General features: G+C 70.4%; 62 protein-coding genes and 1 riboswitch. Of the genes, 30 read left to right on the plus strand and 32 right to left on the minus strand.

What is annotated here, in order from left to right:
• Nucleotides 1-195: 195 nt before the first annotated feature.
• Nucleotides 196-537, plus strand: coding sequence for a monovalent cation/H(+) antiporter subunit G (gene mnhG, locus JKJ07_RS35685; RefSeq protein ID WP_202996387.1), 342 nt, complete (start codon nt 196-198; stop codon nt 535-537).
• A complete protein-coding gene (locus JKJ07_RS35690) occupies nt 534-1025 on the plus strand; it encodes a BON domain-containing protein (RefSeq protein WP_202996388.1) in 492 nt (163 codons plus the stop codon). Before mnhG ends, JKJ07_RS35690 begins: the two co-directional genes overlap by 4 nt.
• A 238-nt stretch (nt 1026-1263) precedes the next feature.
• Here the strand turns inward: JKJ07_RS35690 and JKJ07_RS35695 are convergent, their stop codons facing one another.
• The 3 genes from JKJ07_RS35695 to JKJ07_RS35705 are packed head-to-tail and all read right to left on the minus strand — an operon-like array spanning nt 1264 to nt 4285.
• The gene (locus JKJ07_RS35695) at nt 1264-1959 is read right to left on the minus strand and encodes an ABC transporter permease (RefSeq protein ID WP_236030492.1); all 696 of its coding nucleotides are present in this window, start codon (nt 1957-1959) and stop codon (nt 1264-1266) included.
• Nucleotides 1956-3365 (minus strand): DUF1349 domain-containing protein, encoded by a 1410-nt coding sequence (locus tag JKJ07_RS35700; protein ID WP_307834579.1) that lies wholly within the window; start codon nt 3363-3365, stop codon nt 1956-1958. The genes JKJ07_RS35695 and JKJ07_RS35700 overlap by 4 nt, the downstream gene beginning before the upstream one ends.
• Nucleotides 3362-4285, minus strand: a complete 924-nt coding sequence (locus tag JKJ07_RS35705; RefSeq protein ID WP_202996389.1) for an ABC transporter ATP-binding protein — start codon at nt 4283-4285, stop codon at nt 3362-3364. Before JKJ07_RS35705 ends, JKJ07_RS35700 begins: the two co-directional genes overlap by 4 nt.
• An 87-nt stretch (nt 4286-4372) precedes the next feature.
• Here JKJ07_RS35705 and JKJ07_RS35710 point away from each other — a divergent pair, with 87 nt between their 5' ends.
• Both JKJ07_RS35710 and JKJ07_RS35715 read left to right on the plus strand, forming a co-directional pair.
• Nucleotides 4373-5035, plus strand: coding sequence for a response regulator transcription factor (locus tag JKJ07_RS35710; protein WP_202996390.1), 663 nt, complete (start codon nt 4373-4375; stop codon nt 5033-5035).
• Complete coding sequence (locus JKJ07_RS35715; RefSeq protein ID WP_202996391.1) at nt 5032-6084, plus strand: HAMP domain-containing sensor histidine kinase; 1053 nt, start codon at nt 5032-5034, stop codon at nt 6082-6084. The genes JKJ07_RS35710 and JKJ07_RS35715 overlap by 4 nt, the downstream gene beginning before the upstream one ends.
• Here the strand turns inward: JKJ07_RS35715 and JKJ07_RS35720 are convergent.
• Together JKJ07_RS35720 and JKJ07_RS35725 are read right to left on the minus strand one after the other, a co-directional pair.
• Nucleotides 6059-6529, minus strand: a complete 471-nt coding sequence (locus tag JKJ07_RS35720) for a TFIIB-type zinc ribbon-containing protein (protein ID WP_202996747.1) — start codon at nt 6527-6529, stop codon at nt 6059-6061. The genes JKJ07_RS35715 and JKJ07_RS35720 overlap by 26 nt on opposite strands.
• Before the next feature lie 192 nt (nt 6530-6721).
• A complete protein-coding gene (locus JKJ07_RS35725) occupies nt 6722-7126 on the minus strand; it encodes a PPOX class F420-dependent oxidoreductase (protein ID WP_202996392.1) in 405 nt (134 codons plus the stop codon).
• Between the two features lie 390 nt (nt 7127-7516).
• A riboswitch (SAM riboswitch) is annotated at nt 7517-7630 on the plus strand.
• Nucleotides 7631-7678: 48 nt separating this feature from the next.
• Here JKJ07_RS35725 and JKJ07_RS35730 point away from each other — a divergent pair.
• Both JKJ07_RS35730 and JKJ07_RS35735 read left to right on the plus strand, forming a co-directional pair.
• A complete protein-coding gene (locus JKJ07_RS35730) occupies nt 7679-8362 on the plus strand; it encodes a GNAT family N-acetyltransferase (protein WP_202996393.1) in 684 nt (227 codons plus the stop codon).
• Nucleotides 8359-9012, plus strand: coding sequence for a 50S ribosomal protein L11 methyltransferase (locus tag JKJ07_RS35735; protein WP_202996394.1), 654 nt, complete (start codon nt 8359-8361; stop codon nt 9010-9012). Before JKJ07_RS35730 ends, JKJ07_RS35735 begins: the two co-directional genes overlap by 4 nt.
• Here the strand turns inward: JKJ07_RS35735 and JKJ07_RS35740 are convergent.
• Nucleotides 8945-10156: an amidohydrolase gene (locus tag JKJ07_RS35740; RefSeq protein ID WP_202996395.1), complete on the minus strand. Its 1212-nt coding sequence runs from the start codon at nt 10154-10156 to the stop codon at nt 8945-8947. The genes JKJ07_RS35735 and JKJ07_RS35740 overlap by 68 nt on opposite strands.
• A 24-nt stretch (nt 10157-10180) precedes the next feature.
• Between JKJ07_RS35740 and JKJ07_RS35745 the strand changes: the two genes are divergently transcribed.
• Nucleotides 10181-10645: a hypothetical protein gene (locus tag JKJ07_RS35745; RefSeq protein WP_202996396.1), complete on the plus strand. Its 465-nt coding sequence runs from the start codon at nt 10181-10183 to the stop codon at nt 10643-10645.
• Here JKJ07_RS35745 and JKJ07_RS35750 read toward each other — a convergent pair.
• Nucleotides 10552-10881 (minus strand): DUF6193 family natural product biosynthesis protein, encoded by a 330-nt coding sequence (locus tag JKJ07_RS35750; protein WP_202996397.1) that lies wholly within the window; start codon nt 10879-10881, stop codon nt 10552-10554. The two genes, JKJ07_RS35745 and JKJ07_RS35750, sit on opposite strands and share 94 nt — an antisense overlap.
• Nucleotides 10882-11022: 141 nt before the next feature.
• Here JKJ07_RS35750 and JKJ07_RS35755 point away from each other — a divergent pair, with 141 nt between their 5' ends.
• Together JKJ07_RS35755 and JKJ07_RS35760 are read left to right on the plus strand one after the other, a co-directional pair.
• A complete protein-coding gene (locus tag JKJ07_RS35755; RefSeq protein ID WP_202996398.1) occupies nt 11023-11172 on the plus strand; it encodes a hypothetical protein in 150 nt (49 codons plus the stop codon).
• 45 nt (nt 11173-11217) lie between these two features.
• Nucleotides 11218-11946: a hypothetical protein gene (locus JKJ07_RS35760; protein ID WP_202996399.1), complete on the plus strand. Its 729-nt coding sequence runs from the start codon at nt 11218-11220 to the stop codon at nt 11944-11946.
• Between the two features lie 37 nt (nt 11947-11983).
• Here JKJ07_RS35760 and JKJ07_RS35765 read toward each other — a convergent pair whose 3' ends face one another.
• The 9 genes from JKJ07_RS35765 to JKJ07_RS35805 all read right to left on the minus strand — a co-directional run bounded on the left by JKJ07_RS35765 (nt 11984) and on the right by JKJ07_RS35805 (nt 22185).
• The gene (locus JKJ07_RS35765; RefSeq protein WP_202996400.1) at nt 11984-13525 is read right to left on the minus strand and encodes a DUF1593 domain-containing protein; all 1542 of its coding nucleotides are present in this window, start codon (nt 13523-13525) and stop codon (nt 11984-11986) included.
• 88 nt (nt 13526-13613) lie between these two features.
• Complete coding sequence (locus JKJ07_RS35770) at nt 13614-14597, minus strand: sugar phosphate isomerase/epimerase family protein (RefSeq protein WP_202996401.1); 984 nt, start codon at nt 14595-14597, stop codon at nt 13614-13616.
• Nucleotides 14594-15976 (minus strand): FGGY family carbohydrate kinase, encoded by a 1383-nt coding sequence (locus JKJ07_RS35775; protein WP_202996402.1) that lies wholly within the window; start codon nt 15974-15976, stop codon nt 14594-14596. The genes JKJ07_RS35770 and JKJ07_RS35775 overlap by 4 nt, the downstream gene beginning before the upstream one ends.
• Nucleotides 15969-16922, minus strand: a complete 954-nt coding sequence (locus JKJ07_RS52315; RefSeq protein WP_202996403.1) for a transketolase family protein — start codon at nt 16920-16922, stop codon at nt 15969-15971. Before JKJ07_RS52315 ends, JKJ07_RS35775 begins: the two co-directional genes overlap by 8 nt.
• Nucleotides 16919-17800, minus strand: a complete 882-nt coding sequence (locus tag JKJ07_RS35785) for a transketolase (protein WP_202996404.1) — start codon at nt 17798-17800, stop codon at nt 16919-16921. The genes JKJ07_RS52315 and JKJ07_RS35785 overlap by 4 nt, the downstream gene beginning before the upstream one ends.
• 64 nt (nt 17801-17864) lie before the next feature.
• Nucleotides 17865-18860 carry a D-ribose ABC transporter substrate-binding protein gene (locus JKJ07_RS35790; RefSeq protein ID WP_202996405.1) on the minus strand — a complete coding sequence of 332 codons (996 nt, stop codon included), beginning with the start codon at nt 18858-18860 and terminating at the stop codon, nt 17865-17867.
• A 34-nt stretch (nt 18861-18894) separates the two neighbouring features.
• A complete protein-coding gene (locus tag JKJ07_RS35795; protein ID WP_202996406.1) occupies nt 18895-19977 on the minus strand; it encodes an ABC transporter permease in 1083 nt (360 codons plus the stop codon).
• Between the two features lie 37 nt (nt 19978-20014).
• On the minus strand, nt 20015-21529 hold the full coding sequence (locus JKJ07_RS35800; RefSeq protein WP_202996407.1) for a sugar ABC transporter ATP-binding protein: 1515 nt from the start codon (nt 21527-21529) through the stop codon (nt 20015-20017).
• Nucleotides 21529-22185, minus strand: a complete 657-nt coding sequence (locus JKJ07_RS35805; RefSeq protein ID WP_202996408.1) for a DUF2291 family protein — start codon at nt 22183-22185, stop codon at nt 21529-21531. The genes JKJ07_RS35800 and JKJ07_RS35805 overlap by 1 nt, the downstream gene beginning before the upstream one ends.
• A gap of 221 nt (nt 22186-22406) precedes the next feature.
• On the opposite strand from JKJ07_RS35805, the gene JKJ07_RS35810 reads away from it, so the two are divergent.
• From JKJ07_RS35810 to JKJ07_RS35820, 3 genes are read left to right on the plus strand one after another with little or no spacing between them, the layout of a single operon-like run.
• Entirely contained in the window at nt 22407-23861 is a 1455-nt protein-coding gene (locus JKJ07_RS35810; protein WP_202996409.1) for a DUF1593 domain-containing protein, read from the plus strand.
• Nucleotides 23862-23889: 28 nt separating this feature from the next.
• On the plus strand, nt 23890-24888 hold the full coding sequence (locus tag JKJ07_RS35815; RefSeq protein WP_307834580.1) for a sugar-binding transcriptional regulator: 999 nt from the start codon (nt 23890-23892) through the stop codon (nt 24886-24888).
• Nucleotides 24881-25660: a phosphotransferase gene (locus tag JKJ07_RS35820; RefSeq protein WP_202996410.1), complete on the plus strand. Its 780-nt coding sequence runs from the start codon at nt 24881-24883 to the stop codon at nt 25658-25660. Before JKJ07_RS35815 ends, JKJ07_RS35820 begins: the two co-directional genes overlap by 8 nt.
• A 6-nt stretch (nt 25661-25666) precedes the next feature.
• Here the strand turns inward: JKJ07_RS35820 and JKJ07_RS35825 are convergent, their stop codons facing one another.
• Entirely contained in the window at nt 25667-26455 is a 789-nt protein-coding gene (locus JKJ07_RS35825) for an SDR family NAD(P)-dependent oxidoreductase (RefSeq protein WP_202996411.1), read from the minus strand.
• A 108-nt stretch (nt 26456-26563) separates the two neighbouring features.
• Between JKJ07_RS35825 and JKJ07_RS35830 the strand changes: the two genes are divergently transcribed.
• Nucleotides 26564-27106, plus strand: a complete 543-nt coding sequence (locus tag JKJ07_RS35830) for a TetR/AcrR family transcriptional regulator (protein ID WP_202996412.1) — start codon at nt 26564-26566, stop codon at nt 27104-27106.
• Here JKJ07_RS35830 and JKJ07_RS35835 read toward each other — a convergent pair.
• Nucleotides 27086-27592, minus strand: a complete 507-nt coding sequence (locus JKJ07_RS35835; RefSeq protein WP_202996413.1) for a GNAT family N-acetyltransferase — start codon at nt 27590-27592, stop codon at nt 27086-27088. The genes JKJ07_RS35830 and JKJ07_RS35835 overlap by 21 nt on opposite strands.
• Here JKJ07_RS35835 and JKJ07_RS35840 point away from each other — a divergent pair.
• Both JKJ07_RS35840 and JKJ07_RS35845 read left to right on the plus strand, forming a co-directional pair.
• Nucleotides 27591-27749: a hypothetical protein gene (locus tag JKJ07_RS35840; RefSeq protein ID WP_202996414.1), complete on the plus strand. Its 159-nt coding sequence runs from the start codon at nt 27591-27593 to the stop codon at nt 27747-27749. The genes JKJ07_RS35835 and JKJ07_RS35840 overlap by 2 nt on opposite strands.
• Before the next feature lie 259 nt (nt 27750-28008).
• On the plus strand, nt 28009-29559 hold the full coding sequence (locus JKJ07_RS35845) for a pectate lyase family protein (RefSeq protein WP_202996415.1): 1551 nt from the start codon (nt 28009-28011) through the stop codon (nt 29557-29559).
• A gap of 236 nt (nt 29560-29795) precedes the next feature.
• Here JKJ07_RS35845 and JKJ07_RS35850 read toward each other — a convergent pair whose 3' ends face one another.
• The gene (locus tag JKJ07_RS35850; RefSeq protein WP_202996416.1) at nt 29796-30275 is read right to left on the minus strand and encodes an ankyrin repeat domain-containing protein; all 480 of its coding nucleotides are present in this window, start codon (nt 30273-30275) and stop codon (nt 29796-29798) included.
• Nucleotides 30276-30322: 47 nt separating this feature from the next.
• Between JKJ07_RS35850 and JKJ07_RS35855 the strand changes: the two genes are divergently transcribed.
• On the plus strand, nt 30323-30502 hold the full coding sequence (locus tag JKJ07_RS35855; protein WP_202996417.1) for a hypothetical protein: 180 nt from the start codon (nt 30323-30325) through the stop codon (nt 30500-30502).
• A gap of 16 nt (nt 30503-30518) precedes the next feature.
• On the opposite strand, the gene JKJ07_RS35860 is transcribed toward JKJ07_RS35855, so the two are convergent.
• Nucleotides 30519-31691, minus strand: coding sequence for a spore photoproduct lyase family protein (locus JKJ07_RS35860; protein ID WP_307834581.1), 1173 nt, complete (start codon nt 31689-31691; stop codon nt 30519-30521).
• A gap of 43 nt (nt 31692-31734) precedes the next feature.
• Between JKJ07_RS35860 and JKJ07_RS35865 the strand changes: the two genes are divergently transcribed.
• The 4 genes from JKJ07_RS35865 (at nt 31735) to JKJ07_RS35880 (ending at nt 35278) form a co-directional block, all read left to right on the plus strand.
• Nucleotides 31735-32214 carry a glutathione peroxidase gene (locus tag JKJ07_RS35865; protein ID WP_202996419.1) on the plus strand — a complete coding sequence of 160 codons (480 nt, stop codon included), beginning with the start codon at nt 31735-31737 and terminating at the stop codon, nt 32212-32214.
• Between the two features lie 150 nt (nt 32215-32364).
• A complete protein-coding gene (locus JKJ07_RS35870; RefSeq protein ID WP_202996420.1) occupies nt 32365-33840 on the plus strand; it encodes an arabinofuranosidase catalytic domain-containing protein in 1476 nt (491 codons plus the stop codon).
• Between the two features lie 27 nt (nt 33841-33867).
• Complete coding sequence (locus JKJ07_RS35875; protein ID WP_202996421.1) at nt 33868-34782, plus strand: AEC family transporter; 915 nt, start codon at nt 33868-33870, stop codon at nt 34780-34782.
• A 28-nt stretch (nt 34783-34810) separates the two neighbouring features.
• On the plus strand, nt 34811-35278 hold the full coding sequence (locus JKJ07_RS35880) for a flavin reductase family protein (protein ID WP_202996422.1): 468 nt from the start codon (nt 34811-34813) through the stop codon (nt 35276-35278).
• On the opposite strand, the gene JKJ07_RS35885 is transcribed toward JKJ07_RS35880, so the two are convergent.
• Nucleotides 35262-35696, minus strand: a complete 435-nt coding sequence (locus tag JKJ07_RS35885) for a MarR family winged helix-turn-helix transcriptional regulator (protein ID WP_202996423.1) — start codon at nt 35694-35696, stop codon at nt 35262-35264. The genes JKJ07_RS35880 and JKJ07_RS35885 overlap by 17 nt on opposite strands.
• A gap of 87 nt (nt 35697-35783) precedes the next feature.
• On the opposite strand from JKJ07_RS35885, the gene JKJ07_RS35890 reads away from it, so the two are divergent.
• The 4 genes from JKJ07_RS35890 (at nt 35784) to JKJ07_RS35905 (ending at nt 38656) form a co-directional block, all read left to right on the plus strand.
• Entirely contained in the window at nt 35784-36416 is a 633-nt protein-coding gene (locus tag JKJ07_RS35890; RefSeq protein ID WP_202996424.1) for an FMN-dependent NADH-azoreductase, read from the plus strand.
• A complete protein-coding gene (locus JKJ07_RS35895) occupies nt 36413-37036 on the plus strand; it encodes a hypothetical protein (RefSeq protein ID WP_202996425.1) in 624 nt (207 codons plus the stop codon). Before JKJ07_RS35890 ends, JKJ07_RS35895 begins: the two co-directional genes overlap by 4 nt.
• A gap of 655 nt (nt 37037-37691) precedes the next feature.
• Nucleotides 37692-37973, plus strand: a complete 282-nt coding sequence (locus JKJ07_RS35900; RefSeq protein WP_202996426.1) for a DUF1905 domain-containing protein — start codon at nt 37692-37694, stop codon at nt 37971-37973.
• Between the two features lie 191 nt (nt 37974-38164).
• Entirely contained in the window at nt 38165-38656 is a 492-nt protein-coding gene (locus JKJ07_RS35905; protein ID WP_236030495.1) for a DUF3253 domain-containing protein, read from the plus strand.
• Here the strand turns inward: JKJ07_RS35905 and JKJ07_RS35910 are convergent.
• A complete protein-coding gene (locus tag JKJ07_RS35910; protein WP_202996427.1) occupies nt 38628-39836 on the minus strand; it encodes a cysteine desulfurase-like protein in 1209 nt (402 codons plus the stop codon). The two genes, JKJ07_RS35905 and JKJ07_RS35910, sit on opposite strands and share 29 nt — an antisense overlap.
• A gap of 10 nt (nt 39837-39846) precedes the next feature.
• On the minus strand, nt 39847-40302 hold the full coding sequence (locus JKJ07_RS35915) for a group II truncated hemoglobin (protein WP_202996428.1): 456 nt from the start codon (nt 40300-40302) through the stop codon (nt 39847-39849).
• 54 nt (nt 40303-40356) lie between these two features.
• On the opposite strand from JKJ07_RS35915, the gene JKJ07_RS35920 reads away from it, so the two are divergent.
• Both JKJ07_RS35920 and JKJ07_RS35925 read left to right on the plus strand, forming a co-directional pair.
• Complete coding sequence (locus JKJ07_RS35920) at nt 40357-40689, plus strand: winged helix-turn-helix transcriptional regulator (RefSeq protein WP_202996429.1); 333 nt, start codon at nt 40357-40359, stop codon at nt 40687-40689.
• A 6-nt stretch (nt 40690-40695) separates the two neighbouring features.
• Nucleotides 40696-41169 (plus strand): macro domain-containing protein, encoded by a 474-nt coding sequence (locus tag JKJ07_RS35925; protein ID WP_202996430.1) that lies wholly within the window; start codon nt 40696-40698, stop codon nt 41167-41169.
• A gap of 11 nt (nt 41170-41180) precedes the next feature.
• Here JKJ07_RS35925 and JKJ07_RS35930 read toward each other — a convergent pair whose 3' ends face one another.
• The 5 genes from JKJ07_RS35930 to JKJ07_RS35950 all read right to left on the minus strand — a co-directional run bounded on the left by JKJ07_RS35930 (nt 41181) and on the right by JKJ07_RS35950 (nt 47434).
• Entirely contained in the window at nt 41181-43511 is a 2331-nt protein-coding gene (locus tag JKJ07_RS35930) for a rhamnogalacturonan lyase family protein (protein ID WP_202996431.1), read from the minus strand.
• A gap of 60 nt (nt 43512-43571) precedes the next feature.
• A complete protein-coding gene (locus JKJ07_RS35935) occupies nt 43572-44522 on the minus strand; it encodes an alpha/beta hydrolase (RefSeq protein ID WP_202996432.1) in 951 nt (316 codons plus the stop codon).
• Between the two features lie 11 nt (nt 44523-44533).
• Nucleotides 44534-46171, minus strand: coding sequence for a flavin-containing monooxygenase (locus JKJ07_RS35940; RefSeq protein ID WP_202996433.1), 1638 nt, complete (start codon nt 46169-46171; stop codon nt 44534-44536).
• Nucleotides 46172-46635: 464 nt separating this feature from the next.
• Entirely contained in the window at nt 46636-47025 is a 390-nt protein-coding gene (locus JKJ07_RS35945) for an ankyrin repeat domain-containing protein (protein WP_202996434.1), read from the minus strand.
• Between the two features lie 55 nt (nt 47026-47080).
• Nucleotides 47081-47434: a hypothetical protein gene (locus JKJ07_RS35950; protein WP_202996435.1), complete on the minus strand. Its 354-nt coding sequence runs from the start codon at nt 47432-47434 to the stop codon at nt 47081-47083.
• Nucleotides 47435-47471: 37 nt separating this feature from the next.
• Between JKJ07_RS35950 and JKJ07_RS35955 the strand changes: the two genes are divergently transcribed.
• Entirely contained in the window at nt 47472-48188 is a 717-nt protein-coding gene (locus JKJ07_RS35955; protein WP_202996436.1) for a class I SAM-dependent DNA methyltransferase, read from the plus strand.
• Here the strand turns inward: JKJ07_RS35955 and JKJ07_RS35960 are convergent.
• Both JKJ07_RS35960 and JKJ07_RS35965 read right to left on the minus strand, forming a co-directional pair.
• Nucleotides 48141-48371, minus strand: a complete 231-nt coding sequence (locus JKJ07_RS35960) for a hypothetical protein (protein WP_202996437.1) — start codon at nt 48369-48371, stop codon at nt 48141-48143. The two genes, JKJ07_RS35955 and JKJ07_RS35960, sit on opposite strands and share 48 nt — an antisense overlap.
• A gap of 80 nt (nt 48372-48451) precedes the next feature.
• Entirely contained in the window at nt 48452-48958 is a 507-nt protein-coding gene (locus JKJ07_RS35965; protein WP_202996438.1) for a MarR family winged helix-turn-helix transcriptional regulator, read from the minus strand.
• A gap of 54 nt (nt 48959-49012) precedes the next feature.
• Between JKJ07_RS35965 and JKJ07_RS35970 the strand changes: the two genes are divergently transcribed.
• The 3 genes from JKJ07_RS35970 (at nt 49013) to JKJ07_RS35980 (ending at nt 51720) form a co-directional block, all read left to right on the plus strand.
• The gene (locus JKJ07_RS35970) at nt 49013-50356 is read left to right on the plus strand and encodes a glutamine synthetase family protein (protein WP_202996439.1); all 1344 of its coding nucleotides are present in this window, start codon (nt 49013-49015) and stop codon (nt 50354-50356) included.
• Between the two features lie 37 nt (nt 50357-50393).
• Complete coding sequence (locus tag JKJ07_RS35975; protein ID WP_307834582.1) at nt 50394-51086, plus strand: type 1 glutamine amidotransferase; 693 nt, start codon at nt 50394-50396, stop codon at nt 51084-51086.
• Nucleotides 51087-51156: 70 nt separating this feature from the next.
• The gene (locus tag JKJ07_RS35980; RefSeq protein WP_202996440.1) at nt 51157-51720 is read left to right on the plus strand and encodes a hemerythrin domain-containing protein; all 564 of its coding nucleotides are present in this window, start codon (nt 51157-51159) and stop codon (nt 51718-51720) included.
• A gap of 4 nt (nt 51721-51724) precedes the next feature.
• Here the strand turns inward: JKJ07_RS35980 and JKJ07_RS35985 are convergent, their stop codons facing one another.
• The gene (locus tag JKJ07_RS35985) at nt 51725-52930 is read right to left on the minus strand and encodes a DUF1501 domain-containing protein (protein WP_202996441.1); all 1206 of its coding nucleotides are present in this window, start codon (nt 52928-52930) and stop codon (nt 51725-51727) included.
• A gap of 9 nt (nt 52931-52939) precedes the next feature.
• Nucleotides 52940-54139, minus strand: a complete 1200-nt coding sequence (locus JKJ07_RS35990; protein ID WP_202996442.1) for a DUF1800 domain-containing protein — start codon at nt 54137-54139, stop codon at nt 52940-52942.
• Nucleotides 54140-54168: the final 29 nt, after the last annotated feature.

A 54168-nucleotide genomic window follows, 5' to 3' on the forward strand; every position in this document is an offset into this window, starting at 1 on the left:
TCACACCCCCGACCTCGGCGCCCCTCACACCCCCGACCTCGGCGCCCCTCACACCCCCGACCTCGGCGCCCCTCACACCCCCGACCTCGGCGCCCCTCACACCCCCGACCTCGGCGCCCCTCACACCTCAGACCTCGGCGCCCCTCACACCTCAGACCTCGGCCCCTCTCACGCCTCTGCTGAAAGGGGTTCGCAATGAACGGTGTCCTCGATGTCATCGCCGGCGTCTGCCTGATCGTCGGCGCCCTTCTCAGCTTGTCGGCCGGGGTGGCCCTGATGCGCTTCCCCGACCTGCTTTCCCGCATGCACGCGGCGACCAAGCCCCAGGTGCTCGGCCTGCTGCTGGTGCTGACCGGCTGCGCGCTCCGGCTGCGCGAGGCCGTAGACATCACGACGCTGCTGCTGGTCGCCGTCTTCAGCATGGCCACGGCCCCGGTGGCGGCCCACATGATCGGCCGGGCCGGGTACCGCGCCGGCCTGGCCCGCGAAGACACGCTGGTCGTCGACGAGCTCTACACCGCCGACGACAAACGGTGAGGGGGTTCACCATGGACCTGTTCGGCATCCCACCACCCGACGGACCCGACGCCGACCTGGCCCGCCGCATCGCCGAGACCCTGGCGGCGGACGCCCGCTTCCGCCGCCAGCCCGTGGCAGTCCAGGTCCAGAACGGCGTAGCAATCCTCACCGGCCGGGTGGAAAGCCCCGACGTCCACGACGCGCTGCTCGCCGAGGTCCGCCAGGTCCCCGGCCTCCACGACCTGTGCGACGCCCTCCTCATCACCGACGGCGAAACCCGCCTGCGCGAGGCCCGCCAGTTCGGCGAGCTGGCCGCCCGCCTCGCCACGTCCCCGTCCCAAGGCACCCGCCGCGGCTCACCGGCCGCAGTAACCGCCCGAGTAGTCATGCTGGCAGTGACCGCGGCCATCGTCCTGATCGAAGTCGCCGGCTGGATCGCAGCACTGTTCGGCGTCGGCGTCCTCGCCTGGGCCGCCGACGTACTGCTACGCCGCCGCAAACGCTGACCCACATCCCGTCTCCCCTCCGACCCCGCCGCTCCAAGCTCCGCCGCTCCAGCCCTGCCGCCTCAGCCGCACCGCCCGAGCCAAGCCGCCCCGTCCCCACCGCTCCTGCGCCGCCGCCTCAGCCCGCCGCTCGAGCCACGCCGCCCCGGTCCGCCGCCCCAGCCCCGCCGCTCCAAACCGGCCGCCCCGGCCCGTCCCGTCGGCTCAATTGAGCCCGCCGCTCAACGTGCCGCGGCCATTACGTGTCGCGGCGTCGGACCATCAAGGTGCCTGCCGACAGCGCGGTTGCTGACCAGAGAGCGAGGATTGCCGGGTGGGCGGTCATCGGGGCGAACTGGTCCAGCAGGCGTCTGAGGACCGGGTTGGTGATCAGCTGGGTCAGCAGCGGTGGAAGGTAGAGCAGGGCGAGGACAGTTCCGATGGCGACGGCCGAATCGCGGGTCAGACTGGCTGTGCCCAGGCTCAGGAGCGCGATCAGTATCAGATGGAAGACGGCACGTGCCGAGGCTTGGGACAGGAACGCTTGGCCGGAACCGGTGATCAGCAGTGTCGCGAGGACGGCGAGGCTTCCGGTGACCGCGACCGCGGCGGTCAGGACCAGGGCCTTAGCGACGAGGACCGGCCAGCGGCTCGGGACGGCGGTCAGGGTAGTGCGGATCAGGCCGGTGCTGTATTCACTGCTGATGATGACCACGGACAGCACTGCCAGCGGGATCTGACCCACGTAGACGCCGCTCAGGGCCAGCCGGGTGTCGACGGCGGAGAGCGCGACGCCCGTGGCGACGGAGACGGCCGCGGTGGCCAGCAGCAGCCAGGCTGGGCCAGGGGTGGTGCGCAGTTTGGTCCACTCGGCTCGGATCACGTTCATACGTCTCCTTGGCGCGGTGTCGGCGCCCTTCACGTGTCCCTGCGGCGCGCTATCGGCGGCGTTCATGCGTCTCTCCGGTGCAGCAGGAAGGCGGCCAGGGTGAAGGTGGCGGCCGTGTAGGCGCACAGGACGGCCAGGCCGGCCCACGGTGAGAGCGGGTAGTAGCCGTACGCCACGGAGTAGACGCTGTCGACCTGGGGTGGGCGGGTCAGGGTCTGCTGGACGCCGAGGGCCGCGGCCGGCGTTACCCGGGTCAGCCACTGGCCCACCGCCGACGGTAGGAACGGGATCAGCGCCACCAGATACGGCAGGACCACAGCCACGACCACGGCGGTGACGGCGGCGGCGCTGCGTCGCAGGATCGTGCCGACGCTGAGGGCCAGCACCGCGGTGAGGGCCAGCAGGGCGGCCGTGCCGGCCGAGGCGCGCAGCAGGACGCCGGGCGGGGCCGGGAACACGTACAGCCCGAGTCTTCGCACCACCCACAGCCAGAGCGGCAGCGTGAGAGCGGCCGCGGCCAGGCTTGTCCCGAACGTGACGCCGCCGACCACCAGAGCCTTGCCGAGCAGCAGGCGGCCGCGGCGGTGGTCTGCGCTGAGGGTGGTGCGGATCAGGGCGTACCGGAACTCAGTGGTGATCATCAGAGTGGCCACGACGACGATCACGATGAGCGCCGGGAACGTGCCGAGCAGCAGGTCACCGGCGGCCGCGGCGACAGGGAGGTCGGCGCGGGTGGCCGGGGCGAGATCGCCGGCGCCGGTCACCGTGAAGCCGTCGCCGGTCTCGGTGAAACCGCCGGAGGCGCCCGTCGGGTATCCCGAGAACGTCGCCGTGCGAGCTCCCCGCTGATGACCCGTCCAGTCGCCGGACCAGTCGCCCGTCAGCTCCGGCCGGCCGAACTCGGCGGTGGCCACGCCCGGGGCCGAGCCGAGACCGCTCGTCTGCTGCGGGGCGGCCACGAACAGACCGATCCGCGTGGCTTCGGGCAGCTCGATCGCGTCGATCCGCCGCCAGGCGGACCCGTCGGCCGAGGCCTCGCCGGTGATCGTGTCGCCGGAGCGGGTCAGCCGCAGCCAGCGAGCCGCCGGCTCCGGGCCGGCGCGATCATGCAGGTAGTCGTGTTGCATCCGGACGCCGTGCCCGCCGGTGACCATGATCGTCGCGTATCGGGAGCCCGGACTCTCGCCGCCGGAGGCGATCAGGCCGGCCTTGGCCCAGCCCACACCGTCCAGGCCGGCTACTCGAACGGTTATTCGTCCGTCGCCGGTGAGGTCGCGGTGCACGAAGTAATACGCGTCGACGACCGGGCCGCCGCCGGGCCCGATGGGGATCGGCGCCGCCTGCTCGGGTGGGCCACCGCCCAGGCCGGTGATCGGGAACAGGGCGATCAGCAGGGCCGCGACCGCGCTGCCGCGGATCCAGCCGGGCACCGACCGGAACTTGGTCCATTCCGCGCTCAGAATGCGCCTCACGACGACGCCCCGGAACGATAGTCGACGGCGTCGCGGGTCAGGTCGAAATAGGCCTCCTCAAGGGTCGCCCGGTGCGGCGCGAGCTCGGAGAACGGGACGCCGGCGGCCGCCAGCACCGAGACGGCCCGTTCGACGGGCAGGCCACGTACGGAAAGGAGGTCTTGATCTGTCTCGGTGACCTGGGCGCCTGTGCTGGTCAGGGCGGCCGCCGCAAGACTGGTGGCGCTGGTGCGCACACGCAGGCGATCACCTGACGCGCTCGCGATCAGGTCGGCCACCGCGCAGTCGGCGATCACCCGGCCGCGGCCGACGACCACCACCTGGTCGGCCATGCCCTGCAGCTCGGTCATCAGGTGGCTGGAGACGAGCACGGCCCGCTGCCGGCCGGCCAGCGCGCGCAGGAAGTCGCGCAGCCACACGATGCCCTCGGGATCCATGCCGTTGAACGGCTCGTCGAGCATGACGACCGGCGGATCGGCCAGCAGGGCGGCCGCGATGCCGAGCCGCTGCCGCATGCCCAGCGAATAGCCACCGGCCGCGCGGCGGGCCGCCGACTCCAGACCCACCTGCGCGAGCACCTCGTCGACGCGGGACCGGCCGAGGCCCTGGGACTGGGCGAGCCAGACCAGATGATTGCGGCCCGAGCGGGCGGGATGCAGTGCGGACGCGTCGAGCAGCGCGCCGAGATGCCGCAGCGGGTGCCGCAGCGACCGATAGGGCCGGCCGCCGACCAGCGCTCGCCCCGCGTCGGCGCGATGCAGCCCCAGGATGATGCGCATGGTGGTGGACTTGCCGGCGCCGTTGGGCCCGACGAAGCCGGTCACCCGGCCGGGGCGGGCCGTGAACGTCATCCCTCGCAGCGCGGTGGCCGCACCGTATCGCTTGTGGAGCCCGTCAACCTCGATCGTGGCGTCTGTCATGCGGCGATTTCTACGCCGGGGATGGTGACAGCACGGTGCGTTCGGCTGTCACCGCGCTGTCACCCTCGGCCTGGCATTGTGTGCCGCATGAGAGTGCTCGTGGTGGAGGACCACAAGACGCTGAACGCGCTGATCACGACCGGTCTGCGGCGCGAGTCGATGGCCGTCGACGCGACGCTCGACGGTCATGGCGCGCTGGAGCAGGTGTCCACGACGCGCTACGACGTGGTGGTGCTCGACCGCGACCTGCCCGGCGTCCACGGCGACGAGGTCTGCCGGCGCATCATGGCCGGCGGCGGCGACACCCGGGTGCTCATGCTCACCGCGGCCGGCACGGTTCGCGACCGGGTCGAGGGTCTCGAGCTGGGCGCCGACGACTATCTGCCCAAACCGTTCGACTTCGCCGAGCTGGTGGCCCGGGTCCGGGCGCTGGCCCGCCGCAGCACGCCCGCCCTGCCACCGGTGCTCGACAACGGCGACCTGTCGCTCGACCCGAATCGCCACGTCGCGACACGGGCCGGCCGCCGGCTCAATCTCGGCCCGAAGGAGTTCGCCGTGCTGCATTACTTACTAGCCGCGTCGGGCCGGGTCGTCTCCGCCGAAGAGCTGCTCGACCGCGTCTGGGACGACGCGACCGACCCGTTCACCACCACGGTCAAGACGACGATCGGGCGCCTGCGCGTCAAACTCGGCTCGCCGCCGACGATCCACACCGTCCGCGAGGGCGGCTACCGGATCGGCGAGCCGTGAGCCGCCCCCATCTCAGCGCCCGGCTCGGCCTGGTCTACGGCGGCGTGACTTTCGCCGGTGGCCTGATGCTGCTGGTCATGGTCGAGTTGCCGGTGTTGACGATCGGCAACACCAAGCCGGTCGGCGGGCAGTCCGAGGCCACCAGCAACGCCCCCACGACGCTGCCCTACTCCGCCATCGCCCTGGTGCTCCTGGCCGTCGTGTCCGTGGTGCTGGGCCGGGTCCTGGCCGGGCGGGCGTTGCGGCCGCTGCGCAAGATCACCGCCTCCGCCCGCTCGATGACCGCAGAAGATCTCCCCTCCCCCGTACGGGTCCCGGCCGCCTATCAGGAGTTCGCCGACCTGGCCGACTCGCTCAACACCATGTCGCGCCGCCTGCACGACTCGTTCACGAGCCAGCGGCAGTTCATCGCCAACGCCTCCCATGAGCTGCGCACGCCCCTGACCGTCCAGCGCACCCTGCTCGAGCTCACGCTGGCCGACCCGGCGGCCGATGCCAAGACTCTGCGCGCGACCTGCCAGCAGTTGCAAGACCTGGGCCGCCAACAGGAAGATCTGATCAGTGCCCTGTTGACCCTGGCCGCGGGCAACCTGCCGGTCGATCATCGGGAGTCGTTCGATCTCGCCGCGCTGACCCACAAGGCCGTGCTCGACCACACGCAGGCGGCCGCGAGCCGGGGCCTTCACCTGGCAACCGCGCTCACCCCGGCCACCGTGACGGGCGACCCACACCTGGTCGGCAGCCTGATCACCAACCTGGTGGCCAATGCCGTCCGGCACAACGTCACGGGCGGCACGGTCTCGATCGCGACGACCACCCCCGGGCTGCTGACGGTCAGCAACTCGGGCGATCCCATCGCGCCATCCGAGATCGACCGCTTGTTCCAGCCGTTCCAACGCAGCGGGACGGCCCGCACCGATCAAACCGAGGGCCACGGCTTGGGCCTGGCCATCGTGGCCGCCATCGCCCGGGCCCATCAGGCCCCGCTGACCGCCCGTCCCCGGCGCGGCGGAGGGCTCGAGATCACGGTCGACCTGGCGCCGGGTTGAAGTTCCACACCATCGGCAGCTCGCCGTCACAGAGCGCGCAAGTGAAGTCGCCGTCGCGCACGATGTTGCGCTCGCCGCAGTCCGGGCAGCTCCGAAAGGTCAGCTCATGAGTGAAGCCATCAGGGTGCTCCATCCCGAGCCGGTCGAGCGACTCGGCCACGGCCGGCCAGCAGTCCGGATCCGGGCAGTAACCGGTCGACTGGTTCGACACCTCGACCACCCGGTGCTCGGCGTCGAACGTCATCTCCCCGGCTGCCAGCACGTCCTGCCCACCGGCGAGAACGACGTGCTCGCTCTGCCGCGGGGCCAACCTGAGCCGGCCGTCGAGCCCGACGACATACGTCAGCGGCATGCCCAGGTGCCGGCCCAGGCACGCCAGGTCGATGGGCTCTACACCGGCGGCCTCCTCCGGGATGCCCGCCGGTCCGACGTATCGATACCGCATCACCCCGCGACGCTATCCGCCTGCGGGAGGGACGGTCGATCGGATTAGGCCGAGTGAGAACGCCTTCGACGGCGCCGCCCGGGTCGCGAGCCAGCTGACGACAGCCGGGCTGGTGGGCGCCCTGGTGCTCGTCTGGACGGTCCCGACGGCCGCGCCTGGTGGAACGGCTCAGTGGCGCGGGCGGTTGGTGGTTCAGCGCTTGCCGACGGCTGTGGGGCGGACTACGAAGATGACGCGGTCGGGGGCGTCGGTTGGGGGGTTTGTTCCGAAGGGAGCTTCGTAGCGCGTGGCCAGCTCGACGAAGAAGGCTCCCGTCGGGTCCGGGTCTAGGCGTTCGACGGTGCCGCGCACTTCGACGTAGCGGTACGGGTCGGCCGGGTCGACGATCGAGATCGAGACGGCGGGATTGGCGGTGACGTTGCGGTATTTGCGGCGGAAGTTCGTGTGCGTGAAGCGGAGGAACTCGCCGTCCCAGCCGAACCACATCGGGTTGACCTGCGGGGTGCCGTCGTCGCGGACGGTCGCAAGGTGCGCGATCAGGGGCCGTTCCAGCAGGTCGCGAACCTCGTCGGGAATGATCTGAGTCTCTGACGTCACAGTGGACCAGCCTACCAAGCCTATGGGCCCAGTAGTTTGACGGCGATCACACGAGGCGGGGCGGCGCGGGATGGCAGGGCTGGGCGCCGGACTGGGGCGCGGGCCGGTCGGGCGGGCTGAGCGCGGGTGGCCGGGCGGTGATGGGCGGGCTGAGCGCGGGGCGACCGGGCGGGCTAGGCGGGCTGAGCGCGGGGTGGCCGGTCGGGCTGAGCGCGGGGTGGCGGGGGCGGCGGAGCTGGGTGCGGGGTGGCGGGGGCGGCGGAGCTGGGTGCGGGGTGGCAAGGCTGGCCGGGAAAGAGGGTGCGCGGCTGGGGTGAGCGCGTGGCCAGGGCTGGGTGGGCGCTTGGATATGGCGTGGGTGGGCGGCGAGGGGGCTGCTAGTGTCCGACGGGTCACGAGTGCCAGTGGTAAGCCCCGGCTTGCTGGTCGGCAACCCCCTGTCGTGGGTGGGTGCTCCGGGTGATGACCAGGTCCGGTGCGGGGTGTGCCGGGCAAGACACGACTCGGGAGTGCGCTGTGAATTTGCCCAGACCTGTGCTTGAAGGCTCTCTCGTGCGGCTGGAGCCCCTGACTCACGAGCACTCTGGCGATCTGGCGGTGGCCGTCGGTGGGGAGCGCGAGTCCTTCGGGTGGACCTGGGTGCCGGCTCCCGGCGAGGTGGACGACTACATCGATCAGCAGCTCGGGCGGGCGGCCGACGGGGTGCTGACCCCGTACGCGCAAGTTGATTTGCGCAGTGGGCGGGCCGTGGGCGCTACCGCGTATTGGGAGCCTCGACGGCGGCCGGGCAGTGGTGAGTTGTATGCGATCGAGGTCGGGTTCACCTGGCTGGCGGCCGAGGCGCAGGGCACCGGGATCAATACCGAGGCCAAGCTGCTGCTCTTCCAGAATGCGTTCGAGAACTGGCACGTCGAACGGGTCGATCTCAAGACCGATGCCCGCAACGCGCGGTCCCGGGCGGCGATCGCGGCCACCGGCGCGACGTTTGAGGGGGTGCTGCGGCGCTGGTCGCGGTCGTGGGTGCCGGGTGAGGAGGGCCGGCTGCGCGACTCGGCGATCTTTTCGATCATCGAGCCGGAATGGCCCGCGTGCCGCGCCCACCTGCGGCGACGACTCGTGGCCAAGAAAGAGCAGGACACGGCACAGCAGGACACGGCACAGCAGGACACGGCACAGCAGGACACGGCACAGCAGGACACGGCACAGCAGGAGCGGGCAACGGGCGGGGCGCAATGACTGACCTGCAAGGCTGGTTCGAGTTCGGGGCTGCGTTGTCGCTTGCGGGTGGGGTGCATGCGCCGTCGCGGTTTTCGGCGTTGCTGGCGGCCAGCTTGGTGGATTGCGGCGGGCTGACGGTGATCGATGCGGGCTGCGGTGCGGGGCTGATCACGATCGCGGCGCTGCGGGCCGGCGCTGCCCGCGTCATTGCCGTCGACTCCGACCCCGCCGCGGTTGAGGTGACCCGCCGGAACGTGGCGGAGACCGTGGGCACGCAACGGTTGGAGGCTCGGCAGCTGGACTTTCGCGAGCTGGGCGGGATCGACGCCGACCTGCTCGCCGTGAATCCGCCGCAGCGGCCGGCTGCCACGTTGGACGCGGTCGAGCTCGATCAGCGGCACCTGCATGAGGGTGGCGGGCCCGACGGCCTCGACACCCTGCGGCTCGTGCTCAAGCACACCAGCGCGGCCATCGTGCGCACCACGGCCGCGGACATCTTGCCGATTCACACCGTCGGGGCCGAGTCGGCTCGGCGCGTGCTCACGGCCACGCTGCCGATGCATCCGGCCTGGCATCCGCTGACCGGGCCGGAGGCGGCGGTCAACGTGTGGGACCTGCACCTAGCCACTCCCGCGCCGCGGCGACCAGGGCGGCCACCCCGGCCGTGATCGTGGGCTCGGGCACCGGGTGATACAGCGGTGAGTGGTTGGACGGGATCCGGCCCGCGACCTCGATCAGCTCCTCGATGCTGGTCGCGCCGGCGAACAGGGCCGGGTCGGCCCCGCCGAGCAGCCAGTAGGTGATCGGGGCGCCCGCGGCGGTGGCCAGCACCTGCACGTCCTCGCTGCTCGGCAACGGGCCGGGGTTGACGACCCGGTCGGGGCCGGCGACCGATTCCAGGGCGCGCCGCGTGCGCTCGGCCGCGGGCACGTCGTTGGTCAGCGTGGGCGCGGACTCCTCGATCACGACCTCGGGCTCGCGGGGCGCACCGGCCGCCGCGGCCTCGGCGCGGGCGATCCGCTCGATCGACGCCAGCACCCGGGAGCGCACCTTGGGGTCGTACGTGCGGACGTTGAGCAGCAGCGTCGCCGTGTCGGGAATGATGTTGTGCTTGGCGCCGGCCTGAACCGCGCCCACGGTGACCACGGCCGTCTCGGCGGTCGAGACCTCGCGGGCGACGATGGTCTGCAGGCGCAGGACCGTCGCCGCGGCGATGACGATCGGGTCGACGGTGGTCTCGGGCCGGGAACCGTGACCGCCCCGGCCGTGGATGGTCACCCGCAAGGAGTCGGAGGCGGCCCACATCGGCCCCGGGGTCAGCCCGATCGCCCCGGCCGGCAGCGGCGCCACATGCTGCCCGAGCACGATCTCGGGCTTGGGCACGCGGGTGGCCAGCCCGTCCTCGACCATCGCCTGGGCGCCGCGGGCCAGCTCCTCGGCCGGCTGGAAGATCGCGACGACCGTGCCCTGCCAATCCTCGGCCGCGGCCAGCTCGGCGGTCGCCCCCATCAGCCATGTGACGTGCATGTCGTGGCCGCACGCGTGGGACACCCCGTCGACGCCACTCGCGTACGGCAGGCCCGTCTCCTCCGTGACCGGCAGCCCATCCATGTCGGCGCGCAGCCACACCACCGGCCCGTCCCCGCGGCGCAGCACCCCGGCGACTCCCGTGCCGCCGAGACCCTCAATGACCTCGTACGCATGATCACGCAGCCAGGACGCCGCGACGCCCGACGTCCGATGCTCCTGGAAGGACAGTTCCGGGTGGCGATGCAGGTCTTCGTATGCATCGCGGAGGGTCTTCGATGTCATGTCTGGGACGCTACGCTCACGACCGTGACAGCTGGGTATCATCCGCAGACCGGTCCGCCGGGTTTTCTCGCCGCCACCGCCGATCAGGCCCGCGTGGTCCTCGCCGCCGAGGGCCCCGACGCGACGTATGAGGCGGGCATGGACTTTGCCGGACTGGCCGGGCGGGCCATGGGCGCGACGCCCAAGGGTGACTATCTCGCCGAGTTTCCGGTCTCGCTGAGCTGGGTCTGGGGTTCGCTCACCGACGAGATGGACGCCCCCGGCCGCGGCTCGCCGGAACAGGATGCGGCCGCGGTCCGCCATATGCGCCAGGCGGCCACCGAATGGCTCGAGGTTGTCAACTCCCCCGACGGGGCGGCGGCCTACCTCGACCGCTGGCTCTACGAGGAATGCGGCTACGCCCGGCCCGAGTCGCCCTCGGGCCAGGCCGACAGCAGGAGTTCGACCGCTTCGTCCGGGGTCGCGGCCTCGCCGAGCAGGGAGCCGTAGTTCGTTGTGTAGACCGTGTACGGCGGGCCGGCACAGACGATCATCGGGAACGAGTTCTTCTCGATGACCACATCTCGATAGAACTGCAGGGTTCCGTGCGTGGGGAACGGATAAACGGCGCGCAGAGCCGCATGCTTATAGGCAGCCTCGAGGATGAGCGGGTTGCCGTGACGCGCACCCGGAGCGCCCGAGAGGATCGCGCGCCAGGTTTCCGCGATGTCTGCCTCGTTCGACATGGATGCCATCGTGCACCAGCTCGGCCAGCCGCACATGCCCCCAGCTCGGTGGAGAGCGAAAGCGGGAAACAACGAACGCCACATCGTGCGGGTAGTCACTATTCGCTGTCTGCCGAACTGTTCGGGGCGGACGATGGTCTGGTGAGAGACTCGGCGGTTCTGCTCAGGGTTGTTGTTCTTGCTGCCGCCGGCCTGATCGTGCTCGTCGGGGTGGTGGGGTGGCCGGCCCTGCTGCTCGGCCTGGCGTTCGTGGTGTGGGTGGCCGACCGGCGACTCGGCCGAAAGACGTAGTAATAGCCGAAAGACCTAGTGAAACTGTTGGTTACCGTGCCGCCGGTGTCCATCAGAGAACATCGCAGGACCCTGATTCTCGGGGCGATCTCGGCCGCGTTCATCGTGGCCTTCGTGACGTTGCCGCCGTTGCTGGCGGCGGCCTGGACGGGCACTGCCCTCACCGATCACGGCCAGCTGGTGCGGGCCACTCAGCAGGCGTTCGCCGACTATTGGCGGGCCGGGGGCGGCGAGCTGGACGCGGGAATGCAGCGGCTCGTCGACTACTGGTTCGCCTTCCACGTTGTGAAGGGCGCGTTCGCGGCGCTGCTGCTCGGCGCGCTGGTCGCCCTCGCCGTGCCGCTGTGGCGCAAGAGCCGGCTCGCCGCAGCCGGCATCTCGGCCCTGGCGTTCGTGGCCGTGGCGGCTGTGATGGCGAACGTGCAGGGCATCCTCGCCCCGCTGTCGTCGCTGCTGCCGATGGCCGGCGAGCCCGCGCTGGCTCAGGCCGGCCGCGAGCTGGGGGCCGCGCTGAGCGCCGGCGGACCGCTGCCGGCCTCGGTCGAACCGCTGGTCAGCGACTTCGGCTGGTATCACGCGGTGATGGTGCCGATCGCCGGCGTCATGGTGCTGTTCCTGCTCGGCGCGAGCGTGCTGCTGTGGCGCCGATCCAAGCGAGCCGCCGCGCTGCCGGTGGCCCTCGCCCTGGCGATGGGTGCCGTGGTCTTCGCCAACGCCACGACGGCGGCCGACCCGGCACCCGCCCTGCTGGCGTTCTTCCAGGGCGGGTGGTGAACCGGCGCTGCCAGCCGGGGCAGCGCCGGACGAGAAGTCACACCACGCGGATGGTCACCCGGTCGTACCGGGTCAGTGGGAACGTCCCGCTGTCGGTGCCCTGCAGGATCACCGAGACCGTCTGGCCGGCCTTGGCGTCCGCCGGGATCTTCACGGAAGCCGACGACCCCCGGGCCGTGATGCCGACCAGGCCGGGGTAGGTGCCTTCCTCGCGATACTGCCACCACGAGGCGGTCACCCTACGGCCGTCGGGGTCGGACAGTTTGGCTGCCAGTGACACGGTCGCGCCGGGCCGGGCCCGCACAGAGTCGCCCGCGGCGATCCGCACCGACGGCGGGTGGTTGGCCTGCGACCAGCGCGGCGTCAGCGTCCATTGGATGCGGGCCGCGAAGTCGTTCTGGGCCGCGGCCGCCCAGCGCAGCGTGGTCAGGTTGGCCACGTCGGCGCCGGTCGCGTCCTTCTCGGTGGCGACGAGCTTCCACAGGTTGGGCGACGCCGACACCTGGTACGCCCGGCCGCCCCAGCCCCCGATCGCCGGGTCGGCCGGGTTCTCCAGGCCCGTACGGAGGAGCTGGTTGAACACGACATTGTCGCCCTCGGACAGGAAGTCGTACGGGCCCATCGGTTTGCACCAGCCGCCGGGCGCCTTGACCGGATCGCCGAACACGTCGAGCGGGTCGCCGGGTGTGGTCTGCCCGTCGAGCCACGAGCGGTAAAGCGAACCCCACGGCCCGATCTGGATGTTCCGGCGAATCCAGGCACCGGTAAAATAGACCCGGTCGGCTGGCAGACCCCGTACGTTGCCCTGGCCGTTGTTGTTGCAGTTGAAGCCCCACGTCGCATAGCCCGCCGACAGCTCTTCAACCCGAAGCGCCGGCCACGCCTGGGAAATGTAGTTCGCGTAGGTCTCGTCCTGGAACCCGCTGGCCAGAATGACGGCCTTCTTCGACACCGCGGCGCGCAGGAAAGGCCACCCCGCAGTACCGGAATAGCGCTCTTCGATCGACTTCAACGCCCGCGCGATGGTGCTCGTTCCGCCCCAGGCCTGCAGATAGAGCGGCCGCCGATCGTTGTCGAGCAGCAGATCCCGGATCAGATTCGACCCGGGCGTGTCCGCAGCCATCTCGCCCTCGAACGCGATGTTGCCGAGCCGCACCAAAGACTTCAGGTGAGCCGGTGACGGATAGGCCGCGTCGTGCTTGCGCAGGTTGGGATAGACCTTCGCGTACGCGGGAATGATCTGGTCCTCGATCGTCGTCGAGCCGGTCCAGCGCCACGACGTCTGCGGGGTCTTGTATTCGCGGTTGGGCAGGAAGAATTCGGTGCCCTTGCCGTCGCCGGCCCAGTGGAATTTGCTGCTGCTGTAGATGATGCCCCGCGTGTCGAGCTCATTGGTGTAGAGCATGTAGCGCACGAGCGAGGCGATGTCGTCGGATTCCATGTCGGTGGTGACGACGGTTCGGGGTTTGCCCGAAATGTGCCCGGAGGAGGAAGAGGGGGCGGAGGAAGCGGGGGCGGCCAGGGCGGCCGCACCCACGATTCCCGCGACCGCGATCGAAAGTGCGCGATGGAAACGCATGTGATCTCCCGGTCTTCGCAGCGAAAAGGGATAAATCGGCGAACAGGAGCGGGTTGGCGGAGGGGCGGTGGACGGGAGGGGTGGCGGGCTAGTCGACTTCGCCGAAGAGGGCGTTCTGGACGATGCGCTGGGCGGCCATGGCGTCCTGCCGCTCTTGCGCCTCCGCCAGCGATGCCGTGTCGAGCCGGTCGAGCGCCCGATGGATCCGCTTGAGGGTGCCGATCGCCGTGTTGGCCGCGTCGACGCTGTCCTCGCGGAACGGGAACTGGTCGAGCTGCCACACCCCGTCCCAGTTGTTCTTGCGCAGCGTGTGGAAGAACTCGAAGATCTCGGTCAGGTGGACGGTGCCCACCACCAGGTCGTCGTCCCAGCCGCGCAGGTTGTCGTTGACGTCCATGCCGTAGAGGCGGCCGTGGTCGATGATCAGCTGGGCCGCGTCGGCCGGTGACTCGCCGCCGTAAAGGCTGTGCCCGAAGTCGAGCAGGATGCCGACGTTGTCGAGCCCGATCTCCTGGATGCCGAGCAGCGACCGCGCCGCCGAGTCCCACGTCATCTTCACCCTCGGCTCGCGCGGCTTGTATTCGATGGCGAACTTGAGATCCGGGTGCGCCCCGGCCAGCTCGCGCATGCCGTCGACGGCCAGTTTCCACAGCGTGCGGTGGTCGACCTGGAACGGGTAGTCCCAGCCGTCCTGCCCCGGCCAGATCTTCACGTAGTCGGCGCCGAGCTCGCGCACGATGCCCGCCGCCTCGTGCATCAGATCAAGGGCGGCCTTCCGTACGCCGGGGTCGGGGTTGGTGAAGGAGCCCCGGCTGAACTTGCGCAGGTAGATCTCGGGCGTGATGCCGATGGCCGACAGCCCCTGCGCGGCCAGGGCGTCCTTGACCTCGCTGAGGCCGACGCCGGGCGTGAAGGGGTAGTTGAGGTCGACCACCGACAGGTCCTCGACCTGCCCGGCCAGCTCGATCGCGTCGAGCGTGGTGCGGGCCGGCCCGTAGCCGTCGGACGCGTACCGGTCGACGTACGTGGCGAAGTGCCACAGTCCGGCGCCGAAGCGGGGGTACTCGGTCATGCGATGCTCCCATCGTGCGGGGTGCGGGCCCGGGCGACAGCGGAGCGCCAGGCGTCCCGCTGGTGAGAGAAAACGCCCGGCTGGGGACGGAATTCGTCGTACGAGATCGGTGGGGTGAAGCCCCCGGCCAGGAAAGCGGCGCCGAGGGCGGACAGGTTGGTGGTGCGGGCGCGCCGGACGGGCACCCCGGTGAGGTCGGCCTGGATCTGCATGAGCACGTCGTTGCCGCTGGCCCCGCCGTCGGCCAGCACGCAGTCGGCCGGTCCCATGGCGTCGATGACGTCGGCGACCTGGTGGGCGATCGACTCGATGGCGGCCCGGGCGACCTGGGCCGGCGTGGTGCCGAGGGTGAGCCCGCTGATCAGACCGACCGCGGTGTCGTCCCACCAGGGCGCGGCCAGCCCGCCGAAGCCGGGCACCAAAAACACGCCGTCACTGGACGCATCCGCCGCAAGATCAGCTACCCGGGAGGGCGAGACCCCGAGGAAGGAGGCGAGCCAGGCAACGGTCGCACCGGACGATCGGATATTGCCCTCGGCGGCCAGCGAGTCGTTCCAGGCGACGGTCAGGCAGACACCGGGATCATCGACCGCGCCCAGTCGCATGACCGAGGACCCGGTCCCGTACGTGACCTTGACGCCCCCGGCAGCCTGCGAGCCGTGCGCGTAGAGGGCCGCGTGCGAGTCCCCCAGCACGGCGGTGATCGGCAGCCCGGCCAGCACTCCCCCGCGCTCGGAAATGACACCGAGGTCCCCGGATGACGGGGTGACCTGCGGCAGCGCGGTCGACGGGATCCCGAACAGGTCGAGCAGTTCCGCACTCCAGGACCCGGCCCGTACGTCGAGCAGCTGCGTCCGGGAGGCGTTGCCCGACTCGATCCGGTGGCTGCCGGTCAGCGCGAACAGCAGCCACGAGTCGACGGTCCCGACCGCGGCGTCCGGCGTACGGTCGAGCAGCCACCGCAACTTGGCCGCGCTGAACATCGGGTCGAGCGGCAGACCACTCAGATCCCGTACGCGGGCAGCTTGTCCTTTCTCCCGGAGGGCGTCGCAGATGGGCTGGGCCCGCTGGTCCTGCCACCCCAGCACCGGCCCCGCCGGCCGACCGGTCCGCTTGTCCCAGACGACCGCCGATTCGCGCTGGGTGCTGAATCCGACCGCCCCGACCCGCCCCCGGTCGACGCCGTCCAGGCAGGCGGCCGCGGCCGTGAGCACGCTGTCGAGGATCTCGTCCGCGTCCTGCTCGACCCAGCCCGGCCGCGGATACCGGATCGGCACCTCCGCCGACCCGGTCGCCACCACGGCACCCGACGGCTCGACCAACAGGCACTTGGTCGAGCTCGTGCCCTGATCGACAGCCAGGACGAGGTCGTCAGGCATCGGTGCGGGCCAGCCCGATCGCGGCCAGCCGGATGTCGCCGGCGGTCAGGCCGAAGTGCTCGAGCAGGAACGCGGTGGTGCCCGTGGGCGCGAACTCGCGGTGGATGCCGAGCAGCCGCATCGGCACCGGCGCACGCTCGGTGACGACGACCGCCGCTACGGCCGCGCCCAGGCCGCCGGTCGTGGTGGCCTCCTCGGCGGTCACGATGCCCCGGGTCTCGGTCATGGCGCGCCGGATCGCGTCCTCGTCGAGCGGCGCGATCGTCGACATGTTCAGCACTCGCACGGATACTCCCTGCTCGGCGGCCTCCTCGGCGGCCTCGAGCGCGCGGGAGACCATGGTTCCGGCCGCCACCACCGTGACATCCGAGCCGTCGCGCAGGGTGGTCGCCGCGCCGAAGGTGAACGGACGGTCACCGGTCACCGCGGGCACCTTGAACCGGCCGACGCGCAGGAAGACGGGCCGGGCCGCGTGGGCCGCCCAGCGCACGGCCGACCGGGTCTCGGCGGGGTCGGCCGGCACGACCACGTCCAGGCCGGCGATCGCGCGCAGCCACGACAGGTCCTCGATCGAGTGGTGGGTCGGGCCCAGTTCCCCGTACGCCATGCCGGGGCTCATGCCGCACAGGACAACCGGCGACTGGCTGTAGGCGACGTCCGCCTTGATCTGCTCCAGCGCGCGCCCGGTCAGGAACGGCGAGGCGCCGCAGACGAACGGGATGTAACCGCTGAGGGCCAGGCCCGCGCCGACGCCGACCATGTCCTGCTCGGCGATGCCCACGTTGATCAGGCGGTCGGGGAACTCCTTCTGGAACTGCACGAGGTTGCTCGACCCGACCGAGTCGTTGCACACCGCGACGATCCGCTCGTCCTCGCGGGCCAGGGCGCTCAGCTCCTCGGCGAACGCGACGCGGCTGTCGAAGACTTCCCGCACGGGGGCGCTCATCGGGCCAGCTCCGCGGTCGCGGTGACGATCTGCTCGGTCGACGGCACCTTGTGGTGCCACTCCACGCGGTCTTCCATGAAGGAGACGCCTCTTCCCTTGACAGTGTTGGCGATGACGCAGGTTGGCCGGTCGCCGCGGGGCGCGGTGAACGCGTCGTACAGGGAAAGGTGGTCGTGACCGTCGACCTCGAGCACGTCCCAGCCGAACGCGCGGAACTTGTCGTCCAGCGGGTCGAGGGTGTTCGTCTCCTCGGTGCGCGCGCCCTGCTGCAAGCGGTTGCGGTCGACGATCGCGGTGAGGTTGTCCAGGCGTCGGTGCCCGGCAGTCATGGCGGCCTCCCAGTTGCTGCCCTCCTGCAGCTCACCGTCGCCGAGCACCACATAGACGTGCCGCGACGAGCCGGAGAGCTTGGCCGCGACGGCCATGCCGACCGAGACGGGCAGGCCGTGGCCGAGGGGGCCGGTGTTGGTCTCGACGCCCGGCACCTTGACCCGGTTGGGGTGGCCGTTGAGGGCGGAGAGCGGGCCGGCGAAGGTCTCGAGCTCGGCGTCGGCGAAGAACCCGGCAGCGGCCAGGGTCGTGTAGAGGGCGCCGGCGGTGTGGCCCTTGCTGAGCACGAACCGGTCGCGGTCGGCCCACTCGGGCTTCTCGGGGTCGACCCGCAGCACGCTGAAGAACAGGGTGGTCAGGATGTCGAGGACGGACATGTCGCCGCCCACGTGCCCCAGGCCGGCCCGGCCGATCATGTGCAGGTCGGTAGTGCGGGACTGGTTGGCCCGCTCCCGCAGCATCTCGCGTCGGCGCTCGGGGCCGGCGTCGGTGAACTCCTGCCGGAATCGGCGCCAGGCGGCGGCGGTACGGGGGTCGGCGACCAGCATGGGTGTGCCTTTCTACGGGTGGTGACAAGCCGGGCGGGCCTGGCGGGCCCGCCCGGGTAGCGGGTCAGGAGCCTTCGACGGCGAAGTTCTTGACCGAGTCGGCGTTGTCGGGGTTGACGAGCACGCAGTCGATCGACTGCTTCTCGGGCTGGTCGGTCTTGCCGCCGGCCTTGATGTAGGCGTCGGCCTGGTCGACGGCCATCTCCGCGATCTTGCTGGCGGGCTGGAGCACGGTCGCCTTGATCGCCTTCTTCTGGATCGAGGAGACGACGTCGGGGCTGCCGTCGAAGCCGACGACCACGATGTCCTTCTTCGCGGCCTGCACCGCGGCCCAGGCGCCCAGGGCCATCGTGTCGTTGCCGGCGATGATCCCCTTGATGTTCGGGTGCGCCTGCAGGATCGTCTGGGTCTTCTGCAGCGCCTCGGCCTGGTCCCAGTTGGCGCTCTGCTGCGCGACCATCTTGAGATCCGGGTACTGGTCGAGGATGCCGTGGTAGCCCTTGGAGCGGACGCCCGCGTTGGTGTCGGTCGGCTTGCCGGTCAGCTCGGCGTACTCGCCCTTGTTGCCCATCAGCTTGGCGAACTCCTGGCCGCCGAGGCCCGCGCCCTGGGCGTTGTTGGAGACGATCTGGGCCACCGCGACGCCTGTCTTGTTGATCTCACGGTCGATCAGGAACGTCGGGATGTTGGCGTCCTTGGCCCGCTGGATGGCGGTCACCGAGGCGTCCGCGCCCGCGTTGTCCAGGATGATCGCGGCGGCCTTGCGGCTGATCGCCGTGTCGAACTGCTGGCTCTGCTTGGTCGGGTCGTCGTCGTGGCTGAGCACCAGCGTCTCGTAGCCCAGCTTCTTGGCCTGGGCGGCCGCCGCGTCCTGCTCGGCCTTGAAGAACACGTTGTCGGGCGACGGCGTGATGATCACGACCAGCTTCGAGGCGGCCGGGGCCGCGCTCTCGCCGCTGCCGGACGAGCCTTCGTCGTCACCGCCACCACAGGCGGCCAGGGCCAGGACGGAGGCGGCGCCGACGGCGAGGAGGGCTCTGCGGGAGGGGAGATATTTCATGGTGTGTCCCTTCAAAGCTGAGGAGCGGGGGCGATCAGGCGGTGCGTTTGGTGAGGTTGGACTGCAGGCGCTGCTGTGCCTGCTCGGTGATGACGGCGAAGACGATGACGGCGCCCTTGACCACGGACTGCCAGAAGGTGGAGACGCCGACGAGGACGAGCCCGTCGCTGAGGAAGCCGATGACGAAGGCGCCCATCACGGTGCCGATGATCGTGCCGCGCCCGCCGGCCAGCGCGGTTCCGCCCAGCACGGCGGCGGCGATCGCGTTGAGCTCGTACGTGGTGGCGGTGTCCGGATAGGCGGCGCCCAGCTCGGAGGTCAGCAGCAGGCCGGCCAGCGCGGCGCAGGCGCCCGAGATGACGTACACGGCGATCTTGATGCGGTTGACCCGGATGCCGGAGAGCACCGCCGCCCGCTCGTTGCCGCCGACAGCGAAGATGCGCTTGCCGAACGGGGTCTTGGTGGTCACGATGATCGCCGCCGCCGCGACCACGACCATGATCCAGACGGCGACCGGGATGCCGAGGATGCTGTCGACGCCGATGAACCCGAAGCCGGTGTTGCCGCGGGCCTCGGTGCCGGCCAGGTCGGGGTAGGTGCCGCCGTCGCTGTGCAGCTGGGCCGCGCCGCGGGCCACATAGAGCATGCCGAGCGTGGCGATGAACGGCGCCACCTTGAACCGGGTGATCAGCACGCCGTTGACCGCGCCGACGAGCGCGCCGACGACGATGCCGATCAGGATGACCACGGCCACCGAGAAGAAGACCGTGCCGCCGGGCATGTCGAAGCCCTTGAACAGCAGGCCGCCCGCGACCATGCTGGCCAGCCCGGCGATCGAGCCCACCGACAGGTCGATGCCGCCGGTCAGGATCACGAAGGTGACGCCGATGGCCAGGATCGCGTTGATGGCCACGTGCTTGGTCATCAGGATCAGGTTGCTCTGCGTCAGGTACTCCGACGAGATCGAGCTGAAGATGATGATCAGCAGCACGAGCACGACCAGCGTGCGACCGCGCAGCAGCAGCAGGGCGGCCCGGGCCAGCGCGGTGTTCTTGGGCTCGTCCGGCTGAGGCGCCGCCGCGGCCTTCTTCGGAGGAGCCACGTGGGTGTCGGTCATTTTCTCCCAGCCCTCCAGGACGCAGCCATACATGCCTTCATTTCGCGGCCTCCAGGACGCTCTCGGATGCTGAGGCGCTGACGAGGGCCTCTTCGGTGACGTTCTCGGCGGTGAACTCGGCGGTGACGCGGCCGCGGGCCATCACGAGCACCCGGTCGGCCATGGCCATCACCTCGGCCAGCTCGGACGAGATGAACAGGACGCCGAAACCCTGGGCGGCCAGGTCGGCCATCAGCGAGGCGATCTGCGACTTGGCGCCGACGTCGATGCCGCGGGTGGGCTCGTCGAGCAGCAGCACGACCGGGTCGGTCAGCAGGGCCCGCGCCAGCACGACCTTCTGCTGGTTGCCGCCGCTGAGCGCGGTGACGAGCGCGCCCAGCCCGGGGATCTTGATGGCCAGCTCGCCGACCTTGTCCTTGGCCGTGCGCTGCTCGGCGCCGCCGTTGAGCAGCCCGCCGCGAGTCATCCGGGCGAGGGTCGCGAGCAGGATGTTCTCCCGTACGGACATGGTCTGCACGAGGCCGTCGCGCTGCCGGTCCTCCGGCACCAGGGCCAGGCCGGCCGCCATCCGGGCCTGCACCGTGCCCTTCGGCTCCGGCTTTCCTTTGATCGCGACCTCGCCCGCGCTCGCCTTGCGCATGCCCATCAGCGTCTCGACCAGCTCGGTGCGGCCAGCGCCCATCAGGCCGTAGATGCCGACCACCTCGCCCGCGCGCACGGTGAGCGAGACGTCGTCGACCTTGACGGTGCCGGGGACGGTCAGACCCCGTACGTCCAACAGCACGTCGCCGACCGGGGAGCTGTTCCGCACGTACAGGGAATCGGGGTCGCGGCCGACCATCTGGCGCACGATCCAGCCGGTGTCGGTGCGGCTCATCGACTCGTGGGCGACGAGGCTGCCGTCGCGGAAGACCGTCACCCAGTCGCCGATGCGGCGGAACTCGTCGAGCTTGTGCGAGATGTAGATGACCGTGACGTCGTCCCGGCGCAGGTCGCCCATGACGTCGAAGAGCACGTCGACCTCGTGGTTGGAGAGCGCCGACGTCGGCTCATCCATGATCAGGACCCGTACGTCGGTGAGGAGCACGCGGCCGATCTCGACGAGCTGCTGCTGGCCGATGGGCAGGTCGCCGACGAGGGTGCCGGGGTCGAGCCGGTCCTGACCGAGTCGCTGGAGCACCTCGCGGGCTTGGCGGCGCTGACCGGCGGCGTCCACGAACCGGCTGCCCTTGCGCAGCTCGCGACCGGCGAACAGGTTCTCCGCGATCGTCATGTTCGGGAAGAGGCTGAGTTCCTGGTGGATGATCCCGATCCCCCGGGCCTGCGCGTCGCGGGGACTGCCGAGCTGCACGGGCTCGCCCTCGAGCAGGATCTCGCCGCTGGTCGGCTGCTCGCTGCCGGACAGGATCTTCATGAGCGTCGACTTGCCGGCGCCGTTCTCGCCGACGAGGACGTTGACCTTGCCCCGGTACGCGGTGAAGGTGACGTCCTTCAGAGCCCGTACGCCGCCGTAGTTCTTGCTGATGTTCCTGGCTTCGAGGATCTCCGGCATCACTGCACCGCCAGTTCGGTCGGCACGAGGAAGATCGTGCCGGGCGCGAGCGACGAGAACGCGCCGTAGAAGCCGACCTTCTTGCCCTTGAGCGCGTCCCGGTCGACCTTGGCGACGACCTCGGTCTTGACCTTGTCGTTGATCTGGTTGGCGACCTCGGCGTAGTCGATCTGGTTGACGAAGTCGCCGAACGCGATGCCGACCGCGTCACGGATGGCGGTGCCGGCGATGACCGGGCCGGTGGCGATCGTGACCTTGAGCGGCGCGCCGCCCGCCTGCGGGACCTCGACGGTGACCGGGCCGGTGGGCACGGAGGTGTCGACCTCGGTGACCGTGCCCTCGCCCTTGACCATGAACGCGTACGGGCTGCCGGTGCCGGCCTGTTTGCCCAGCTCCTGGCCTGCCTTGTCGGGGTCCGCCTTGATCGCGGCGGCGACCTCGGTGACGTCCTTGGCGTTGTCGTGGACGGTCGGGACGATCTTCTGCGCCCAGTTGTCGTTGACGTAGGTCGCCGGGTCGGTGGCCTTCGACTCCGCGGCGGCCTGGCCGTCCTTCTCGTAGACGTAGACGCCCGGCACCTTGGAGCAGGCCGTCACCGCCGAGGCGAGCGCCAGCGCCGTCGCCGCCGCGAGCAATCGGCGTGTGATCACCGTCATGTTGAATATCCATTCATAGGCGATTGGGCATGCCCACACTGTGAATGCTGGATGTCGGTGTTGTCAACGGGTCGTTCCGGTGTTGCTTCAGAGCGCGTTTTTCGCCAGCCATCGACGTTCTTGACGGCCTCCGGCTCGCCCGCTTACGGTGCGTGGGCGGTACCGATGCAGAGCTGAATTTTCATTCACCGCTTCACATGCGTTCTCGGGAAGGACTCCCCATGCGCAGATCTGGCCGCCGCCTGGCCGCCGCCGCCCTGGCCCTGACGCTGCCCCTGGCGTTCAGCGCACCCGCCCAGGCCCACGATCGCGGCGCGGACCAGCCGCGGATCATCGTCACGCAGGACGGCGAGGTGGACGACATGGACTCGTTCATCAGGTTCCTGTACTACGCCAACGAGTTCGACATCGCGGGCATCGTCTATTCGAGCTCGCGCTACCACTGGGCCGGCAACGGCGCCGACGTCGCGCCCTACCGCTGGACCGGCACCGCGTGGGTCAACGAATACATCGACCGCTACGCGAAGCTCTACCCGAACCTGCGCAAGCACGCCGCCGGCTACCCCACCCCGGCCGAGCTGCGCTCGCTCTACAAGATCGGCAACGTCTCGAACGTCAGCGAGATGACCCAGGTGACCGAGGGCTCCGAGTGGATCAAGAAGACGATCCTCGACGGCAAGCCGGGCCCGCTCTACGTGCAGGCGTGGGGCGGCCTCAACACGACCGCGCGGGCGCTCAAGTCGATTCAGGACCAATACTCCGGTACGCGGAACTGGCCCGCGCTGCAACGGAAGATCAGCCAGAAGGTCGTCATCTACAACATCCTCAACCAGGATGCGACGCTCGCCGACTACATCAAGCCGAACTGGCCCGACATCAAGATCATCGACAACCAGAGCCAGTTCTGGAGCTTCGCCTACCTGTGGACGCGCCAGGTGCCGGCCGCGTACCAGCCGACTTTGAAAGCCCCGTACATGGAAACGAACTTCCTGAACGGGCACGGCGCGCTGCTCGAGCGATATCGCACCTACCGGGACGGCAAGCCCACGCCCGGCGACGACGAGAACAACCGGTGGCGGCCGGATCAGAACCTCACGTACGACGTGCACGACTTCATCAGCGAGGGCGACTCCCCCGCGTACATGTATCTCTTTGACTTCAACGGATTGCGGTCGTCGGAGAACCCCACGTACGGGGGCTGGGGCGGACGGTTCGCGCCCAACGCGTCGGGCTGGATCGACACAACCGACGTCAACACGTTCACCGGGGCCGCCGACCGGGCCTTCCCGCAGACACGCTGGGTGGCCGACCTGCAGAACGACTTCGCGGCGCGGGCGGACTGGGGTGTGACACCGCGCTATCGCGACGCCAACCACAACCCGCGGGCCACCGTACGGGAAGGTCTTGATCTTTCTTTGAAGCCAGGTCGATCGGTCACGCTGCACGGACGTGGAAGCGACCCCGACGGCGACGCTGTGAGTTACCGCTGGTGGCAGTACACGGACGCCGGGACGTACGGGGGAACTCTTGGTCTTTCCACCGCCGGGCCGAACGTCTCGCTGACCGTGCCCGCCGACGCCACCGCCGGGCAGACCATTCACCTGATCTTCGAGGTGACCGATGGCGGAACGCCGGCCCTGAAGCACTACCAACGGGTGATACTCACCGTGCGCTAGTGAATGGATATTCTCCTAAGCTGCGACGGTGTTCGGGGAGGGGCTGGGAGTGGCCGAGCGTTACGCGGTGGACGAGGTCGCCACCGACCAGATCCGCCTGCTGACCAAGGTGGCGCGCATGTATCACGAGCGGGGCATGCGCCAGCCGCAGATCGCCAAGCAGCTGCACATCTCCCAGCCTCGCGTCTCCCGGCTGCTCAAGCGCGCGGTCGACCTGGGCATCGTGCGCACGACCGTGATCGCCCCGCGCGGGGTCTACGCGGAGCTCGAGGAGCAGATCGAGCAGGCGTACGGGCTGACCGAGGTGATCGTGGCCGACACCGACGACCACGCCGACGAGGGTCACGTGATGCGCGCCCTCGGCTCGGCGGCGGCCGTCTATCTGGAGACGACACTGATGGGCGGCGAGCGGATCGGGGTGTCCTCGTGGAGCTCGACGATCCTGGCCACCGTCGAGGCCATGCACCCCCGCCCCACCCCCGTCGCCGACCAGGTCGTGCAGATGCTGGGCGGCGTGGGCAACGTGACGGCGCAGACCCAGGCGACCCGGATCACGGGCCGCCTGGCCGCGCTGACCGGTGCCCAGGCCGTCTATCTGCCCGCGCCCGGCTTGCTGGCGTCGGGCGACATGCGGCAGATGTTCGTGACCGATCCCAACATCGAGCCGGTGCTGCGCGCCTGCGACGACCTGACGATGGCGCTGGTCGGCGTGGGCAGCATCGAGCCGTCGCCGCTGCTGCGCGAGAGCGGCAACGCGTTCGCCGAGAGCGAGCTGCCGGGGCTGCGCTCGGCGGGGGCGGTGGGGGACGTGTGCATGCGCTTCTTCGACGCGTCGGGCGTGCACATCGAGTCGGCCTTCGACGAGCGGGTGCTGGGTATTGATCCGGCCACGCTGATGCGGGTGCCCCGGCGGGTCGCGGTGGCCGGCGGCCTGCGCAAGAGCAACGCCATCCGGGCCGCCGTGCGTGGGGGCTGGGTCAACGTGCTGATCACGGATCTGCAGGTGGCCCGGAGCCTCCTTGACTGAGCCTCCGGGCCACGACGAACAGCCGATCGCCGGTGGCACGGTGACGCCGATCGTTCGCATCGGTGACACCGTCCGGCGGGCCACCGGCAGCCGGAACGCGCGCGTGCACGAGTTGCTGCTGCACTTGGAGGCGGCGGGTTTCGAGGGCGCGCCCCGGTTCCGCGGCCTCGACGACCGGGGACGCGAGGTGCTCACCTTCATCGAGGGCGAGGTCACCACGTACGCGCCCCCGACCGGCATGGCCTCCGACGGGGCCCTGACGGCAGCGGCCGTGCTGTTGCGCCGCCTCCACGATGCGACGCTCCCGTTCGCGGCCACGCGTCAGGACGGCTGGCGCGTCGAGGCCGGCGCTCCCCGCGGCGGCCCGGTGATCTGTCACAACGACGTCGGCCCCTACAACACGATCTACCGCGGCGGCCGGCCGGTGGCGTTCATCGACTGGGACTCCGCCGCGCCCGGGCCCCGCGAGTGGGACGTCGCGTACGCGCTCTGGCGCTTCGTCCCGCTCTACGACGACGAGACGTGCGCACGTCTCGGCTGGCCCGTCGTCCCGCGGGGGCCGCGTATCGCCCGGTTCCTCGACGCGTACGGGCTGACGGAACGCGAGCACGTCCTGGCTACGGTGCGACGCCGCCAGGAATCGACCCGTACGGCGATCGAGACCGACCCGTCCTTGGCGGAGTTGCGGCGGGAGGGCCGGGCAGTGGAGATCGGCCGGGACATCGCGTACGGGGCCGACCGGCGCTCGGAATGGGAGCGTTTTCTCGGGTGACCGGCGTCAGGCGACTTTGAGTGAGCCGGCGTCGACGGACCAGTTCGCGCCGATCGCGCTCGGCATCGTGGGCGAGGCGAGGAGCAGCACGGCACGGGCGATCTCGGCCGGGTCGATCAGGGTGCCGGTCAGCATGCCGATCTGCGCGGGCACAGCGGCCAGGAACGTCTCGCGGTCGACGCCCATGGCCTGCGCGACCTTGGCCGGGTAGCTGTCGGCCGCCTCCATCAGGCTCGTGCGGGTTCCTGACGGCGTCACGACATTGACCCGTACGCCCTGGGCCGCGACCTTCTCGGCGAGCCCGCGCGAGAACGCGTTGAGGGCGGCCTTGGCCGTCGCGTACGGCAGCGGGGCCGCACCCGGCTTGCGGGAGCTGTCAGAACTGATGTTGACGACCGCCCCGCGCGCGGCGATCAGGGCGGGCAACGCGGCGCGGGTGGTGCCCACGGCCGCGTTCAGGTTGAGTGCGAACGTGTCGGCCCAGACGTCCTCCGCGCCCTCGAGCGGGTCGGCGAGCGCGCCGTCGGGGATCGAGCCGCCCCCGGCGTTGTTGACCAGCACGTCGAGGCGCGGATCGGCGGCCAGCACCGACTCGATCAGGCGGCGCGGGCCGTCCGGGGCCGCGAGGTCGGCGGCCACGAAGGTCGCTCCGGTGGCTTCGAGCTCCGGCGTGCTGCGGCGGGAGGCGGCGACGACCTCGGCGCCCTCCTCACGGAAGGCCCGGACGATCGCGAGGCCGATGCCCCGGCTGGCCCCGGTGACCAGGACGCGTTTGCCGGCAAGGTGCAGATCCATGGCGGAATCTCCGTTCGTTCGACTCCGTCCACTGGACCACGGTTGTCTAGGATGAGTCAATAACTGAGTCAGCTCTGTCTCATTTCCGGGCTGGGTAGGGTGATGACCATGAGGGCCGACGCGGAACGCAGCACGATGCGCATCCTCGAGGCGGCCGAGACCGTTCTGGCGGCCGACCCGAACGCCCCCATGGAACGCATCGCCGATGCCGCCGGCCTGGCCCGGGCCACCGTCCACCGCCGCTTCCCCACCCGCAAGGTGCTGCTCGAGGCGCTGGTCGAGCAGGTCAACGAGCGCTACCTGCTGGCGCTCCAGCGGGCCCGGGTCGACGCCGCGCCCCCGGCGGTCGCCCTGCACCGCCTGACCGAGTCCCTGTTCGAGCTGAAGGTCAGCCACCGTTTCGGCATCCAGCTGACGGGCGACGTGCTGAGCCCCGCGGTCATCGAGCGGCTCGACCTGGTCTTCACCCGCTTGCATGCGGCGGGCGAGATCACCGCCGTACGCCCCCAGTGGTGCCGCCAGGTCTTCCGCGCCCTGGTCCACGAGGTCGACGAATTGCCGCCCGACGCTCCCGAACTGGGCCCGGCCGACAGCCCCGGCGCCCGCGCCGACTTGCTCGTGAGGACCCTGTTAGGGGCCCTGAACGCCTGACCCGCTCCACCGCAGCTCGACCTCGTCGCCGGCTTCGTTCTCCCCTACCGGTACGCAGCCCAGCCGCTCGTACAGCTGCCGGGCGCGCGGGTTGTCCTTCTCGACGCCGATGAGCAGGGGCACGCTCTCGCGGCGGGCTCGGCTCTGCAGCTGCCGGACGATCGCCGTGCCGATGCCGCGGCCCTGCGCCGATGGCAGCAGCTGGATGCCGGCCAGCCGGAGGAAGCCGTCGCCGCGCACCACCCGCAGCCGGCCGATGGCCTCTCCGCCCTCGACGATGACGGAGACGTCGGCGAGGGTCTGGCGGCTCCAATCGGCGAAACCGGTGCGCCACTCCTGCTCGTCGGCCGGGGTCATCGCGGGCCAGCGGCCCTGATGCTTGGTGGCCGCCATGACGATCTCGGCCAGCGTGACGGCGTCGTCCAAGGTGGCCGGTCGCAAGCTGAACATGGCGTCCATCTCACCACTGACCCATACTGCTGCCATGCTCTACATCCTCTTGATCTGTGCTGTGGTTGTGGGCCTGGCCGTGTTCGTCGGAAACCGGCTGGACCGTCGCCGGCCGCAGTCACGCGACGAGCAGGATGGCGACTTCAGCTCGGGCACCGACGCGAGCAAGTGGGCCGACGGCAGCTTCGAGTAACCCGCACCGACTCTGGTCGCACCACCGCGGGCGACCGATGGGAGCGCTCCCCCTCCGATCTGGGCCCCGGCACGTCGGTGTAATGCAAACCACTGCAAACGGTTGCGCCGACTATTGACTTGTTTCTATTCTCGCTGAGGTAAGCGCTTTCCTCCGACGAATCGCCGAGTCGGCGTGGGTGGCCGGCCCGCGGCACGAGCGGGTCCGAGACAACGGTTCGTAGTGGCGGCGCCCTGCTTGCGAAGGAGCGAGAACAGCCATGAAACGTACAGCGAAACGCGCACTTGTGGCGCTGACGACGGGTGCCGTGGGTGCGGCCATCGTCGCCGTGCTACCCCTGCCTCAGGCGAGCGCGGCCGCGGTGGGCTCCGCGACCGGCTACGCGTCGAGCAACGGCGGCACGACCGGCGGCAACGGCGGCTCGACCGTACGTGCCACCACCGGGACCCAGATCCACCAGGCCCTCTGCAGCCGGGCCAGCAGCAGCACCCCGATCACGATCGAGGTCTCCGGCACGATCAACCACGGCAACACGACCAAGGTCTCCGGCAGCAGCTGCAACACGGCCGCCGACAAGATCGAGCTGAAGGAGATCAGCAACGTCACGATCATCGGGGTCGGCAGCGGCGCCGTCTTCGACCAGCTGGGCATCCACATCCGGGACTCCAGCAACATCATCATCCAGAACGTGACCGTGCGGAACGTCAAGAAGTCGGGCTCGCCCACCTCGAACGGCGGCGACGCGATCGGCATGGAGAGCACGGTCCGCAACGTCTGGGTCGACCACGTCACGCTGGAGGCGTCGGGCGGCGAGTCCGAGGGCTACGACGGGTTGTTCGACATGAAGGACAACACGCAGTACGTCACCCTGTCGTACAGCATCCTGCGCAACTCGGGCCGCGGCGGGCTGATCGGCTCGAGCGAGAGCGACACGTCGAACGGCTTCGTCACGTTCCACCACAACTACTACTCGAACATCGATTCCCGTACGCCGTTGCTGCGCGGCGGCATCGCGCACATCTACAACAACTACTACTACAGCCTGAACGAATCGGGCATCAACTCGCGGGCCGGCGCCCGGGCCAAGGTCGAGAACAACTACTTCCAGAACTCGAAGGACGTCCTCGGCACGTTCTACACCGACGCCGCCGGGACCTGGCAGACCGCGGGCAACATCCTCGACAACGTGACCTGGTCGGCCACGAGCAGCGACCACAAGCCGGCCGGCCCGAGCATGGCCTCCACGACGACGGTGAGCGTGCCGTACTCGTACCGGCTGGACGGCGCCTCGTGCACCCCGGACGTCGTGCGCTCGACCGCGGGCGCCAACACCGGCATCCGTACGTCGACCGGCAGCTGCTCCACCACGGGCCCGTCGCCGACCACGCCGGCCCCGACCACTCCCGGCCCGACCACGCCGGCCCCCACCACCCCGCCGCCGACCCAGCCGAGCGGCACGAACCTGAGCCTGAGCGGCGGCGCCGACGGGTCGAGCAAGGCCAGCGGCACCAGCTACGGCAACGTCAAGGACGGCAGCCTGAGCACGTACTGGTCGCCCAGCGGCACGACGGGCAGCATCTCGATCAAGTGGAGCGCGGCCACGACGGTCGGGCGCATCAACATCCGCGAGGTGTCGTCGGCGGTCACCGCCTACCGGGTGATCAACGCTGACACCGGTGCGGTGCTCAAGACCGGGTCCGGCGCGGGCGTGATCAGCTTTACGCCTACGTCGCTCAAGAAGGTCACCTTCGAGATCACCGGTGCGAGCTCGGCGCCGCGGATCGCGGAGTTCGAGACCTACGCGAGCTGAGGCAACGGGGCCCCTCCGAGCTGACCGGCTCCGGAGGGGCCTCGCTCTCAGGCACACTCGAACCCGCTCCGGACCAGCCCGTCAAGATCCCCCGCGAACAGGGCCCACCCCAACCGGGGGCCACCGCCCAAATCCCATTCTTGCGGAGGAGGGCGATCTTGGGGTGGGGGGCTGTGGACAACCCGGCAATGTGGATAACTCAACGATCTTCGGGGCGGGGGTCTACGGTGGGTCGGTCAGCGGCGCGCGACCGCTGCACGCAACAACTCCAAAGCGTTCAGATGCCCACCGATGCCGGCCCACACCACGGCGTTGCGGCCGTGGCCGCCGTCCTCGCGCCGGACGGGGTCGGCCCCGGCCGCCAGCAAGATCCGGACCACCTCGGCGTGGCCCCAGCACGCGGCCGCGCACAAAGGCAGCCCCTCGGAGCCGGAGCCGCTCTCGAGATTCGGGTCCGCCCCCGCCGCCACTAATGCCCGTACGTTGTCCGCCCTGTCCTGCACACTCGCCTGATACAGCGGCGTGGTGCCCTCGGCGTCCGGCGCGTTCGGGTCCGCGCCGGCGAGCAGGAGCGCCTCCACCTGGCGGGGCTCGCCCCAACCAGCCGCCTCCACGAGCCCGCGCTGCAGCTTCTTGCGCCGACGCCGCTTCACCGCGACCACGCCCGGCCCCACCCGATCATGCGGCCGATCCTGCCACTGACGGGCAACGCGCATAGGCATGCTCTGGGCGGGTATGCCGAGAATGACCTTAGGAGGCTGACATGACTGTTCGGGAACCGAACGCACAGCCCGAGTTCGAGCACCCGATCGATCTGACCGATCTGCCCGACCGGGGCGAGCGGCCCCAACCCGCCCGCGTCCCGGAGCACCACCCGGACGACTCGGGGCTGCCGGGCGACGTGCCCGGGCCGAACAGCCCCGACACCCCGCGCCGCGAGTGAGCGGAGCGGGACGGGCTCAGGTCCAGTAGAGGATCCGGCAGGCGGGGAGCCGCGCGGCGATCGACGACTCGAACCATCCGCGCAGCTCGGCCATCACGTCCGGCGGGTAGACGTATTTGACCGCGCCGAACTTGCCGTGTTTGCGGCTGCGTGACTCCTCATCCATCTCCAACCGGGTGCGCGGATACCAGCCGAGCAGCACCTCCTTGCTGCCCGGGGTGAACCGGTGCGTGATGAGTTCGGCGGTCAGGTCCAGATCCGGCACGCCGTCGACCGCGGACGCCACGGCGTCCAGCAGCTCGCCGTAATGGTCCCGCCAGTCGTCCACCGGCATGATCGGCGCGATCGTCAGGCCCACGGGATAGCCGTCGAGCGCCAGCGTGCGCAGCGCCGCGAGCCGCTCCGCCAGCGGCGACGTCCCGCCCTCCATGCGCGTGGTGACGGGCAGGCAGTTCACCGACAACCGGACCCGCGTACGCCCGTGGTGCGCGAGCCCGGCGAAGGCGTCCACGTCCCCGAACTTGGTCGTCCAGCGCAACTGCACCGGCGCGTCCCAGGCCCCGAAGTGCTCGACCGCGCGGCGCCAGCTGCCGGTCAGGTGGTCCAGCGCGAGCGGGTCGGTGTAGCAGGACGCCTCAAAGGTGGTGCCCTCGTCGCGGCGGGCGGCCCGGCGGCTGGTGACCGTGCCCTGCCCCACGTAGTCGGCGAGCCCGTCGAGGATCTCGTCCAGGTCGGCGTAGACGCGGGTCACCGGCGGCCCCGACAGCGAGCCGGCCAGGTAGCAGTACTGGCAGTGGGCGGGGCAGCCCTCGGCCAGGTCGACGCGCCAGTCCGCGCTCGGGGCGATCGGCTGCAGCTTCCGGCGCGAGGGCGGGCTGACCACGATGGCCAGGGTCGACTTGGCCCGGGCGTACGTCTGCCGGTCGTTCTCACCCCGGACGCCCGTGAGCCGGGCCGACTTGAGCCGCTCGACCTCGATGCCCAGTGAGGCGAGCCGCGCCATGATGCGAAGTCCGTGCGGATGGTCGTACGCGGGCGGGGTGGCCACTACGCGCTGCGGAGTCCAGCGGCGCACGGGCCGGGCGGGTGGCGCGACGCCGCTCAGGTCGTGCGTCCACACCTGCTCACCGCTGGCGCTGTGCGGCGCTTCGATCTCGTCGAGGGCCAGGGGGAGGTTCAGGTCGGTCACCCTCGGCAGGTACCCCGGCCAGGCCGGATGTACCGTTCTGCCCATGACGGCGATTCAAGAGATTCCGCTGAAGACCATCACCGGCGAGGACGCGACGCTCGGCGACTACGCGGGGCAGGTGCTGCTGGTGGTGAACGTGGCCTCCAAGTGCGGTCTCACCCCGCAGTACGAGGGCCTGGAGAAGTTGCACGAGCAGCTCAGCGAGCAGGGCTTCGCGGTGCTGGGCTTCCCGGCCAACGACTTCGCGGGGCAGGAGCCCGGCACGGACGAGGAGATCGCCGAGTTCTGCCGCAGCACGTATTCGGTCCAGTTCCCGATGTTCTCGAAGATCTCGGTGCTCGGCGCCGACCGTCACCCGCTCTACGACGAGCTGGCCGGCGACCAGGACGTCCAGTGGAATTTCGAGAAGTTCCTGATCTCCCGTACGGGTGAGGTGGCGGCACGGTTCTCGCCGCGCGTCACGCCCGACGACGCCGAGCTGACCGCCGCGATCGACCGCGAGCTGGCCGCCCCGCGCCCGTAAAGCCCAAGCCACCCGCAGGCCGCTGTCGTCGGACGGCGGCCTGCGGCATGTCCACCCATTGACAAGCGTGAAATCCATAGTTAACTTCTGTGAACGTTAACAGTGTGACCCGGGCTCCACGAAACTTCGCTTTTGAGCGAAAGGCGCATCATGGGTATCCGATCCTCACGCTTGGCCAAACGAGCGGTCCTCGTCCTAGCGATCGTCGTCGCCCTGGCGGGCGCGGCCCCGGCCCACGCCGCGGGCGCCGGCCCGTGCGACATCTACGCCGGCGGCGGCACCCCCTGCGTGGCCGCCCACAGCACGACCCGCGCCCTCTTCGGCAGCTACAACGGCAGCCTCTACCAGGTACGCCGCTGGTCCGACGGCGCGACCTCGAACATCGGCCTGCTCAGCGCGGGCGGTTACGCGAACGCCGCCCAGCAGGACTCGTTCTGCTCGGGCACCTACTGCACGATCGTGCGCATCTATGACCAGACCGCCCGGCACAACGACCTGACGATCGCCCCCGGCGGCGGCGCCAACCCGACCGCCGACCAGGGCGCGAACGCCGCCGCGCTGCCCGTGACGGCGGGCGGGCACAAGGTCTACGGCGTCTACATCTCGGCCGGCAACGGCTATCGCAACAACGCGACCAACGGCGTCGCCACCGGCAGCCAGCCCGAGGGCATGTACATGGTCACCGAGGGCACGCACGTGAACGACCGCTGCTGCTTCGACTACGGCAACGCCGAGACCAACAACATGGACACCGGCAACGGCGACATGGACGCGATCTATTTCGGCAACCTGTGCTGGTTCTCGCCCTGCTCGGCCGGGCCGCGGGTGGCCGCCGACCTCGAGAACGGGCTCTTCGCGGGCGGTAACGGCTCGTGGACAGCGAACACCGGACGCAACAGCGCCTTCGTCACCGCCGTCCTGAAGAACAACGGCACTTCCACGTACGCCATCAAGGACGGCAACGCGCAGTCGGGCGGGCTCGCCACGCGGTACAACGGGTCGCTGCCCACGCAGTCGGGCTACAACCCGATGACCAAGCAGGGCGCGATCATCCTGGGCATCGGCGGCGACAACAGCAACGGCTCGGTCGGGTCGTTCTTCGAGGGCGTCATGACCAGCGGGTATCCGAGCGACGCGACGGAGAACTCGGTGCAGGCCAACATCGTCGCCGTGGGTTACGGCAAGAGCGTCACGTTCCCGGCGAACGGCGCGACGTACCGCCTCACCAACCTGGCGGCCGGCAAGGTGCTCGACGCGGTGAACTGCGGCACCGCGAACGGCACGGGCGTACAGGTGTGGCAGTCGCTCGGGAACACCTGCCAGCAGTGGCGGTTCAACTCCGTGGGCGCCAACAAGTGGACGATCACCAATGTGAACTCGGGCAAGGTGCTCGACGCGGTGAACTGCGGGCTCGCGCTGGGCACGGCGGTCAACCTGTGGCAGCCGCTGGGCAACACCTGCCAGCAGTGGGCGGTCATCCCGGCCGGCAACGGGCGCTACGAGCTCGTCGTCGAGAACAGCGGCATGGTGCTCGACGACCAGAACTGCGGCACCGCGAACGGCACGAAGGCCCAGCTCTGGATGTGGCTCAACAACACGTGCCAGCTGTGGGCGATCGCGCCCTGACATTCAAATAAAGGTAGCGTCGGGGAGATGATCTCGGCGCTCTCCGGTTTCGCGGTCATCGGCGTGATCGTGCTCGCCGGGTGGATCGCCGCCCGCTGGGGCCGGATGCCCGCCGAGACCGAGACCGTGGCCGGCAAGCTCGCGTACACGGTGCTCTCCCCCTGCCTGCTGTTCACCAGTGCCGCGGCGGCCGATCCGAGCGCGCTCTTCACCGAGCCGCTGCTCGTCTCGGCCGCCGCGGCGATCATCTGTTTCGCCCTGCACCCGCTCACCACCCGCGGCCGCGACCTCGGCACCCGCATCGTCGGGTCGCTCGGCGCGGGCTATGTGAACGCGGCGTTCATCGGCATCCCGATCGCGATGTACGTGCTCCACGACACCGCCCTCGTGGTGCCGATCTTCATGCTGCAGCTGCTTGTCTTCATGCCGGTCACGGTGACCCTCCTGCAGATCGCCACAACCGGTCACACTTCCTGGCGTACGTCACTGACCGTGCCCCTGCGCAACCCACTCACCGTGGCCGTCGTGCTGGGAATCGTCGTCTCCGTCACCGACGTACGGCTGCCGGCCGTGCTGACCGAGCCGATCGCCGCCATGGGCAACGCCGCCGCGCCCGTCGTGCTCGTCGCGTTCGGCATGTCCCTTTCCGGTCGCCGCCTGCTCGAACCCGGCCCCGACCGGCTGCCCGTGCTGGCCGCGGTGGTGCTCAAGGCCGCGATCATGCCCGCGGTCGCCTTCCTGCTCGCGCTCGCCTTCCGGCTCAACCCCACCGAGACCTACGCGGTCACTGTGCTGGCCGCGCTCCCCGCCGCGCAAAACATCTTCCTGTACGCCCAGGCCTTCGACCGCGGCGTCGTGCTCGCCCGCGACGCCGTCTTCCTGTCGACGCTGGCCTGCATGCCCGCGCTCGTGGCGATTGCGATCTTGCACACGTTGACTTGAACCGAGGTTGAAGTTCTACCGTTCGACAGTGCACAACAGCGTCACCACCGGGTTCAAGGCCGCCTTCCGCCGCTATCCCACCGGCGTAGCGATCATCACCGCGGCCGGCCCCGTGGGGCTGACCGCCTCGAGCGTCGCGTCGGTGTCGCTGGAACCGCCGGCCCTGTCGTTCTCGGTCATGGACTCACCGTCGGCCCAGGCCCTGCTGCGCGCGCCGAGTTTCGTCGTCAACCTGCTGGGCCCGGCCTCGGCCGCGCTGGCCCGCACGTTCGCCGGCCCGAACGGCCCCCGATTCGCCCCCGACCAGGGCTGGGAGCTGCTGCCGACAGGCGAGCCGGCCCTGACGACGGCGCTGGCCTCGCTGCGCGGCACCCCGTTGCAGCTCGTCCCGGTCGGCACCTCCACGGTCGTCATCGCCGAGATCCACGACGTGCTGCTGGGCCCGCCGGGCGGTCGCCTCGTCTATCACGACCGCGATTTCATCGCCCAGCACTGAGCACCTTCTCCAGGGCGGTCGCCACGCTGCGCGACTCCGCCGCCGTCATGTGTGACGTGAAGTAGCGCTCGATCGCCCCCAGATAGACGGGCGCGGCGGCGCGCAACGTCTTGCGCCCCTCCGCGGTGATCACCGCGTACGCGGAACGTTTGTCCTCGGGGTTGACCTCGCGGCCGACCAGGCCCGCCGCCACCAGCTGGTCGACGACCCGGCTGACCCGCGTGCGGGAGACGACCGCGACCTCGCCCAGCTCCCCCATGCTGAGCCGCCGATCCGGGGCCGCGTTGAGCTCGAGCAGCACGTCGTACCAGGTCAGTGGCAGTCCGCACTGCTGCTGGAGCTCGCGGTCCATGCGCGGCACGAGCGCCGCGTGCACCCGGAGCAGCGCCGCCCACGCGGCCGTATCGGTGTCGCCCATCACCCGATCCTACCCAACTCTTGTGCGTGCGCACGCATCAGAGTAAAAATGTGCGTGCGCACGCATTCTTTAGTGAAGGGCACGACGATGACCAAGGTTCTGCACCTCTCCGCCTCCCCCCGCGGCCCGCGCTCCGAATCCCTCGCGATCGCGAGGACGTTCCTCGACACGCTCCGTGACGTCTCGCCGCAAACCCCGATCGAGACGTACGACCTGTGGGACGGCACCCTGCCCCCGTTCGGCCCCGACGCCGCGGCCGCCAAGATGACCGTCTTCGCCGACGAGCAGCCCCAGGGTGCGGCCGCCGACGCCTGGAACGCCGCCATCGCCACGTTCCGCCGCTTCGACGCGGCCGACCGCTATGTGTTCAGCGTGCCGATGTGGAACGCCGGCATCCCGTACATCCTCAAGCAGTTCATCGACGTCGTCAGCCAGCCCGGCCTGGTCTTCGGCTTCGACCCGGTGCAGGGCTACAACGGCCTCTTGCAGGGCAAACGCGCCGCCGTCATCTACACCAGCGCCGTCTACGGCCCCGACCGCGGCCCGGCCTTCGGCGCCGACTTCCAAGCCCCGTACGTGGAGGAATGGCTGCGCTGGGCCGGCGTCGACGACATCCGCACCGTCCACTTCCGCCCGAACCTCGCCACCGCCGACGCCGACACCGGCCGCCGCCTGGCCCACGCCCAGGCCCGCGATCTCGCCAAGGAGTTCCTGTCATGAAGCTCGGCCTCTGGGCCCTGCCCGCCTACGGCATCCTGCTCGCGCTCAGCACCCTGACCCACCAGCCGTCGATCGACGACTTCGACGCGTACGCGCGCTACGTCACGACCGACACGTTCCTGCTGAGCCACCTGGGCGCCAGCATCCTCGGGGCCGCCCTGGCCATCCTGGGCACGGCCGCCGCCACGACATACCTGAGGAGCAAACTGCCCTTCGTCCTGACGGTCGTGGCCAACGTCTTCCTGGCCGCCACGTTCGGCAGCGCCGCCTTCGTCCAGCCCGGCCTGGGCCGAGCCCACCTGGCCGGCGTCCCCGGCATGCCCGCCCTCAACGACGACACCGCGTACGGCCCCGCCCTCTTCGCGACGGCCCTGTCCGCATCCTTCCTCCTGATCGTCGCCGCGACCGCCCTCGGCACGGCGATCGCCCGCACCAGCCGCTCGCTCCGCGCACCCGGCCTCGCGTACGGGGTTCTGCTGTCGCTCTTCGTCGTCTCGGGCTTCGCCTTCTCAGCCGTGCAGGCTTACTTGGGGTTCGCCTTCGCCCTGGCCACCGCCGTCCTGGCCATCCGCCTGCCCCGGACGACCTCCAGTCCCGGCCCGGTCCTGACAACCGTCTGACATCCGCGCGATCGCCTGCCGCCCGCATTCGTCTCCGGGCGGCAGCGCGCCACACCGGCACCCCCGCGCCTCGCCGCTCTCCGCCGCGCCCCGCCGCTTTCTGCCCCGCCCGCCGCTTTCCACTCCGCCGCGCCCCGGCCGCTTTCCGCCCCACCCGCCGCTTTCCGCCCCGCCGCGCCACGCCCAGCCGCGCCGCGCCCAGCCGCGCCACGCCCAGCCGCGCCACCCCACGCCGCGCCACCCCACGCCGCGCCACGCCACGCCGCGCCACGCCACCCCACGCCGCGCCACCCCACGCCGCGCCACCCCACGCCGCGCCACGCCACGCCACGCCGCGCCGCGCCGCGCCGGATCGAGCGTGGCCTTGATCATCCGCCGCGTATAGCCCACCCTCCCGGGGGCCACCGCCTCCGAGCAGTGTGGCGCAATTCGTCGATCTTCGAGTCCAGCCCTGTGGACAGGTGGCCGCTGTGGATAACGCGTGCCGCGGCCGGATCTGTGATAAGACGGCCGTCGGGGGCAGGACATGCAGCACACGACCCGTTGACCTGATGGCGCCGCCCCACACGGCACCGATCCCTGATGGCGCCGCCCGCACGGCATCGAACGGGCCGGCGGCCCGAACGCTGATCGACCGGCCCGAAAAGGAGCTGCCATGACCGCCGGACCGCTCGACATCACCTTCACCGCCACGCTGGGCAAGATCAATGAGGGTGACACCTGGACCTGTGTGCAGCTGCCCGGTTCGGCGGAGATCTTCGGCACGCGAGGGCTCGTCAAGGTGGCCGGCACCGTCGACGGGGTCCCGTTCGAGGGTGCGTTCATGGCGCTCGGCGACGGCACCCACAAGCTGCCGGTCAACGGCGCGATCCGCAAGACGCTCGGCAAGTCCGACGGCGACGAGGTCGTCGTCCACCTGACGCGGCGCCGCAACTGAGGCCACCTGACCCGGCACCGCAGCTGAAAGCCTGACCCGACGCCGCAACCAAAAGCCGGACGCAGCGCGGCAACCGAAAGCCTGACGCGGCGCCGCAACTAAAGCCTGAACCGGCGCCGCAACCAACAGCCTGACCCGGCGCCGCAAGTGAAAGGCGGAATACGACCGGCGCGGCCGGGAACAATCAGCGCATGAGCACGGGCGACAAGGGCACGATGACGGAGGACGGCCGCTACCTGGTCGTCAACGGCCGGAAGTGGCGGGCCACCGACCCGGCCATCCCCGAGAAGCTGCGTCAAGAACTGGTCGACGAGCTCATGGCGGCCCGCCGGCTGGTCCGCACCGACCCCGAGTCGGCCCGCCCCCGGGTGCAGGACGCCAAGGTGGCCCTGGGCGAGCGCGGCGACCCGTGGTGGGAGCCGACGCCCGAGGGCCAGCGGAACAGGCTGGCCTCGGCCATGCGAGCGCTGCTGCGACACCGCAAACCCGAGTCGACGATCTGCCCGAGCGACGCCGCCCGGGTCGCCGGTGGCGAGTCGTGGCGCGACCTGATGGACACGGCGCGGGAAGTCGCGGCCGGCCTGGCGCGCGACGGGACCATCACCGTACGGCAGAAGGGTGTTGACGTTGACGTGGCCGCGACGACCGGGCCGGTCAGGCTGGCCCGGGGACCGCAGTGGTGAGCCGGCCGAGCGCGGCCAGCAGCTGGTCGACCTCGGCCTCCGTGTTGTAGTGGTAAAGGCTCGCGCGGACCGCTCCCCCGGTCGCGCGCAGCCCCGCCGCCTCGAAGTATTCGACCGCGTAGTAGTCACCGTGCGACACGCAGATGCCCTGCTCCCCGAGGATGCGGGCGGTCTCCGCGGGCGCCTGGCCGTCGACCCGGAACGAGATCGTCGGACAGCGGTCCCGCCCGGCCGCGCACAGGGACACGCCTTCGTTCGCCCGCAGCCCGGCCAGCAGGCGCGTGGCCAGCGAAGTCTCGTGCTCCTCGGCCGCGGCCATGCTCGCGAGCACCCGCTCACGCCGGGAGCCTTCCGACGGGGTCAGCCCGGCCAGATAGTCGACCGCCGCCGTCACCCCGGCCAGCAGCTCGAAGCTCAACGTTCCGTACTCGAACCGGTCGGGCGCCACGGACGGTGACGGGATCAGCTTCACCGGCTGCAGCGGCTCCCACACGGCCGGGTCGGCGATCACCGCGGCGTAATGCGGGCCCGACCACTTGTAGGCGCTCGTCACGTAGAAGTCGGCGCCGAGCGCAACCATGTCGGTCGGCCGGTGCGCGGTGGCGTGCACCCCGTCGACGTAGACCAGGGCGCCGGCGGCGTGGGTCAGGTCGGCGATCTCGCGGACGGCGGGCACGGTGCCGACGGCGTTGCTGGCCGCGGTCACCGCCACGAGCTTGGTGCGCGGCCCGATGAGCTCCGCATACTGCGCCACCGGCAGCTCACCGGTCACCAGATCAACGTCGGCCCAGCGTACGGTGGCTCCGGTCTGCACCCACGGGCGCACGTTGGCGTCGTGGTCGAGCCGGGACAGCACGACCTCGTCGCCGGGGACCCAGCCCTGGGCCAGCGTGCGGGCCACCAGATAGGTCAGGGCGGTGGCGCTGGGACCGAACGCGACCCCGGCCGGGTCGCCGCCGACCAGGTCGGCCACGGCGGACCGGGCGGCCGCCACGATCTCGCCCGAGCGGCGGGCCGGCTCGTGCGCGGTGCCCCGGTTCGACACCGCCGTACGCATGGCCGCGGCGATCGCCTCGATCACGGGCGCGGCCGGCTGGGTGCCCCCGGCCCCGTCGAAGTGCACGAACCCCTCGGCCAGCGCGGGATATTCGGACCGGATGCGGGCGACGTCGAGGCTCATGATCCCCAGCTTAGGGCTGGTACGGCGGCGCCTCGCCCCACCCCCAGCGCGGCACCGGAGCCTCGCGCACCACGTCGGCCCCCGGCTGCGAATTGTGCCGGGCCAAGCGGGTGCCCCACTCGACGTATGCGAGGAACGCCGCCCGGAACTCCGGGTCGTCGGGCAGCCCAGCCTCGTCGGCCGCGTCCTGGATCAGGTTGACCCAGCGCCGGCGCTGCGGCTCGGTGATGCCCATGCCCAGGTGCTTGCCGAGCATGTGCGCGTAACCGCCGTGCGCGCCGGTGTAGTCGGCCGGCCCGCCGAACACCTCGGCCAGCCAGGTGGCCACGTGCTGGGCATGCTCGGCCGGCATGTGGGCGAACAGCGGCGCCAGCAGGTCGTCCTTCTCGACGCGGGTGTAGAACGCCTCGGTCAGCCGCGTGAAAGCCGCACTGCCGCCGGCCCACTCGTACAGCGTTGGTGTCATGTCGATCAGCTCAGCAGGGCCGCGCGGCACCGGCAAGTACGCACATAATTGTGCGTGCCCAAGCGATACAGCTGCCCCGTCGAACTGACCGTCGACATCGTCGGTGGACGGTGGCGCACAGTCTTGCTGGCCCGGCTCAAGGAGGGCGTCCACCGCTACGGCGAGCTGCGCCGCCTCACGCCCGGCATCAGCGAGAAGATGCTGACCCAACGCCTGCGCGAACTCGAGGCGGACGGCCTCATCACCCGCCGCGACCTGGGCACAACCCCACCCCACGTCGAATACGACCTGACCGCCGAGGGCCGCACCCTGATCCCCCTCCTCCAGGCCATGTACGACTGGGGCGCCGCCCGAGCCGCCCGCACAGGCACCGAAGTGGGGGCGTGAGCCGTGGTGCCGTTGCGGATCGTCAAGGGGGATGCGACCAGCCCGCAGACCAAGGGCCCCAAGGTGATCGCCCACGTCTGCAACGACCTCGGCGGCTGGGGTAAAGGTTTTGTGCTGGCCGTGTCGCGACGGTGGCCGGAGCCCGAGAAGGCGTATCGGCAGTGGCACCGCGAGCGGGCGGGCAACGACTTCGGGCTCGGGGCGACACAGCTCGTGCAGGTGCGGCCCGACGTCTGGGTGGCCAACATGGTCGGGCAGCACGGCATGCGTACGGGCAGCAATGGCCCGCCGATCCGCTACGACGCCGTCGAGCGCTGCCTGACCGCCGTCGCCGGGCATGCCGACCGGCTGGCCGCAACCGTCCACATGCCTCGGATCGGTTGCGGCCTGGCCGGCGGCCGCTGGAGCAGGATCGAGCCGTTGATCGTCGCCGAGCTGTGCGCCCGGGACATCGGCACGACCGTTTACGACTTCGGCTGAGCCACGGAGAGCTAGCGGACGTAGATGTTCGGCTTGGCCGGGGTGGTCATGCCGTTGCCCAGGAAGAAGCTGGGGTGCGGCGGCTGGTTGTAGGCCGTGTTCTGCCAGGCGATCGCCACGCGGTATTGCGAGTCGTGCATCAGCGTGTGGATGCGCCGGTCGGTGACGGTCGGCGTGGCGTAGATGCGCAGGGCCGACGAGTCGGAGAGGCGCCACACTACTTCCTCGCGCCAGTCGCCGAACAGGTCGCCGGAGACGGCCGGGGTAGCCTTTGTGGTGTTGTTCGACGCAACGCCCGAGGCAGTGAGCAGGCGGGTGTCGCCGCTCGTGCCGTACTTGTCGATGCGGGTCTGGTCGAGCAGTTCGCGCACCGGGTCGCCGTCCCACCAGATCAGGAAGTTCGTCGACGACGGCTTGCGGCCCACGTTCTGCCCGCTCGTGTTCGACAGGCCGTCGACCGAGGAGGACCAGGCTTCGGCGCCGGCGCTGCCCGCGTAGATGTCGCCGGCGACCGCGCGGCCGTTGTCGCAGCCGCACGACGGGTGGGTCCAGATCCGGGCCCCCGTACGGGCGTCGAGCATCGCGTCGCTCGGCTGTGACGTGCTCTCCGACGGGCGGTAGACCTCCAGCCCGGCGCGCGACGGGATCAGGTCGCCCACGTGCAGGCTGTCGCCGTGGCCGAGCCCGGAGCGCCACAGCAGCGAGCCGTTGTCGTCGATCGCCGCCGCGCCGTACATGATCTCGTCGCGCCCGTCGCCGTCCGCGTCCGCGATCGACAGCTGGTGGTTTCCTTGCCCGTACGCCCCGACGTTGCTGTTCCCCGAGTCGTACGTCCACCGGCTGGTCAGCGCGCCGTTGCGGAAGTCCCAGGCCGCGATCACCGCGCGCGTGTAATACCCCCGGGCCATGATCAGGCTGGGCCGTGACCCGTCGAGATAGGCCGTCCCCGCCAAGAAGCGATCAACCCGGTTCCCGTACGAATCCCCCCACGAGGAAACGGTGCCCCGCGCGGGCGTGTAGTTCACGGTCGACAGCGCCGCCCCGGTCAGCCCGCTGAACATCGTCAGGTATTCGGGCCCGGACAGCACATACCCCGACGAGTTGCGGTAGTCCGCCGACGACGAGCCGATCACCACGTTCGTGCCCGAGCGCGTCCCGTCGGCCGTCTTCATCGCGATCTCCGCGCGGCCGTCGCCGTCGTAGTCGTACACCTGGAACTGGGTGTAATGCGCCCCGGCCCGGATGTTGCGACCGAGGTCGATGCGCCACAGCCGGGTCCCGTTCAGCTTGTACGCGTCGACGAAGACGTTGCCCGTGTATCCCGACTGCGAGTTGTCCTTGGCGTTGGACGGGTCCCACTTCACGAACAGCTCGTACACGCCGTCGCCGTCCACGTCACCGACCGACGCGTCGTTGGCCGAATACGTGTAGGCCACCCCGTCCGGCGTCGTCCCGCCCGCGGGCACCTGCATCTTCACGTCGAGATAACCGTTGGCGAACGACAGCGACGACGCCGAGTCACCCTGCTCCACCCCGTCAACCACAGCCCGTACGGTGTAGGCCGCCCCCGCCGCCGCCCCCGAGTCCAGGTAGTTGGTCGAGTTCGTGATCGGCGTCGCGTTCAGCTTGGTGCCGGCGCGGTACACGTTGAAGCCGGTCGCCTGCGCCTCGGTCCCGAGCAGGCGCCACGAGACGAGGTTCGCGCTCCCCGACCGTACGCTGATGACCCCGCGATCAAGATCCTCCATCTGCCGCCCGGTCCCCGTGGAAGGCGGAGTCGTAGGCCCCGACACGTAGTTGAACGACCATTGCATCCGAGCGATGTCCGAGCAGGTCTCCTCGACGATCGGATTGTTGCCGGCCGTCGACCCGTCCCGATTGCTCACGCACAGCCCGGTCGCCACGCTCTTGACCAGGAACTTGCCGGCCGCCGCGCTGGAGGCGGTGAACGTCCAGAGCTGGTTGGTCTTGGTGCCGTCCCCACACCCGTACTGCTGAAGCTGGGTTCCCGAGGTTGTGGACGAGCTCGGCACGTCGATGCAGCGGGTGCTGTTGCCGTTGGCCAGGTTGAACTGCCCCGACCCGCGCGCCACCGCCTTCCACTGCTGGCTGGTGGCGGTGCCGCAGGCGACCTGGATCAGCGGGGCCGAGTTGTCGGCCGAGGCGCCGGTGACGTCCACACACTTGCCGCTGGACGCGGAGGCGAGCGTGTAGACGCCGTCGGCGACGGGGGTCACCGCCGCGGCGGACGCGGGCAGCAGCGAGCTGACCGCGATGCCCGCCGGGACGGCGAAGGCGACCGCTACTACGGCAATGACCCCACGGCGACGCGTTGTGCGCATGACGTTCCTTTCGACGGAATCACCTCCGTAGATGCGTCAGGAACGCCGCGACAACAGAAACTACGTAAGAGCGCGCCTCAGTGCGTCCAGGCGCAGGGCCCAGATCCGCCGGGACAGGGCGGCCTCGGCGGCGAACGTCTCCGCCGCGTGATAGCTGCCCGGGTGGATGTGCAGCTCGGTCGGCACGCCCGCGGCCATCAGGCGCTGGGCGAAGGCGATGTCCTCGTCGCGGAACAGGTCGACCGTGCCGACGTCGATGAACGCGGGCGGCAACCCGGCCAGGTCCTCGGCGCGGGTCGGGGCGGCGTACTGGTCGGCCGGTTTGCCCCCGAGATACCAGGCCCAGGCCTCCAGGTTGCCGGACCGGTCCCAGATGCCGATGTCGGTGATCTCGTGGCTGGACTCGGTGGTGTTGGTGTCGTCGATCATCGGGTAGATCGGCATCATGAACTTGAGCTGCGGGCCGCCCCGGTCGCGGGCCAGCAGGGCCGTCGCGATGGTCAGGCCACCGCCCGCCGACGCGCCGTAGACGGCCAGCCGCTCGGGGTCGTAGCCCAGCTCGGCCGCGTTCTTGGCCATCCACACGAGCCCGGCGTAGCAGTCCTCGACCGGGGCCGGGTGCGGGTGCTCGGGCGAGAGCCGGTATTCGACCGAGACGACGATCGCGTTGACCTCGTCGCAGATGTACGTGGCGTTCGGGTCCTCGCCGTCCACGCTGCCCAGGATCATGCCGCCGCCGTGGATGTAGAAGATGCCGGGCAGCAGGCCGGTGGCGTTGACCGGCTTGTAGATCCGTACGGTGATGTCCGGCTCGCCCTCGGGGCCGGGAACCGTGCGGTCCTCCTTGACGACGTTCGGGTTCTCGGGGATCTCGATGCCGGCCAGCATCGCCTGCACGGTGGCGCGGCGCTGCACGATGTCGGGCACCGAGTTGAAGCCGCCCGGCAGGGCCTCGAGCAGCTGGTTGAGCGGGACGGCCACTTCGGGATCGATCAGTTCACGACGGGACATGGGATTCCTTCCTATGCAGCGAGTGAAAAGCCCTCGTAGCCCTTGGCGGCCACGTCGTCGCACTTCTTGCGGTATTCGCCCACGCCGCCGCAGTACGGCATGAAGACGCGGGTCTTGCCGGGCACGTTGGCGCCCATGTACCAGCTGTTGGCCCGCGGGTAGAGCGTGTAGCTGGCCAGTTCGTTGACGTGGTCGACCCACGCCTCCTGCGCGTTCGCGGTCGGCTCGATCGTGCGCAGCCCCTGCCGGCCGAGGTGCTCGATGGCGTCGGCGACCCAGTCGACGTGCTGCTCGATCGACACGAGCATGTTGGACAGCACCGACGGGCTGCCCGGCCCCGTGATCATGAACAGGTTGGGGAAGCCGGCCGAGCCGATGCCCAGGTACGTCCGGGGTCCCGCGCTCCACGTCTCCCTGAGCGAGATGCCGTCCCGCCCGCGGATGTCGACGTTGGTCAGCGCGCCGGTCATCGCGTCGAAGCCGGTGGCGTACACGATGACGTCGAACTCGTACTCCCGCTCGGACGTCCGGATGCCCTTCTCGGTCACCTCGACCAGCGGGGTCCGCCGCAGGTTGACGAGGTGCACGTTGGGCCGGTTGAACGTCTCGAAGTAGTCCGTGTCCAGGCAGGGCCGCTTCGTGCCGACCGGGTAGTCCGGGCACAAGTCCTCGGCCACCTGCGGGTCCTGCACGATCGCCCGGATCTTGTCGTGGATCCAGGCCTTGGCCGTGTCGTTGGCGGCCTGATTCGTCGCGAAGTCGGTGAACGTCGACAGCAGGTTGACCAGGCTGCCGCTCTCCCAGGCCGCCTCGAAGGCCTCGTTGCGCTCCTCCGCCGACACCTCCAGCGCCGACTTCGTGGGCACCACGACCGGCACGCCGGCCCCCGATTCCCGCTGCGCCTTCCGGTACGCCCGGTAGTTCGCGCGCATCTCGGCCACCTCGTCGTCGCGCAGCCGCCGGTTGCGGGCCGGCAGCGAATACGAGGGCGTGCGCTGGAAGACGGTCAGGTCGGCGGCCGTCTCGGCGATCACCGGGATGGACTGCACGCCTGACGAGCCCGTACCGATGATGCCGACCCGCTGGCCCGTGAACTCGATCTGCTCGTGGGGCCAGCGCGAGGTCTGGTACGAGGTGCCCTTGAACGTCTCGATGCCCGGGATCTCGGGCAGCTTCGGCGACGACAGGCAGCCGGTCGCCATCACCAGGAACCGGGCGGTCACCGCGTCCTCGTGCTCGGTGCGCACGAGCCAGGCCTTCTGCTCGTCGTCCCACGTCGCGCCGGTCACCCGCGTCCGGAAGACGATGTCTTTGCGCAGGTCGAACCGGTCGGCCACGTGGTTCGCGTACTTGAGGATCTCGGGCTGCGTCGGATAGCGCTCCTGCCACGGATACTCCTGCTCGAGATCCTCCGAGAAGGAGTACGAGTAGGCCAGGCTCTCGACGTCGACCCGCGCACCCGGATACCGATTCCAGTACCAGGTGCCGCCGACGCCGGTCCCCGCCTCGAAGACGACGGCGGTGCGGCCCTCCTGACGCAGCTTGTGCAGCAGATACATGCCCGAGAAGCCGGCGCCGACGATCACGGCATCCACGCTGGGCGGAACGTTACGAGCTTCTTCGGCGGACTCCTGAACGCTGTGGGACATGGGCAAACTCCCTGACTGACAACGGCTCCGAGGCAGGGGGCATCGCCGCTTTTCGGGTATGGCGATGCCAGCGGTCTTCGGGACGGCCGAGGGGTGTGCCGGCGGGGGCGCCGGACGGCAATCTTGTGGAGAGCCGCGAGCTGTTTCGACGCGAGCGAGCCGCGCCCGGCTATCGGTTCTCCGTCACCAGCGGTGACCATTGCGTGACGTAGCCCACAACATAGAATGCATTCTGCATCCCGTCAATGTTTCAACGGTGTTTCTTTCTTGCGACGAAAGATCACTTGAGCAGGGCAAAGACAACACCGAACCCGTACGCCACGTCGACTCCCACAACCGCAATAAGCCAGAACCGGGAGTCTCTGCGAGCTAGCTGCAACAAACGGCCGTAGCGCACGACCGGCTGAAGTGGGTGGCCGGCCAGCGCGGGTTGCCCGCCGGAGGTTGGCGCACCGGGGTGGCGGTCAGGCGTCGCCGAGGAGGGCGGTCATCTCCGGGAGCTTGAAATACTCGGCCGTGGCCCGCGCCGAAGGGGTGCCGCCGTCCGGGTCGGCGCCGGCTGCGAGCAGCGTCTTGACCGTGAGCGCGTTCTGGCGGAAGACCGCGGCCGACAGGGCGCTCTGCCCCCGGTCGTTGACGCGGTTCGGGTCGGCGCCGTGCTCGAGCAGGCCGGCCACCGTGTCCACCTGGTTGTGGTAGGCGGCGAGGATCAGCAGCGTGTCGCCCTTGTCGTTGGTCAGGTTGGCCGGCAGGCCCGCCGCCACGTTCTCGATCAGCTCCTGCGCACCCCCGTTACGCGCCAGGTCGAACATGCGATGCGCGTACGCGATGGTGTCTTCATCCAGCTCAGCCACGGCCCGACGTCTACCCGCCCCGGCGCCGGCGAAACAGCGGCACCCCACGAACGGCTCACAGCGGCTGCCAGTAGTGGGGTTCCTGATAGGTGTGCCACCCGTGGAAGAACCAGTCGGCCAGGTCGGTGAGCCGGGTCAGGCAGGCCTCGTAATAGCTCCGAGGCTCCGGCCGCCGAAACTCGGCGTGCCCGGTGTGGTCGGGCACCCAGGTCGACACGTAATGAAAGCCCTCGACCAGCCACCGCTCCAGCGACTCCCGCTCCGCACACTCCTCGCACGCGACCCGCATGGCCTGCTCGAGCCGGCTGAACGCCCCCGGATCCCAGACCCGGTCCGCATACAACCCCAGCATGAACGACCCCGGCTCGGAACCGAACTCGCTACGAAGCACCTCGAACGCGTCTCGCACCCCCGAAGCATCCCAGCCGGGTACGACAATAGTGCCCATGACGGGGCCGTTCGACTTCGCTGACCTCTACGCGATCGCGTTCGGCTATCGCGACATCCCGCGCGAGGCCGATCTGCTGCTGACCTGGTTCGATCGGCACCACGGCGGCGACCCGGCGACCGTGCTGGAACTGGCGGCCGGCCCCGGCGATCACGCGCTCGAACTGGCCAAGCGTGGCCTGGACGCGACGGCGCTCGATCTGTCGGCGGCCATGTGCGCGAAGGTGGGAGAAGGGGTCCGGGTCGTTCAGGCGGACATGACCGACTTCGAGCTCGACCAGCGGTTCGACCTGGCGATCCTGATGCTCGACTCGGCCTCGCTCCTGCTGACCGGCACGGCCATGACGAAGTTCCTCGGCTGCGTGGGCCGCCACCTCACGACCGGCGGCCTGCTGGTGCTCGACCTCAGCGTCGGCGAGGGCAAACCCGACTGGACGATCGAGGCCGGCGGCAGAACCGTCCGCACCCAATGGGGCCTGCCCGGCGACGCCTTCGACCCCCGTACGGGAATCGAACAGACCCGAGTGAGGATGACGGTGGACGGGATCGTGTGCGTCGACGAGGTGGTCGGCTCCCACCCGTGGACGGCCGGCCAGGTGCAGGATCTTGCCGGCGACGGGTGGGAGCTCGTCGCACGCTACGGGTCGATGACCGAGGACATCCCCGCGTCAGACCTCCGCGCGCTCCGGGACGTCCTCGTCCTGCGGGGTCGTTGAAGAGATCGCCTTCTCGATCAGGGACCAGGCCAGCAGCCCGGCGACGGTCAGCGGGACCATCACGTACCACTTGCCCAGCACGCCGAAGTCGCCCGTGCGGCCCATCGTGTGGAGGATGCTGACCGCGGCCAGCGGGAGGCAGGCGAGGCCGATGACAACGCGGCGGATCCACATGTTCTGCATGCCTGGAAGTGTGGCCGCCGAGGGGCCGCCGGCGGATCTGGCGACGGTCGGAAAGTGGGCTATGCCCGAGGGCATAGGCGTCAGGGGCGTTCGATCCGCTCGATGGTCTTGACGATCTCGCGCAGGCTCTCGGTCATCGCGCCCTGGCTGGGGCGGGGCACCCCGGCCACCAGCTTGGCCTCCATCGCGTTGAACCGGGGGTAGATCTCCTCCATCAGCCGCCTGCCCTCGGCGGTCAGGTGGATCTCGACCAGGCGGCGGTCGTCCTCGCGGCCCTGCTTGCGCATCCAGCCCTTGCCCTCGAGTGTCTTGACCACGCCGGTCAATGTCGCCTTGGAGATCGCTGCCGCCTCGGCCGCGTGCCGCGTCTCCATGCCGTCGAAGATCCACACCACCCACATCACGACGAAGCCGGTCCACGTCAGGTCGTACGGCCTCAGCACTTCGTTCGACGCGTACGACCGGACGGCGTTGGCGGCACGGTAGATGCTCGACACGGCCATGGCCGCCTCGAAGTCGAGGCCGAGCGACTCGACGTACTGCCGCATGGCCCGTTCGGTCTCGACGAGGTTCGGGTGGTCCTTCATGGCGACGATGGTACGGTCCGCCCCGGGAACCCGCCGTCCATCGAGGAGCGACCCATGCTCGCTGTCGACGCCCAGGCCCTGCAGGAGGTCCAGGCCCAGCTGCAGGCACGGCAGATCGACGTGGTGCGCCTCGGTTACAGCGACCTCGTCGGCACCGAGCGGGGCAAAGACCTTCTCGTACGGCGGTTCGCGCGCACGGCCGGCGACGGGGTGGCGTTCTGCCGGTCGGTCTACGGCACGTCCCCGAGGGGCGACGTGATCGACATCGAGGGTGGCCTCTCCGCCGGGCTGCCCGACATGCTGGCCGTCCCCGATCTGGCCACGGTGCGCGACATCCCCTGGGAGCCGGGCGCCGCGCACGTCATCGCCGACCTCTTCGATCCCGGCGGCGGCCCGTCCGAGGAGAGCCCGCGGCACGTGCTGCGCCGGGTGATCAAGCGGTTCGAGGCCCTCGGGATGCGGCCGATGGTCGGGCCCGAGCTCGAGTTCTTCGTGCTGGAGCAGTCGCCGGCCGGCTGGCGGCGCTACGGCGACGGCCCGGGCCACGTCTACACGGCCGGCCGCCGGGGCGACCCCGACAATCTGCTCCTCGACTGGCTGCGCCGGCTCGACCCGTACGGGCTGGAGGTGGTCGCGGCCAACCATGAGTTCGCGTCGGGCCAGTTCGAGATCAACCTGTGGCACTCCGACGCGCTGGACGCCGCGGACCGGACGTTCCGGTTCCGGACGGCGGTGCAGGAGCTGGCCCGGATGGGCGGCCGGCGAGCCACCTTCATGGCCAAGCCGTTCAACGACGAGGGCGGCTCGGGCTTCCACGTGCACTTCTCGTGCTGGCCGCCCGACGGGGAGCCGCTGTTCGACGACCCCGCGGGCGACGACGGGCTGTCCGGGATCGCCCGCTCGGCAGTGGCGGGCATCCTGGCCCACGCGCCTGCCCTCACCGCGCTGCTCAACCCGACGATCAACTCGTACAAGCGGTTCGGCCCGGGCACGCTGGCGCCGTGGCTGATCGACTGGGGGCTGGACAACCGCAGCGCCATGGTGCGCATCCCGCCCGAGCGGGGCCGGGCCGCCCGCCTGGAGCTGCGCCTCGGGGACGCGTCGGCCAACCCGTACGTGGGAATTGCCGCCGTGCTGGCCGCCGCCTTCCTGGGCCTGCGCGACAAGCTGGAGCCGCCGGCCCAGCTGGAGGGCTACGGCTACGACGTCACGAAGGCCGATCGGCTGCCCACCGACCTGCCCACCGCGCTCGCCGCTCTAGAGGCCGACACCGAGTTGATCGAGCTGCTCGGCCCCCGTTTCGTCGCCGCTTTCCTGGCCTATAAGCGCAACGAGCTGGAGCGCTTCGCCCAGTGGGTGACCGACTGGGAGTTCCGCGAATACGCCCAGCATCAATGACTGTTTGGATCCGAACGATCGAGCTACAGTGATCGCCGTGAAGTTGCTCGTCGTCCAGCACGATCACGTCTCGCCGCTCGGCCCGGTGGCCGCCCGCTTCGCCGAGCACGGCTACGAGATCGTCCACCACTCGGTCGTGCCCGCCTCCCGGTTCGACTCCCCCGGCGTGATCGGCCGGTTCCCGTCGTTCGCCGAGTTCGACGCCGTCGTCGCGATGGGCGCGCCCTGGTCCACGTACGACTCCGTGGTCGGCAGCTGGGTCACGCCCGAGCTGGAGGAGCTGCGCAAGGCCGACGAGGCCGGCGTGCCCGTGCTCGGCATCTGCTTCGGCGGTCAGCTCCTGGCCACAGCCCACGGCGGCGCGGTGGCCCGGTCCCCGCTGCCCGAGATCGGCTGGACGACGCTGGAGACCGACGCCCTCATTCCGGCCGGCCCGTGGTTCGAGTGGCACTACGACCGCTGGACCCTGCCGCCGGGCGCGGTCGAGGTGGCCCGCAGCCCGTCCGCGTCGCAGGCCTTCGTGCTGCGCCGCAACCTGGCCCTGCAGTTCCACCCCGAGCTGACCCCGGCGATGCTGCAGGGCTGGCTGGCCCAGGGCGCCGGCACCGACGCCCGGGCCCGCGGGCACGACCCCGAGGCGCTGCTGGCCCAGACCCGCCAGGAGTCCGACGTGGCCGCGAAACGGGCCCACGCCCTGGTCGACGCGTTCCTGACCCACGTCGCGACCTGACCGGCGCATACATCGCCCCGCCCCGGGTACCCGCTGCGCCGCCAGACTCGAAGCGCATGAGGAGCCCGTGATGACCAGCAGCACCGACCCGGACGTGGTCGACATCCTGACCGCCGACCACCGCGATGTGACCGCCCTGATCGGCGAGATCTGGACGATCACCGACCCGATGATCCGGCGCGACCTGACCGACACCGCGATCAGCGAGCTGGTGCGGCACGCGGTGGCCGAGGAGATGTACGTCTACCCCGCCATGCGCAAGCACCTGCCCGACGGCGACAAGTCGGTCGAGCACGACGTCGAGGAGCACAAGGAGCTCGAGGAGACGATGAAGCGCCTCGAGAACGCCGACGTGTCGAGCGCTGAGTTCACCGAGGCGCTGCGCAACCTGGAGGCCATCCTCGCCGACCACGTGCAGGACGAAGAGTCCGACCAGTTCCCCGAGCTGCGCAAGCACATCCCGCGCGAGGAACTGGTCGAGCTGGCCGGCAAGGTCGAGACGGCCAAGCGGCTGGCCCCGACCCGCCCCCACCCGGGCGCGCCCAACAGCGAGCTCTTCCACAAGCTGGTCGGCCCCGGAGTCGGACTGGTCGACCGCCTGCGCGACAAGCTGACCGGCCGCGCCACCAAGTAGCGGCTCAGGTCAGCACCCCGTCGAGGTGGGTGGACCAGCCGTCCAGCACCTGGCCGGGGTCGGTGGTCAGGACGTCGCGCAGGAGGGTGGCGTAGACGTTCCGGAAGTCGGTGGTGAACTTCAGGTCGCCGTCGTCGAGGTCGGTCAGGCTGGGCCGTTCGCCGTGCAGGCCGCCGGTCACGCCGTCGCCCAGCAGGAAGACGTTCGAGGCCGTGCCGTGGTCGGTGCCGTCGGAGGCGTTGGCCTCGACCCGGCGGCCGAACTCGGAGTAGACGGCGGTGACCACGCCCTTGCCCGCGACCCGGGCGGCGAAGGCCGACAGGGCCTTGTCCAGCTTGGCCAGCAGCGACTTCTGGGCGTCCTTGCCGTCGGCGTGCAGGTCGAAGCCGCCCAGCGACACGGAGTAGACGCGGGTCGCCACGCCCGCCTCGATGCAGCGGGCCACGAGCGCGAGCTGCTGGTCCAGGGGCGGGGCGGCCCCGCCGGTCGCGGTGGCGGGGGCCTCGCTGTCGTCGTCGGCCGATTCCAGCGGGGCCGAGACCAGATCCCGTACGCGGGCCAGGTCGCCGAAGCAGGCGGCGGCCCGGGCCTGGGCGGCTGACTCCCCGGCGGCCGGCGCTCCCATCCGCGTCAGCAATTCCGGGGTCACGCCGCTGGGAAGCTTCCCGGGTACGGTCGCGCCCGCGCTCCTCGCCCCGGCCAGCAGGGGCGGCAGGACGGGCTCGAACGAGATGGCCAGCCGCGGGTCGCCGCCGGCCCCGTCGAGCCAGCGGCCCAGCCAGCCCGTCGTGCCCGGCCGGTCGGGCTGAGCGGTCTGCCAGATGTCCATCGACTGGAAGTGGCTGCGGCTGGGCTTCGGGTAGCCGACGCCCCGCACGATCGCCAGCCGGCCCTCGCCGAACAGCTTGTGCAGGCCGGGCAGCCCCGGATTGAGCGCCTCGCCCGCGCCCGCGCCCTCGCCCAGATCGAGCAGTTCGCCTTCCCCGTACGCGAAGTCGGGCCGGGCGGCGGCGAGGGCGGGATCCCCGTACGGGATGACGGTGTTGAGCCCGTCGTTGCCCCCGTAGAGGGTGACCAGCACCAGCGTCTTGGCGGCCGGATCACGATCGCCGGCCGTGTCCAGCAGGTCGCGCAGGCCCAGGGTCGTGGCGCCCGCGGCGACGGTGACCCCGCTGGCGATCAAGAACCGGCGTCGGGTGACGGTGTCCATCGCATCTCCTCAGTGGACGGCGTATTCGGGGCTGGCCAGGCCGAGCGCGAGCAGCCTCCGCGGTTCCTTGACGCCCTTGAGCACCGCGTACGTGCGATCGCTCCACCCGTCGACCACCAGCAACGCGGCCAGCGCCTCGGCGTCCGCGGGCGGCTCGACCTCGGTTTGTGCCGCGAGGTTCTGCCCGACGCGCAGCCGGGTCAGCGTCGACGAGGTCGTCAGCCAGGCCGCGCCCTCGGGCCAGCCCCCGACCGACGGCGGCCGCAGCGGCACCTGCCCCAGCGCCGTGAGCGCGCTCATCGGAAGATCAACCCCGAGCTGCCGTACGGCTCCCACGAGCCACTCGACCGGCTGCTTCACGAGGGTCCCGGCCGATTCGGCGAACTCCGGGGTGCGCACCAGCGCCCGCAGCAGGGCAGTCGTGTTCCGTCCGGCTTTTGCCACCGAATCCGGCAGCTCGGCGGGCCCGGCGTAGCGCGCCCACAGCCGGCCGGCGATGAACGGCACGTGGGCCTCATGGCGGACGAGCAGATCCGCGTACGCGTCGAGGTCGAAAGCGCCCGTACGCCCGAGCAACGTCACCCGCCCCGGATCATGTCGCCGGGCCACCAGCCGCGCCTCACCGGTGGCCAGGTCGACCTGCCACCCGGTCAGCACGCGCGCGCCGGCCTTGACGTCGGCTTCCGTGTACGCCCCCACCCCGAGCGTGAACAACTCCATGACCTCGCGGGCCAGGTTCTCGTTGGGGGCCTTGCGCGTATTCTTCTGCCCGTCGAGCCAGAGGATCAGGGCGGGATCGCGCAGCATGGCCCGAACGAGCGGCGCCGTGTCGCCCGCGCCGTAGCGCCGGAACGTCTGCTGCTGGCCGAGCATGAGATGAGCCGAGCGGACCTTCTGCGCGCTGGTCGCCCAGTGGCCGTGCCAGAAAAAGGTCAGCTTCTCGGCCGCTCCCCCAACGGCCACCATCCGGCCCAGCCACCAGCGTCCGAGCTCCGTGACCTGGGCCCGCTGCCGGCGGCGAGCCTCCTCGCGGGTGGCGTCCGGAGCCGCTTCGTCCCCGAGCGACGGCGGCCCGGGCGGCGCGGCCGGCGTCAGCAGCCGCTCCACCGTCGCGTCGAAGCCGGCTTTCACGGCCGCATCCACTTCGGCGGCGGTCGGCCCGAAGGTGAGCCGGCGCAGCAGATGCGAGACCCGGGCGCGTTCATCCATGCCGGCGACGCTAGGCCGCCTTTGTAAGC

Source organism: Paractinoplanes lichenicola, assembly GCF_016785085.1.
Lineage (GTDB): Bacteria > Actinomycetota > Actinomycetes > Mycobacteriales > Micromonosporaceae > Actinoplanes > Actinoplanes lichenicola.

Excerpts from the sequence above, each read along its gene's own strand:
- JKJ07_RS35885 (WP_202996423.1), bottom strand. The coding sequence starts at position 35,696 with ATGGGCGACACCGATACGGCCGCGTGGGCGGCGCTGCTCCGGGTGCAC.
- mnhG (WP_202996387.1), top strand. The coding sequence starts at position 196 with ATGAACGGTGTCCTCGATGTCATCGCCGGCGTCTGCCTGATCGTCGGC.
- JKJ07_RS35980 (WP_202996440.1), top strand. The coding sequence starts at position 51,157 with ATGACCAGCAGCACCGACCCGGACGTGGTCGACATCCTGACCGCCGAC.
- JKJ07_RS35870 (WP_202996420.1), top strand. The coding sequence starts at position 32,365 with ATGGGTATCCGATCCTCACGCTTGGCCAAACGAGCGGTCCTCGTCCTA.
- JKJ07_RS35825 (WP_202996411.1), bottom strand. The coding sequence starts at position 26,455 with ATGGATCTGCACCTTGCCGGCAAACGCGTCCTGGTCACCGGGGCCAGC.
- JKJ07_RS35835 (WP_202996413.1), bottom strand. The coding sequence starts at position 27,592 with ATGGCAGCAGTATGGGTCAGTGGTGAGATGGACGCCATGTTCAGCTTG.
- JKJ07_RS35875 (WP_202996421.1), top strand. The coding sequence starts at position 33,868 with ATGATCTCGGCGCTCTCCGGTTTCGCGGTCATCGGCGTGATCGTGCTC.
- JKJ07_RS35930 (WP_202996431.1), bottom strand. The coding sequence starts at position 43,511 with ATGCGCACAACGCGTCGCCGTGGGGTCATTGCCGTAGTAGCGGTCGCC.
- JKJ07_RS35890 (WP_202996424.1), top strand. The coding sequence starts at position 35,784 with ATGACCAAGGTTCTGCACCTCTCCGCCTCCCCCCGCGGCCCGCGCTCC.
- JKJ07_RS35775 (WP_202996402.1), bottom strand. The coding sequence starts at position 15,976 with ATGCCTGACGACCTCGTCCTGGCTGTCGATCAGGGCACGAGCTCGACC.
- JKJ07_RS35805 (WP_202996408.1), bottom strand. The coding sequence starts at position 22,185 with ATGACGGTGATCACACGCCGATTGCTCGCGGCGGCGACGGCGCTGGCG.
- JKJ07_RS35970 (WP_202996439.1), top strand. The coding sequence starts at position 49,013 with ATGCTCGCTGTCGACGCCCAGGCCCTGCAGGAGGTCCAGGCCCAGCTG.
- JKJ07_RS35695 (WP_236030492.1), bottom strand. The coding sequence starts at position 1,959 with ATGAACGCCGCCGATAGCGCGCCGCAGGGACACGTGAAGGGCGCCGAC.
- JKJ07_RS35990 (WP_202996442.1), bottom strand. The coding sequence starts at position 54,139 with ATGGATGAACGCGCCCGGGTCTCGCATCTGCTGCGCCGGCTCACCTTC.
- JKJ07_RS35705 (WP_202996389.1), bottom strand. The coding sequence starts at position 4,285 with ATGACAGACGCCACGATCGAGGTTGACGGGCTCCACAAGCGATACGGT.
- JKJ07_RS35850 (WP_202996416.1), bottom strand. The coding sequence starts at position 30,275 with ATGCGCGTTGCCCGTCAGTGGCAGGATCGGCCGCATGATCGGGTGGGG.
- JKJ07_RS35955 (WP_202996436.1), top strand. The coding sequence starts at position 47,472 with ATGACGGGGCCGTTCGACTTCGCTGACCTCTACGCGATCGCGTTCGGC.
- JKJ07_RS35810 (WP_202996409.1), top strand. The coding sequence starts at position 22,407 with ATGCGCAGATCTGGCCGCCGCCTGGCCGCCGCCGCCCTGGCCCTGACG.
- JKJ07_RS35720 (WP_202996747.1), bottom strand. The coding sequence starts at position 6,529 with ATGCGGTATCGATACGTCGGACCGGCGGGCATCCCGGAGGAGGCCGCC.
- JKJ07_RS35915 (WP_202996428.1), bottom strand. The coding sequence starts at position 40,302 with ATGACACCAACGCTGTACGAGTGGGCCGGCGGCAGTGCGGCTTTCACG.
- JKJ07_RS35960 (WP_202996437.1), bottom strand. The coding sequence starts at position 48,371 with ATGCAGAACATGTGGATCCGCCGCGTTGTCATCGGCCTCGCCTGCCTC.
- JKJ07_RS35750 (WP_202996397.1), bottom strand. The coding sequence starts at position 10,881 with ATGTCGAACGAGGCAGACATCGCGGAAACCTGGCGCGCGATCCTCTCG.
- JKJ07_RS35735 (WP_202996394.1), top strand. The coding sequence starts at position 8,359 with ATGACTGACCTGCAAGGCTGGTTCGAGTTCGGGGCTGCGTTGTCGCTT.
- JKJ07_RS35965 (WP_202996438.1), bottom strand. The coding sequence starts at position 48,958 with ATGAAGGACCACCCGAACCTCGTCGAGACCGAACGGGCCATGCGGCAG.
- JKJ07_RS35790 (WP_202996405.1), bottom strand. The coding sequence starts at position 18,860 with ATGAAATATCTCCCCTCCCGCAGAGCCCTCCTCGCCGTCGGCGCCGCC.
- JKJ07_RS35845 (WP_202996415.1), top strand. The coding sequence starts at position 28,009 with ATGAAACGTACAGCGAAACGCGCACTTGTGGCGCTGACGACGGGTGCC.
- JKJ07_RS35865 (WP_202996419.1), top strand. The coding sequence starts at position 31,735 with ATGACGGCGATTCAAGAGATTCCGCTGAAGACCATCACCGGCGAGGAC.
- JKJ07_RS35940 (WP_202996433.1), bottom strand. The coding sequence starts at position 46,171 with ATGTCCCACAGCGTTCAGGAGTCCGCCGAAGAAGCTCGTAACGTTCCG.
- JKJ07_RS35985 (WP_202996441.1), bottom strand. The coding sequence starts at position 52,930 with ATGGACACCGTCACCCGACGCCGGTTCTTGATCGCCAGCGGGGTCACC.
- JKJ07_RS52315 (WP_202996403.1), bottom strand. The coding sequence starts at position 16,922 with ATGAGCGCCCCCGTGCGGGAAGTCTTCGACAGCCGCGTCGCGTTCGCC.
- JKJ07_RS35740 (WP_202996395.1), bottom strand. The coding sequence starts at position 10,156 with ATGACATCGAAGACCCTCCGCGATGCATACGAAGACCTGCATCGCCAC.
- JKJ07_RS35910 (WP_202996427.1), bottom strand. The coding sequence starts at position 39,836 with ATGAGCCTCGACGTCGCCCGCATCCGGTCCGAATATCCCGCGCTGGCC.
- JKJ07_RS35905 (WP_236030495.1), top strand. The coding sequence starts at position 38,165 with ATGAGCACGGGCGACAAGGGCACGATGACGGAGGACGGCCGCTACCTG.
- JKJ07_RS35710 (WP_202996390.1), top strand. The coding sequence starts at position 4,373 with ATGAGAGTGCTCGTGGTGGAGGACCACAAGACGCTGAACGCGCTGATC.
- JKJ07_RS35765 (WP_202996400.1), bottom strand. The coding sequence starts at position 13,525 with ATGCGTTTCCATCGCGCACTTTCGATCGCGGTCGCGGGAATCGTGGGT.
- JKJ07_RS35785 (WP_202996404.1), bottom strand. The coding sequence starts at position 17,800 with ATGCTGGTCGCCGACCCCCGTACCGCCGCCGCCTGGCGCCGATTCCGG.
- JKJ07_RS35800 (WP_202996407.1), bottom strand. The coding sequence starts at position 21,529 with ATGCCGGAGATCCTCGAAGCCAGGAACATCAGCAAGAACTACGGCGGC.
- JKJ07_RS35770 (WP_202996401.1), bottom strand. The coding sequence starts at position 14,597 with ATGACCGAGTACCCCCGCTTCGGCGCCGGACTGTGGCACTTCGCCACG.
- JKJ07_RS35795 (WP_202996406.1), bottom strand. The coding sequence starts at position 19,977 with ATGACCGACACCCACGTGGCTCCTCCGAAGAAGGCCGCGGCGGCGCCT.
- JKJ07_RS35900 (WP_202996426.1), top strand. The coding sequence starts at position 37,692 with ATGACCGCCGGACCGCTCGACATCACCTTCACCGCCACGCTGGGCAAG.
- JKJ07_RS35840 (WP_202996414.1), top strand. The coding sequence starts at position 27,591 with ATGCTCTACATCCTCTTGATCTGTGCTGTGGTTGTGGGCCTGGCCGTG.
- JKJ07_RS35935 (WP_202996432.1), bottom strand. The coding sequence starts at position 44,522 with ATGTCCCGTCGTGAACTGATCGATCCCGAAGTGGCCGTCCCGCTCAAC.
- JKJ07_RS35830 (WP_202996412.1), top strand. The coding sequence starts at position 26,564 with ATGAGGGCCGACGCGGAACGCAGCACGATGCGCATCCTCGAGGCGGCC.
- JKJ07_RS35895 (WP_202996425.1), top strand. The coding sequence starts at position 36,413 with ATGAAGCTCGGCCTCTGGGCCCTGCCCGCCTACGGCATCCTGCTCGCG.
- JKJ07_RS35855 (WP_202996417.1), top strand. The coding sequence starts at position 30,323 with ATGACTGTTCGGGAACCGAACGCACAGCCCGAGTTCGAGCACCCGATC.